Below are 56,508 nucleotides of genomic sequence, written 5' to 3'. Positions count from 1 at the left end.
ACCCATCCGCTGCGTCATCGACACCGTGAACGACGCCAGCGAAATCAGTCTGGACGAGAACGTCACCCGTGAAGACCTTTCGCCCGCCGACCAGTTCGAGCGCTTCCGCGAGCTTGCCGAAACGCGCGGCTGGGGTGCGGAGGAAATCGCCGCCCGGTTCGGCGTGACCGCCCATGTCGTGCGCCAGCGGATGCGTCTGGGTGCTGTCAGCCCCAAGCTGATGCAGATCTACCGCGATGGCGGACTGACCTTGGAGCAGTTGATGGCCTTCGCCATCGTGGACGATCCGACCCGGCAGGAGCAGGTCTACGAGAACCTGTCATGGAACAAGGACCCCTCGACCATTCGCCGCGACCTGACCCGGATGCACATCGCGGCGACGGATCGCCGGGCGGTGTTCGTCGGCGCGGAGGCCTACACCGAAGCGGGCGGCGTGATCCTGCGAGACCTGTTCACCGAGGATCGCGGCGGCTTCTATGAAGATGCCGCCCTGCTGGACCGGCTGGTCATCGAGAAGCTGGAGGGGATCGCGGAAAGCGTGAAGGCTGAGGAAGGCTGGAAATGGGCCGCTGCCCATATCGACTATCCGCATGGCAACGGGCTGCGCCGCACCTATCCGCATCCGGTGACGCTGTCGGAAGAAGACGAGGCCGCCTATGCCGCCGCGCAGGGCGAATACGACGCGCTGACCGAGCAGTATGACAGTGCCGAGGAACTGCCCGATGACGTGGATCAGCGGTTCGGAGAGTTGGAGGCCGAGATCGAGCGCCTCGACGCTCTGCGTCATGCCTATGACGCCGATGAGATCGCGCGCGGCGGTGTGTTCGTCATCCTCTCCCATGACGGGGAAGCCCGCATCGAGCGCGGTTTCGTCCGGGCCGAGGACGAGAATCCGGAACCCGAAGGCGTTGCGGACGGTGACGGCGGCAGCGTGGTGGACGGCGTTCGCGTCAACGGCGATGGCGAGGTCATCGAGGATGGCGACCATGACGCTGGCGGCAACACCGCTCCCGTGTCGGAGGCCGAGGACGAGGACGCCGGGGATGCGGGCAAGCCGCTGTCGGACCTTCTCGTCCGCGATCTGACCTCGCACCGGACGCTGGGCCTTCGTCTTGCGCTGGGCGAGCAGCCGGACATGGCGCTGATCGCCGTCACCCATGCGCTGGCGGCGCAGACCTTCTATCGCGGGGTGGATGCCGCCTGCCTCGAAATCCGCCCGACCAGCAGCACCCTCGCTTCCCACGCGGACGGCATCGAGGACACGGCGGCGGGCAAGGCGCTGGCTGATCGTCATGCCGGATGGGCGGCGGACATGCCGCGCGATGTGGCCGACCTGTGGAGCTTCATCACCAGTCTGGACCATGCCAGCGTCATGGCGCTGTTCGCCCATTGCGCCTCGTTGACCGTCAATGCGGTGAAGCAGCCTTGGGAGAAGAAGCCCCACGCCCATGCGACAGCGGAGAAGCTGGCGACGGCGGTGGCGCTCGACATGACGGCGCACTGGACGCCCACGGTGCGGACCTATCTCGGTCGCGTCACCAAGGCGCATATCCTCGCCGCCGTGCGCGAAGCCGTCAGCGACGCGGCGGCGGAGCGGATCGCGGGTTTGAAGAAGACGGACATGGCGGAGGCTGCCGAGCAGCTTCTGGCCGGAACCGGCTGGCTTCCCGCCGTCATGCGGACGGCGCGGCCCGCGTGGCTGGACGAGCAGCAGCAGCAGGACGGAGACGCCTTCCAGATCGCCGCCGAGTGAGGACCGGGCCGGGATCGCATCAGCGGTCCCGGCCTTCCTTCTGTCCGACAGCCCAAAATTCCGGTCGCGCGGTGTTCACCGCGGGACCGGCTGACCTCGACTGTCCGATGACTTCGACTGTCATCGGCGCTATGGAGAACCGTCATGATCGCCGTGATGTTGATGAGCGTGGCGCTGATCGCGGGACTGTGCGTCCTGGCCTATACGCTCGCCGTCTATGCGCTGCCCTTCATGCTCGCCATCGAAGCGGCGCGCTTCGCCTACGCCACCGGCTCCGGCCTGATCGGCGCGGGCCTCGTCGGCCTCGTCGCCGGGGCGGCGGCCTATGGCCTGCTGGTGTTCGCCTTCGCCTCGTTGCGCTCGCCGGTGCTGCGCCTGATCGTGGCGCTGGTCTTCGCCGCCCCCGCCGCCGTTGCCGGCTACGCCCTTGTCCACGGCGTCACCGGGGACGCCGTGCCGTCAGAGGTGTGACGTCAGATCTTCTGCATCATCGGCGGCAGTGTCGTTGGTGTATCGGCACTACTGCGATTGGCCGCACCCATCGACGGGACAAAGGCGTGAGCGAAACCGCGCTTCCGAACGATCAGGGTACGATAATCACTCTTGAGGCTGACGAAGAATAAATAGCGATAGCGTTCGATGAGTTTTAGTTTCTAAATCGATCCTGATCATGAGTTGGTGTAGGTTCGGATATTAAAGAGAGACGACGGCATGACTGAGAACAACCGACGCATACTCCTTGCAAGCCGTCCCGACGGCAAGCCGACACCCGAGAACTTCAGAATCGACAGCGCGCCACTTGCCGATCCGAACGAAGGGGAGGTTCTGCTGAAGATACTCTACCTCTCGCTGGACCCCTACATGCGGGGGAGAATGAGCGCCGGGAAATCCTATGCCGCGCCGGTCGAGATCGGCGGGGTCATGGAGGGCGGCACGGTCGGGCGGGTCGTGCAATCCCGCCACCCGGACTTCGCCGAAGGCGATATCGTGCTCTCCCACTCCGGATGGCAGAGTTTCGCGGTCGTCGAAGGCTCGACGCTGCGCAAGCTCGATCCGTCAGCCGCCCCGATCAGCACCGCGCTCGGCGTCCTCGGCATGCCCGGCTTCACCGACTATGCCGGCCTACTCACGATCGGTCAGCCCAAGCCCGGCGAGACCGTCGTCGTCGCTGCGGCGAGCGGGGCCGTGGGTTCGGCGGTCGGACAGATTGCGAAAATCAGGGGCGCTCGCGCGGTCGGGATCGCAGGCGGCGTGGACAAGTGCGCGTTCGTTCGCGATGAACTCGGCTTCGATGCCGTGGTCGATCACCGTGCGCCCGACTTTCAGGCCCGGCTCAAGGCCGCGTGCCCGCAAGGTATCGACGTCTATTTCGAGAATGTCGGCGGCCATGTCTGGGACGCCGTCTTCCCGCTGCTGAACGATTTCGCCCGTGTGCCGGTGTGCGGACTGATCGCCCAATACAATGATGCGGCGGTGCAACCGGGACCCGACCGCCTGCCGGGCGTCATGCGGGATGTCCTGAGCCGGAGCCTGCTTATTCGCGGCTTCATCCAGCGCGAATTCGTCGATCAGCGCCCCGCCTTTTACAACCAGATGGCAGCGTGGATTGCAGCAGGCCAAATCCGATACAGGGAGGATGTCGTGGACGGACTGGAGGCCGCACCGGAGGCGTTCATCGGCCTTTTGGAAGGTCGCAACTTCGGCAAGCTGGTGATCCGCGTCGCGGAGTGACTCGAATTGATGCGAGGTTGGGAAGCGCGCCCGGCGATGGTCGAGGTCGTGGCGTTGCCCTGCGGGCCGCGCTTTCGGCTACGCCGGAACCACGCCAAGGGCGCGTTTCCGCCATTCGGCTTCAATCGCTAACGTGAAGAGCGGCGGGTGCAGGCCTTCCCGCTGGTGAAGCCCCGCTCGGGTGAGCGGGGCTTCAGGAGATGTCTGCTCACGGTGACGGCGGCACGACCATGAAAGCGGTCTCTCGGTCTCCGCACCGACATCCCTGGCTGGGTAGTGCGCTGGGGATCTTGGATCGTCCGCTGGCGAGCATGGTCACGTTGCTGCGGCGGGTGTCATCTCCGGGCCTGACAACGCCGGCGCTGCGAAGAAAGAGGATCGGGGATCGGCCGCGTCCGACCGTGACGATGGACGGGCCTTGCCGTAGAAGGTCAGGGGTAAGGTTGACGCGGCCGGAGGTTCACCACCGTTTTGATGTCTGGCTCGGAGGCCGACCGCCGCGGGGGCCGTGTTCCTTCTGATTCCCTGCCAACCGCACCCACGGCGTCCTCGAATGAATTGGGTCTGACCGAAGACCGGCTACGCCTCGCTCGTCTTCCCGCAACGTCCGTCGCCAGCTTTTTTCCGCCGCGCGCAAGCGCGCTTTGCATCGCGAAGCAAAAAAGCTGTCGCCGTCCGCCGTCCACTGCGTTCCCGCCCTTCGGGTGCCGGGCCGATCGTCCCCGGTCGCACGACCATCATCGAGGCCGCGATAGGCGCGGCTAGATGAGAAAAAGGAACACGACCATGGCGACCATCGGCACCTTCACCAAGAACGAAAACGGCGCGGGCTTCACCGGCGCGGTCAAGACCCTGACCCTCAACGTCAAGGCCAAGTTCGTTCCCACCGAGGGCGACAGCGAGCGCGGCCCCGACTTCCGCATCTTCGCCGGAGCCACCGAGTTCGGTGCGGCCTGGAAGAAGACCGCCCGCGAGACGCAGCGCGACTATCTCTCCGTCAAGCTGGACGATCCGAGTTTCCCCGCACCGATCTACGCCAGCCTGATCGAGGGCGAGGACGGCGAAGGCCACAACCTCATCTGGTCGCGCCGCAAAGGCGACTGAGGCCGGACAGCTCCGCAAGCCCCGCTCACCCGAGCGGGGCTTCGTCATGGTCATGGCCGTCACCGCCTGTCAGGGAATACGGCAGTCAGGATATACGGATTCAGACGGTTGCGCCGATCGGATCATCGCATCGGCGAGGTCCAGCAAGTTCTTGAGCGCGGGACTGCGATTGTGGGGCGACCACACCGCGCTGAACCGGGCCGGTTCCGGTTCGTCGGCGAGCGTCCGGAAGACGACTCCCGGAAAGGACAAGTGGCTGGCGGCAGCGGTCGTAAGCGTCACCCCTTCGCCGATGGCGACCATGTGCATCAACGTGTCCCGCCCGACATCGCAGCGGCGGACGCGCGCCGCCCGTCCCAACCCGGAGACGCGGCGAACGATATGATCCTGAAGCTGCGGCCCCGCGCCATCATGACGGACGAGGAAGATTTCCGCCGCGATATCCACCCATCTGACCGCTTGGCCAGACGCGAGCAGATGGTCCATAGGCAAGGCGATCATGAACGGCTCCTCCCATAGCCGCCGGGCACGACAATCACGCGGATCGACCGCGCCGAGCACGAAGGCCACGTCGAGTTTGCCGTCGCGGACCATCGCGATCGTTTCCGACGACCGGCCCTCGACGACACTCTGCTCGATGGCGGGATAGATCGAGCGATATCGCCGACGGAGATCGGCGAGGAAGCCGCCCGCAATCGAGGAATGCAGGCCGATGGCCAGTCGGCCTTCCGTGCCGCTGGAGATCGCGCCGGCCGTTTGCACGGCCAGATCGATATGGCCGATACCGGTCGCCACCTCGGCGACGAAACGCTGTCCGGCCTCAGTCAATCGCACGCCGCGATGCCGGCGCTCGAACAGAAGGATGCCCAGCGTCTCTTCGAGCGCCTTGATCCGCGCGCTGACACACGACTGACTGACACCTAGCGAATTCGCCGCGTGGCGGAAGTTAAGATACTCGGCAACCGCCAGCCTTGAGCAAGCGAACGATCCGCCGAAGCCAACTTCGCGAGATTGTCCCGCTTGCCGACACCACGATCTACGACATGGAGCAGCGGGGTGAGTTTCCAAAGAGGTTCTATCTGACGTCCCGCTGCGTCGTATGGGATCTCGCGGAAGTCGAAGCCTGGCTGGCGATGCGCCGTCAGGCTTCGAATGCAAAAGCCGTCAAACGCGCACCGTCTCCCGACGTCCATCTGAGGAAGACCCGACCGGTCACACGGTAGGTTCCGGCACCAGCAAGTCCATCGACGGCGGATAAAGCGTCGGGGCATATTTCTGACCGACGACCCAGGCGTCGACGAGGTTCGCCCACTCCTGCATCATATGACGGCGCTGATGCTCATACTCGGCTTTGTTGTAGATACCGCGCGACGAACGACCATCCTCATGGGCCAGGCACTTCTCGATCCAGTCGCTGTTGAAGCCCAGCTCATTGAGAAGCGTCGAGCCGGTTCGCCGAAGATCGTGAACCGTGAACGGCTCCAGCGGCAAGCCCTCCTTTTTCGCGCGCACCACGACAGCGGTCGTGATCCGGTTGAACGTGGCCCGCGACATCGGGGCATCAGCGTCATAGCGCGAGGGGAGCAGGTATTTCGAGTTACCCGCGCAGGTCTTTAGGGCGATGAGCATGTCGATCGCCTGCTGGGGCAGATAGACGTTGTGCGCTTTGGAGCGCTTCATCCGCTCCTTGGGGATCGACCAGACGGCGTTCTCGAAATCCACCTCGTCCCATGTCGCATCCTGGAGTTCGCTCTTGCGGACCATCGTCAGCAGGATGAGGCGCAGACCGAGCCGGATCGTCGGCAGCGTCGGCACATGTTCCAATTGCCCGAGCATCACCCGGATTTCGGCAGGTGAAAGAGAGCGATCCTTGGGGACGAAGGTTGCGATCGAGGCCGGCCCAACCTCGTCGGCCGGATTGGCGACCTTCTCGCCGTGCAGGATCGCAAACGCATAGATCAGCTTGACGATGTCACGGACATGAACCGCGGTGGCCGGCGCCCCGCGCTCTTTGACCTTCGCGCACATCGCCCGCAGATCGTTCGGATCAATCTCCGTCAGCAGGCGGTTCCGGAACGTCGGGAGGATGTCACGCTCGAAGATCGCGCGCCGCATGGCTCTGGTGCTGTCGGCCATCTTCGCCTCCTGCATCCAACGCTCGCCAAACTCGCCGAAGCTCTTGGCTTCCTTCAGGCGACGCTTCTCGCGCTGCTTCTCATGGGCCGGCGAACGCCCCTCGCCGATCCCTCGCTTGGCATCGATCAGCTTCTCGCGCGCCCGTGCCAGAGAAAGGTCGGTTGGGCCGTATCGTCCGAGCGTGACGGTCTCACGCCGACCGTTCAGGCGATAGTCGTAGCGGAACACGATTTTGCCTGATGGCTGCACGAGCGCGTACATACCGTCACGGTCGGCAACCTTGTACAATTTATCCTTTGGTTTCAGGCTTTTAAGAGCGGCATCCGTCAGCATAACTCCCTCCAAAAATGGGCGATTTCCAAGGGAGAGTCTCGAATTATACCGTCAGGCCAAAATCACCCTCTCTGAAGAGGAATTATCGCTTTAATTTCAATGCGGTATGGCCAAAAAATATACCGTCAAGGCTCTCTTGAACCTGACGGTATAATGGTTTTAGCGGTCGATCAAGATTCGGCTATACCGTCATCCGTACCGTCATTCCATTCGCTTCCCCTGCGATAGATGCCGATAGGCGACGATATATAACTATTTTGTTTCAACGGCTTAGATCGTATCGTGGCGTAGTTTCGGATACCTTCGGATAGGCCTGAATCATTCCCACTCGATCGTGCCGGGCGGCTTGCTCGTATAGTCGTAGACGACGCGGTTGATGCCCTTCACCTCGTTGATGATCCGGGTCGTCACACGCGGCAGGAAATCGCCGGGGAAGTCGAACGCCTGCGCCGTCATCCCGTCGACCGACGTCACCGCGCGCAGCGCCAGCACCGAGTCGTAGGTCCGGCCATCGCCCATCACCCCGACCGAGCGCACCGGCAACAGCACCGCGAAGGCCTGCCAGATCGCGTCGTACAGCCCCGCCTTGCGGATTTCCTCGAGATAGATGGCGTCCGCCTTGCGCAATATGTCGCACCGTTCGCGCGTCACCTCGCCGGGGATGCGGATGGCCAGGCCCGGACCCGGGAACGGGTGACGACCGACGAACACGTCCGGCAGCCCCAGTTCGCGACCGAGCACCCGGACCTCGTCCTTGAACAGCTCGCGAAGCGGCTCGACCAGCGTCATGTTCATGCGTTCGGGGAGACCGCCGACATTGTGATGGCTCTTGATCGTCACCGACGGACCGCCGGTGAAGCTGACGCTCTCGATCACGTCGGGATAGAGCGTGCCCTGCGCCAGGAACTCGGCCCCGCCGATCTTCTTCGCCTCGGCCTCGAACACGTCGATGAAGGTCTTGCCGATGAACTTGCGCTTGGCCTCCGGGTCGGTGACGCCCGCCAGCCCGTCCATGAACAGGTCCTGCGCGTCCACATGCACCAGCGGGATGTTGTAATGGCCGCGGAACAGGCTGACGACCTGCTCGGCCTCGCCCTGGCGCAGGATGCCGCCATCGACGAAAACGCAGGTCAACTGGTCGCCGATCGCCTCGTGGATCAGCAGCGCCGCCACCGACGAGTCGACCCCGCCGGACAGGCCACAGATCACCTTGCCCGTGCCGACCTGTTCGCGGATCTCGGCGATCTTGGCGGCGCGGAACTCGGCCATCGTCCAGTCGCCCGAGAGCCCCGCGACATGGCGGACGAAGTTGGCGATCAGCCTGGCGCCATCGGGCGTGTGGACCACTTCCGGATGGAACTGCATCGCGTAGATGCGGCGTTCCTCGTTGGCGATGATCGCATAGGGCGCGCCGGGGCTGGTCGCGACGACCGAAAAGCCCGGCGCCAGCGCGGTCACCTTGTCGCCATGGCTCATCCACACCTGGTGCCGCTCACCGGTCTGCCACAGGCCGTCGAACAGCGTGCAGCCATTCTCCACGGTGATGAAGGCTTCCCCGAACTCGCCGCTATCGCCCTTCTCGACCCTGCCGCCCAATTGCTGGGTCAGTGCCTGCTGGCCGTAGCAGATGCCCAGCATCGGCAGGCCGCTGTCGAGGATCGCCTGCGGAATGCGCGGGCTATGCTCGTCCACCACCGAGGCGGGGCCGCCCGAGAGGATGACGGCGGCGGGATTGATCCGCGCGAACGCGTCGTCGGCCGATTGGAAGGGGACGATCTCGCTATAGACCCCCGCCTCGCGCACGCGGCGCGCGATGAGCTGGGTGACCTGGCTGCCGAAATCGACGATGAGGATGCTGTCCGGGTGCTCCATGGCGGTCCGATAGCGATGTCTTTTCGAAAATGCTACCGGGGCGGGACGGTTTCCGTTTGCGGGAGACAAACCGTCGGGCCTTGGCACGCCCCTCCCGCAAGCAGGAGGGGATGGGGGAGGGAAGGCCACGGGCGATGGGCTCTGCGAGACCCCCGGCCCTCCCCCCCGCCCCCTCCCGCCTGCGGGAGGGGGAGCAGAAGTAGAGGGGGAGCAGAAACGAAGAAGGGCCGCCCCGTTTCCGGGACGGCCCTCCTGTCGAAGGTCTTCGAGGCTCGCGAAGATTACGCGGCTTCGTCGAAATCCTCGTCGTTCATGACCGGACCCGAATCCTGGCCCTTCGCCGAGACGTCGCGGTCGACGAACTCGATGATCGCCATCGGCGAGGCGTCCGACGCGCGGATGCCGGCCTTGATGATGCGGGTATAGCCGCCGTTGCGGTCCGCGTAGCGCGAGGCCAGCGTGTCGAACAGCTTCACCAGCTGCGCGTCGTCGAGCAGGCGGGCATGGGCCAGACGACGGTTCGAGAGACCGCCCTTCTTGGCCAGGGTCACCAGCTTTTCCACGTAAGGACGCAGTTCCTTCGCCTTGGCGACGGTGGTGGTGATCTGCTCGTGCTTGATGAGCGCAGCCGCCATGTTGCGGAAGAGCGCGGTACGATGAGCCGAGGTACGCTGCAGCTTACGGCCGCCGACGCGATGACGCATGGGTATTTCCTTCGTTCGTTAAGGGGCCGTGTCACGGAACCCCAGAGCCGGTGACCGTTAAGGCCGTCACCTTCGCCTAACTCGAATCATCCCCAAGCAGGCTTGGGGAGGGGGACCAGCGAAGCTGGTGGAGGGGCCGGACCGAAGGACCGGATTACGGCAAAGCCGCGATCCTGGCGTCGAACGGGTCGCCCGAGGGCGACCCGCCGGCCGGGCTTGCGCCGTCTCGCGGATAGCATCGCTATCCGCGTGCGGCTCAGCCCATGATCTCCTGTTCCAGCTTCTTGGCCATTTCCTCGATATTCTCGGGCGGCCAGCCGGGGATTTCCATGCCCAGGCGCAGACCCATGGACGACAGCACTTCCTTGATCTCGTTCAGCGACTTGCGGCCGAAATTGGGAGTGCGCAGCATCTCGGCTTCGGTCTTGCCGACCAGATCGCCGATATAGATGATGTTGTCGTTCTTGAGGCAGTTGGCCGAACGCACCGACAGTTCCAGCTCATCGACCTTCTTGAGAAGGTAACGGTTGATCTGCTGCGCGTCGCTCTGCGCTTCGCCACCGGCCGCGGGGATCGCCGCCTGGCCGACGGGGGCCGCGCGGGTGAGCGCCGAATCGTCGAAGTGCACGAACAGCGCCAGCTGGTCCTGGAGGATGCGCGCGGCATAGGCCACGGCGTCTTCCGGGGTGACGGTGCCGTCGGTCTCGACCGAGAGCGTCAGCTTGTCATAGTCCAGGTCCTGCCCGACGCGGGTCGGGTCGACCTTGTACGACACCTGGCGCACCGGCGAGTAGAGCGCGTCGACCGGGATCAGGCCGATCGGCGCATCGGCCGGACGGTTGGCGGCGGCGGGGACATAGCCCTTCCCGATGTCCGCGGTCAGCTCCATGTTGAGCGTCGCGCCTTCGTCGAGATGGCAGATCACCAGGTCCTTGTTCATGACCTCGATATCGCCCGATACGGCGATGTCGCCAGCCTTGACCGTGGCGGGGCCGGTGGCCGAGAGCTGGAGCCGCTTGGGGCCTTCGCCCTGCATGCGGATCGCGAGCTGCTTGACGTTCAGGACGATGTCGGTGACGTCTTCACGCACACCGGCCAGCGACGAGAACTCGTGCAGCACGTTCTCGATCTTGATCGAGGTGACCGCCGCGCCCTGGAGCGACGACAGGAGAACGCGACGAAGCGCGTTGCCCAGCGTCAGGCCGAAGCCACGCTCCAGCGGTTCGGCGACGAATGTCGCCTTCCGCTTGCCATCGCCGCCCTTCTTTTCGAGCGCGTTGGGCTTCTTCAGTTCCTGCCAGTTCTTTGCGTTGACAGACACGTGGTTCCCCTGAGTTATGGGCCGGAACGGGGACAGTTCCAGCCGTGGAGAGAGGCATGGCCGACTCGTCAGCCGGCCATGGGAAGCATCAGACGCGGCGACGCTTGGAAGGCCGCACGCCGTTGTGCGGGATCGAGGTGACGTCGCGGATCGAGGTGATCTGGAAACCGACCGCCTGCAGCGCACGAAGCGCCGACTCGCGGCCCGAACCCGGGCCCTTCACTTCGACTTCCAGGGTGCGGACGCCGTGCTCGGCGGCCTTCTTGCCAGCGTCCTCGGCGGCGACCTGGGCGGCATAAGGCGTCGACTTGCGCGAGCCCTTGAAGCCCATCATGCCCGCCGACGACCACGAAATGGCATTGCCCTGCGCGTCGGTGATGGTGATCATGGTGTTGTTGAAGCTGGCGTTCACATGCGCGACGCCGGCGGTGATGTTCTTGCGCTCGCGACGGCGAATGCGCTGCGGTTCACGTGCCATTGGATGAAAGTCCTGACCTAGTATCCTGATACGGAGAGCGGCGGGCGGTCAGCCACAAGCCTGCTTCCGGCGGAGTAATTCGTCCCGTGGACGAATTACTTCTTCTTGCCTGCGATCGGCTTTGCCTTGCCCTTGCGGGTGCGCGCATTGGTGTGCGTGCGCTGGCCGCGGACCGGCAGGCCCTTGCGGTGACGCAGGCCGCGATAGCAGGCCAGGTCCATCAGGCGCTTGATGTTCATCGCGGTCTCGCGACGAAGATCGCCTTCCACCGTGTGATCGGCGTCGATGGTTTCGCGGATCTGGAGGACTTCCTGATCCGAAAGGTCCTGGACGCGACGATCGGCGGCGATGTTCAGCTTGGCGGCGATCTGCTTCGCCTTGGCCGGACCGATGCCGTGGATATAGGTCAGCGCGATCAGAACGCGCTTGTTGGTCGGGAGGTTAACACCCGCGATACGTGCCATGAAACTTGTTCTCCTAGCTCCACGAAGCATGGCATGGCCGCACATGCTCCATCTCAACGCGATGGTTCCGCCACGCGGAAGCGCGACGCACGCAAGTCGCGCGTCGTGAAACCAGGGGTGGTGGAAGGACGGTCAGTTAGGGCCCGCGAAACCCTCTGTCAAGCGATCGGTTCCCGCAGCGGCGTCGATTGCACCCGGCGAAGCGTCACCCAGCGGCGGAAGGAGACGATTGCCCAGACGATCTCCACCACCCCGAACGGCCAGGCCCCCTGCAGAAAGCCATAGGCCGATCCGGCGACGCAGCCCAGCACGAACCCCAGCGTCCACCAGTGCGACCCCGCCTCCATCGCATAGCAGACCAGGGTGAAGGAGACGGCGGCAAGGCCGAACAGCGACAGCGAATCCATGCCCGCGGTGTAGGGTCTTGGGCCGAAGGGGCAAACCCCATTCCTCCCCGATACGGGAAGGGGGGCTACGGAATGATCAGCCGTGCGATCAGGCCCGGCGCATTGTCGCCCAGTTCGAATCGCCCGCCGTGCAGCCGCGCCACCGCCTCGATCAGCGCCATGCCCAGCCCCGCACCCGGCGTCGTTCGCGCGGTGTCGAGTCGGCCGAAGCGCTTGAGCGCCTGCGCCCGGTCCGCCTCGGCGATGCCGGGCCCGCGATCCTCGACCTGGAAGACGATGCCTTCCGCCCCCTCGCTGAGCCTCAGCGTCACCTGCCCGCCCGACGCACCGTGTTTCAGCGCATTGTCGATCAGGTTGGACAACGCCTGGCTCATCAACTCGCGGTGGAGCGGCAGCGGCGCGGGTCGCGCCTCGACCTCGACCAGGAAGCGCAGACCCGCATCCTCGGCGACGGGGGCGTAAAGCTCGCCGATCTCCTCGACCAGTTCGACCGGTGCGGCCAGGGTGAAGCGGTCGCGCGTGACCGACTCGGACCGGCTGATCTCGATGACCATGGTCAGCATCCGCATGATCAGGTCGGTTTCGACCAGGAGCCCGCCGAGCGCGGCCTCGCGCTGGGCCGGGTCGGCGATCAGGACCGCCTGTTCGGTCTTGGTGCGCAGCCGCGCGAGCGGCGAGCGCAGGTCGTGCGCCAGGCTGTCGGTCACGACGCGCAGTTCGGCCATCAACTGCTCGATCTTGCCGAGCATCGCGTTCAGCCGCATCGCCAGCCGGTCGAATGCGTCGCCATCGCTGTCGCTGCCACCGACCAGCGCGACGCGCCGCGACAGGTCGCCCTCGCCCGCCGCGTCCATCACCGCGACGATGGTGTTGAGCCGCCCCGAGACATAGCGCGCCAGGACCAGCCCGGTCCCCGCCCCCAGCATCAGCGACAGGAACACCGCCAGCGCGAGCGCACGCTCGATCGCCACCTGCTGCGCCTCGATCAGGTCGAGCGGGCGTCCGACCAACAGCCAGTCGTCGCCGATCGGGTGGAGCGTATAGCCCGCCTCGCGCGACGCCCATACGCCGTCACGCCCGAGCACCGCGATCCGGAACGGCGTATCGGTCAGCGCGACCGCCAGATGACGCGGCGCATAGCCCGCGATCCGGTGCCCGCGCGCGTCGAATATGGCAAGGACGAGCGACACGTCGCCGGGCTCGCGCGCCTCGGTGATCGCATCCGCCAATGCGGGGAGCGCGCCGGTCCGCCATACGGCGCGCAACGCGTCCGCCTGTTCGACGATCTCACGGTGGAGCGCCGCGACCGCATCGGCGCTGGTCTGCTTCCAGATGAAACCGACCAGCGCGAGATTGGACACCAGCGCCAGGATGATCGACAGCAGCGCGATCCGCGCCGAGATCGTCAGCCGTAGCTTCACCCCTCGACGGCCAGCCTGTAGCCCGCACCGCGAACCGTGTGGAGGATCGGGCTGCCGAAACCTTCCTCCAGCTTGCGCCGGAGACGACCGATATGGACGTCGACCACGTTCGATCCTGGGTCGAAATGATAGTTCCAGATCTTCTCCAGCATCATCGTGCGGGTGACGACCTGGCCCGCATGTCGCGCCAGGAATTCGAGCAGGTTGAATTCGCGCGCGCCGACCGGAATGATCTTGCCCGCGCGGGTAACGGTACGCGCGAGCAGGTCGATCTCCAGATCGCCGACCGACAGCTTGGTACGCGTCGGCTCGGACGCCGCGCGGTCGGAGCGGCGGACCAGCGCCTCGATCCGTGCCGACAATTCGGCGAAGGAGAAGGGCTTGCACAGATAATCGTCCGCCCCCGCCTTCAGCCCGTCGACCCGGTCGTCGACCGTGGCCAGCGCGGACAGGATCAGCACCGGCGTGGAGATGCCCGCCGCGCGGATCGCGCTGACCATCGCCAGCCCGTCGAGGCGCGGCAGCATCCGGTCGGCGATGATGAGGTCGAATATGCCTTCGCTCGCCAGGAACAGGCCGTCGCGGCCATCCCCGCATTGTTCGACGGCATAGCCCGCCTCGGCCAGTCCCTTGGCGACATAGGCGGCGGTGGAGGCATCGTCTTCGACGATCAGGATCTTGCGGCTCATCGGTTCGTCTGCTCCGGCATAGGGCGATATTCGCTCCAACGACGTCGTTCGGCATTCTCGAGCCCGCTGGCCGCCGCCGATCCGCCCGCCTGAAGAAGAGGAAGGGACCGTCTGACGGGCCGGGAAAAGGCCGGCGGAAAGCACGCTCTCCGCCGGCCCCGACGGCACCCCCGGGAGTGTCGGGCACCGAGCTCTTTGAACTGCGTGACATCGGGCTACAGCGCGCGGGGATACCCCGGAGTGACCATAATGTGACAAATACGTCATGCATTTACCCGCACCGGGCACGCAGCTGCGGCACGGTGATCGAAAAAAGCTCCGTATTTGGACCGGATCGGCAGCGCGATTCGCCTTACCCGTTTAAACTTTTGATAATTCTTTGCTTTATGGTCCCACCATCATGTTGATCGCTCCCCTTTCGCCCGATGCGTCGACCGCCGAGGAGCGACGCCTGGCAACGCTGCAGGCCCATGCCCTGCTGGACAGCGAGCCGGAGGCGGAGTTCGACTCGCTCGTCTCGCTGGCGGCCGACATGCTCGACTGCCCGGTGGCGGCGCTGACCCTCGCGGATCGCGACCGCTTCTGGGTCAAGTCGGCGATCGGCGGACTGCCCAGCCAGATGCCGCGCAGCGTCGCCTTTTGTGACCAGACGATCCGCTCGGCGGACATGCTGATCGTACCCGACCTGACCGAAGATGCGCGCTTCGCCTATAATCCCTTCGTCACCGGCGACGCGGGCACGCGCTTCTACGCCGGGATGCCGATCCATGTGCCCGATCTCGACGGTGCGCCCCAGGCCATCGGGTCGCTTTGCGTGATGGACGCGACCCCGCGCTCGCTCAATCCGGCGGGGGAGCGGACATTGCGCCACCTTGCGCGGCTCGCCGAGGCGCTGATCGCCGCCCGTGCGATCGCCCGGCGCGCGACCGCGATGGCCGAGCTCAGCGAACGCCAGGCGGAGGATCTGCGCGCGAAGGAACGGACGGTGCGTCAGGTCGAACGGCTGGCGCTGATCGGTTCCTGGCGTATTCGCCTGGCCGATAACCATGCCGCCTGGTCGGAGGGCGTCTATCGCATCCACGAATTGCCACCGGGCAAGCCGGTCGAGATCGAAGAGGGCCTGTCCTACTACCCACCGGAATCGCGGGAGATCCTGCGCCGCACGATGGAGGCCGCCGCCCGGACCGGAGACTCCTTCGATATCGAACTGGATTTCGTGACGGCATTGGGCCGCCAGCGCCGCGTCCGGGTGATGGGCGAGCGCGAGATGGCGAAGGGCCGTCCCGACAGCCTGGTCGGCATGTTCCAGGACGTGACCGAGCGTCACGCGCTGGAGGTCCAGCTTCGCCGCAACGCCGACACCGATGCCCTGACCCTGTTGTCCAATCGCGCCGCCTTCGACCGCGAGCTGGAGACCGCGATCGGCACGGCCAGCGCGAAGGGCCGCGCGCTCGGACTCGTGCTGATCGACCTGGACGGGTTCAAGCTGATCAACGACACGCTGGGCCATCCCGCCGGGGACGAGGTGCTGCGCATGGTGGGACAGCGGCTGCGCACCGACTGGCTGAAGGATTGTTTCGTCGCCCGGCTGGGCGGTGACGAGTTCGGCGTGATCGTCGACGATCCCGCACTGCTTGCACAGCCCGAGACGCTGCGCGCCCGGATCGAAACCCTGCTGACCATCTCGATCTCGCTCGGCGAACTGACGATGACCTGCGCGGGTTCGGTCTGCGTGACGCTGCGGCCCGACGACTGCCGGACGATCCGCGATTTCATGCATCATGCCGACACCCGCCTCTATGCCGCCAAGCGCGACCGGGTGGGCGAACGGCGCCGTGGCGATCGACGCCGGGCAGGCTGAAACCCGTCCCTCCCCTGCTCGGGCGCGGACACGCGGCGCATCATACCCTTTCCTCCGCGACCCCGCGCCCCATATAGCGGGTCCATGTCCTCGCGTGCCCGCGTCCTCGTCCTGAACTCCGCGCTCGGCCCCCTCGACTATCGGGTGCCCCATGGCATGACGGTCGAGCCGGGTTCGATCGTCGTCGCGCCGCTCGGGCCGCGCCAGCTACTGGGCGTCGTCTGGGAGCCCGAGCGGATGCCGTCCGATGCCGAGGTCGGCGACAATCGCCTGCGCCCGCTGCTCGGAGTCTCGGACGCGCCGCCCTTGCCCGATGCGCTGCGTCGGCTGATCGAGTGGACGGCGGACTATTATCTCGCGCCGCCCGCCGCGGTGGTGCGGATGGCCCTGTCCTCCACCTCCGCGCTGGAGGGCGCGCGGACCGTCACCGAATATCGCGTCACCGGCCATGTCCCCGACCGGCTGACGCCGCAGCGCGCCCAGGCGCTGGAGCGGATCGGCGACCGCCAGGGGCTGATCCGCGAATTGGCAACGATGGCCGATGTCTCCGACGCGGTGATCCGGGGCCTGGTCAAGAACGGCGCGATCGAGGGGGTGGAGGTCGATATCGACAGTCCCTTCCCCGTGCCCGCCCCCGATCACCACCGCCCGGTCCTGTCCGAAGACCAGCGTGCGGCGGCGGACACGCTGGTCGCGGGCGTCGCGGCGCATGAGTTCCAGCCGGTGCTGCTCGACGGCGTCACCGGGTCGGGCAAGACCGAGGTCTATTTCGAGGCGGTGGCCGAGGCGATCGCCGAGGGGCGGCAGGTCCTTGTCCTGCTTCCCGAAATCGCACTGACCGAGCCGTTCCTCAAGCGCTTCCACGAACGTTTCGGCTGCGAGCCCGTCGCCTGGCATTCGGGCCTGCGCGCCTCGCAGCGGCGACGCGCCTGGCGCGCCATCGCCAGCGGCCAGGGCCTGGTGACGGTCGGCGCGCGATCCGCGCTGTTCCTGCCCTATGCCAATCTCGGCCTGATCGTCGTCGACGAGGCGCATGAGACCAGCTTCAAGCAGGAGGACGGCGTCCATTACCATGCCCGCGACGTGGCGGTGATGCGCGGCAAGTTCGAACCCTGCCCGGTCATCCTGGCGTCGGCCACCCCCGCCATCGAGACGCGGCAGCAGGTGGCGCTGGGCCGCTATACCGAGGTCAAGCTGCCCGGTCGCTTCGGCCCAGCGCAGATGCCGACGATCGAGGCGATCGACCTGATCCAGAACCCGCCCGAACGCGGCCGCTGGATCGCCCCCAAGCTGGTCGCGGCGATGAAGGAGGTGCTGAAGAAGCGCGAACAGTCGCTGCTCTATCTCAACCGGCGCGGTTACGCCCCGCTGACCCTGTGCCGGACCTGCGGGCACCGGTTCCAATGCCCCAATTGCACCGCCTGGATGGTCGAGCATCGGCTGACACGTCGGCTGGCCTGCCACCATTGCGGCCATGTCCTGCCGACCCCGCGCGCCTGCCCCGAATGCGATGGCGAGGACACGCTGGTCGCCTGTGGCCCCGGCGTCGAGCGGATCGCGGACGAGGCAACCGCGCTCTTCCCCGACGCGAAGATCGCGGTCGTCACTTCCGACACCATCTGGTCCCCCGCCAAGGCGGCCGAGTTCGTCGGGCGGATGGAAGCGGGCGATATCGACATCGTGGTGGGCACGCAGCTCATCACCAAGGGCTATCACTTCCCCAATCTGACCCTGGTCGGCGTGATCGACGCGGACCTGGGGCTGGATGGCGGCGACCTGCGCGCGGCGGAGCGGACCTTTCAGCAGATCCGGCAGGTATCGGGGCGAGCGGGACGCGGCGCCAAGCCGGGCCATGTCTTCATCCAGACCCACAGTCCCAAGGCGCAGGTCATGCAGGCGCTGGTGACCGGCGACGCCGACGCCTTCTATGCGGCGGAGACGGAGGCGAGGCGGGATGCCGATGCGCCGCCCTTCGGACGCTATGCCGCGATCATCGTGTCGTCGGAAGACCAGGGCGCGGCGCAATCCACCGCCGGGCTGATCGCACGCGCGGCGCCCAAGGTCGACGGGATGCACGTCTTCGGCCCCGCCCCCGCGCCGCTGGCGATGCTGCGCGGGCGGCATCGCTATCGGTTGCTGGTCCACGCCCGGCGCGCGCTGGCGGTGCAGGATGTGATCCGGGAATGGCTCGGCGGCCTGGAATGGACGCCCAAGGTGCGGGTCGCGGTGGACGTGGACCCGTACAGCTTTTTGTAGGAACCGCCCCCTTCTTACCCCCCTCCCGCAGGCGGGAGGGGCCGGAGGAGGGCAAGGAGTCTCACCGAGACCATCGCATTGTGGCCTTCCCTCCCCCATCCCCTCACGCTTGCGGGAGGGGCGTGCCTGGTTCTGCCGGTTTCGCTTGGCCTTCCAAACCCACAAACGAAAACGGCCGCGACTTTCGCCGCGACCGTTTCAAATCCAAGAACCGGAAAACCCGGATTACCCAGCATGCTCCGCCAGCACGGTCAGGCCCTTGGGCCCCACCTCGGCGAAGCCGCCACGGATCTGGATCGACTCCGGTTCGCCCTTTTCGGTGCGGTACACCTGGATCGCGCCGTCGCGGATGGTCGACATGAAGGGCGCATGGCCCTCCAGCACGCCGAAATCGCCCTCGGTGCCGGGGACGACCACCATATGCACCTCCTCCGAGCGGAGGAGCTTTTCGGGCGTGACGAGTTCGAAGTGCAGCATGGTCTAAAATCTCGCATCGCTCTCCCGGTCGGGGAGAGGAAAGAGGGGACGGCGCGAACCGTCCCCCCAGATCATCAGGCGTCCTGCGCCAGCTTCTCGGCCTTGGCGACGGCTTCGTCGATGCCGCCGACCATGTAGAAGGCCGCTTCCGGCAGATGGTCGTATTCGCCGTCGACCACGGCCTTGAACGAACGGATCGTGTCTTCGATCTGGACGAACTTGCCCGAAATGCCGGTGAAGACCTCCGCGACGTGGAAGGGCTGCGACAGGAAGCGCTGGATCTTGCGGGCGCGCTGGACGGTCAGCTTGTCCTCTTCGGACAGCTCGTCCATGCCCAGGATCGCGATGATGTCCTGCAGCGCCTTGTAGCGCTGGAGCAGCGACTGGACCGCACGCGCCGTCTCGTAATGCTCCTGGCCGACGATGCGCGGCTCCAGCACGCGGCTGGTCGAGTCGAGCGGGTCGACGGCCGGGTAGATGCCCAGCTCCGAGATGGCGCGGTTGAGCACGGTCGTCGCGTCCAGGTGGGCGAACGAGGTGGCGGGCGCCGGGTCGGTCAAGTCGTCGGCGGGCACGTACACGGCCTGCACCGAGGTGATCGAACCCTTGTTGGTCGAGGTGATGCGCTCCTGCAGCGCGCCCATGTCGGTCGACAGCGTCGGCTGATAGCCCACCGCCGACGGAATGCGGCCCAGCAGCGCCGACACTTCCGCACCCGCCTGGGTGAAGCGGAAGATGTTGTCGACGAAGAACAGCACGTCCTGGCCTTCCTGATCGCGGAAATATTCCGCGATCGCCAGACCCGACAGCGCGACGCGCGCACGGGCGCCAGGCGGCTCGTTCATCTGGCCATAGACCAGCGCGACCTTCGAGCCCTCGCTGATCGCGTTGCCCTCGGCGTCCTTGGCGATCACGCCCGCGTCGAGGAATTCGTGATACAGGTCGTTGCCCTCGCGGGTCCGCTCCCCGACGCCCGCGAACACCGAGGTGCCGCCATGGCCCTTGGCGATGTTGTTGATCAGTTCCTGGATCAGCACGGTCTTGCCGACGCCCGCACCACCGAACAGGCCGATCTTGCCGCCCTTCGCATACGGAGCCAGCAGGTCGATGACCTTGATGCCGGTGACCAGGATCGCGCTCTCGGTCGACTGCTCGATGAACTCGGGCGCCTTGGCGTGGATCGGCGCGCGGAGGTCGGTGGCGACCGGGCCACGCTCGTCGATCGGCTCGCCGACGACGTTCAGGATGCGGCCCAGCGTCGCGGGGCCGACCGGAACCTGGATCTGGTTGCCGGTGTCGGTCACGCTCTGGCCGCGGGTCAGACCCTCGGTCGTGTCCATCGCGATCGTGCGGACGGTGTTCTCGCCCAGATGCTGCGCGACTTCGAGCACCAGACGGTTGCCGTTATTGTCCGTCTCCAGCGCCGACAGGATCGCGGGCAGGTGATCGGGGAAGTGAACGTCGACGACCGCGCCGATGACCTGGGCGATCGTGCCGACATTGTTGGTGGCCGTGGTCGGCCGGATGTCCTCAGCGGCGGTTGCCATCATTGCTTCCTTGGTTCGGTAGAGCCCGACATAGCTTCGGGGCGGGCTTCGGGGCGGGTAAAGGTTACGACCAGACGGCGGCCACCGTCGATCTTGTCACGGGTAACACGGTAATCGGCGCCGGTCAGGTGGCCGGTGGTGGCGCTTTCGGTCTGGATCGCGGCGGTAACCGCATCCTTGCCGTCCAGGCCCAATTGATCCATCGGCTTGGTCAGCCAGCGGATGAACTGGGTCTTCGCGAACGGGCTGGTGTCGAGATTGACGAGGTCGAGCGAGAAGCGGATCTCGTTCAGCCGCTTCGCATCGCCCTCGACGATCAGGTTGCCCATGTTGATCGGCGTCACCGACGGATCGGCCATCGGCGTGGCCTGCGCGATCGCGCGGTATTGACCCTGAACGGGCGCGTAACCGCTCATGCGAAAGCCCATCCGGTCGAGCAGGCTGACCGTCTCCGGCGCATTGCCGAACACGGTCGCCCAGCCGCCCGTCACGAACGGCGTCGGCGAGGCCTTGGGCGTCTCCTTCGGCTGGTCGGACGCCCGGCCGCATCCGGCCAGCGCGACCGTCAGGCCCAGAAGGAGCGCGAGACGCATCAGAGCGCCTCGGCCCCCGAGATGATCTCGACCAGCTCGGTGGTGATCGCGGCCTGGCGCGTGCGGTTATACTGGATCGACAGACGACGGATCATGTCGCCCGCATTGCGCGTGGCATTGTCCATCGCGTTCATCTGCGAACCGTAGAAACCGGCCTGGTTCTCCAGCAGCGCGCGGAAGATCTGCACCGCGACGTTGCGCGGCAGCAGCGCGTCGAGGATATCCTCCTCGCTCGGCTCGAACTCGGCGACCGCCTCGATCGAGCTTTCGGCCTTGGTCGGCGCGGGCATCGGCACGGGGATCAGCTGCTGCGAAACCGGGTCCTGCACCAGCGCCGAGACGAACTTGGAATAGAACAGGTGCGCCACGTCGAACTCGCCACGCTCGAACCGCGCGATCAGGTCGTCGGCGATCTCGCGGGCGTCGTCGAACTTGGCCGCCTTGATCGTGCTCATGTCGTGATCGGCGAGGATCGCGTTGGGGAAGAAGCGCTTCAGCACGCGCCCCTTCTTGCCCGCGATGTAGAACTTCACCGTCTTGCCCTGCGCGGTCAGCTCTTCGGCCTTGCGGCGCGCGGCGCGGACGATGTTGGTGTTGAACGCACCCGCCAGGCCACGCTCCGAGGTGGCGACGACCAGCAGCTGGACTTCGTCCTTGCCGGTGCCCGCCAGCAGCGGCGACGCGCCTACGCCACCGACGCGCGCGGCCATCCCGGCCATCACCGCTTCGAGACGCTCGGCATAGGGACGGCCGTTCTGCGCCGACTCCTGCGCGCGGCGCAGCTTGGCGGCGGCGACCATCTTCATCGCCTTGGTGATCTTCTGGGTCGACTTGACCGAGTTGATCCGGATCTTGAGGGCCTTGAGGCTCGCCATCTAGTTTCCCACTTCGTCATCCCGGCGCTTGAGGCCGGGATCTCTCACCTCGAGCGCGCGCTTGCGGCACGAGACCCCGGCTTTCGCCGGGGTGACGGACAATTACGCGAAGATCTTCGCGAACTGGTCGAGCGCGGCCTTGAGCTTGCCCTTGGCCTCGTCGCCCAGATCCTTGGTGTCGCGGATCATCGTCAGCACATCGGCGTGATCGTTGCGCAGGTACGCCAGCATCGCCGACTCATAGCGGACGACCTGCGCCACCGGCACGTTGTCGATATAGCCGTTGGTGCCCGCGAAGATCGACGCCGTCTGCTCCTCGAAGGGCAGCGGGTTGAACTGCGGCTGCTTGAGCAGCTCGGTCAGGCGCGCACCGCGGTTCAGCAGCTTCTGAGTCGAGGCGTCGAGGTCCGAGCCGAACTGCGCGAAGGCGGCCATTTCGCGATACTGGGCCAGCTCCAGCTTGATCGAGCCCGACACCTTCTTCATCGCCTTGGTCTGCGCGGCCGAGCCGACGCGGCTGACCGACAGGCCCACGTTGATGGCGGGGCGGATGCCCGCGAAGAACAGGTCGGTTTCGAGGAAGATCTGGCCGTCGGTGATCGAGATCACGTTGGTCGGGATGTAGGCCGACACGTCGCCCGCCTGGGTCTCGATGATCGGCAGCGCGGTCAGCGAACCGGCGCCGTTGGCGTCGTTCATCTTGGCCGCACGCTCGAGCAGACGGCTGTGCAGATAGAACACGTCGCCGGGGTATGCTTCACGGCCCGGCGGACGGCGAAGCAGCAGCGACATCTGGCGATAGGCGACGGCCTGCTTCGACAGATCGTCGAACACGATCAGCGCGTGCATCGCGTTGTCGCGGAAATACTCGCCCATCGCGGTGCCGGTGTAGGGCGCGAGGAACTGGAGCGGGGCGGGCTCCGACGCGGTCGCGGCGACGACGATGGAATATTCCATCGCGCCATTCTCTTCGAGCGTCTTGACGAGCTGCGCCACGGTCGAGCGCTTCTGACCCACGGCGACGTAGATGCAGTAGAGCTTCTTCGACTCGTCGGTGCCGGCGTTGACCGTCTTCTGGTTGATGAAGGCGTCGATCGCGACGGCCGACTTGCCGGTCTGGCGGTCGCCGATGATCAGTTCGCGCTGGCCACGGCCGACGGGAACGAGCGCGTCGATCGCCTTCAGGCCGGTCTGGACCGGCTCATGCACGCCCTTGCGCGGGATGATGCCCGGCGCCTTCACCTCGACGCGGCGGCGCTCGGTCGCCTCGATCGGGCCCTTGCCGTCGATCGGGTTGCCCAGGCCGTCCACGACGCGACCCAGCAGGCCACGGCCGACCGGCACGTCGACGATGGTGCCGGTGCGCTTGACGATGTCGCCTTCCTTGATCTCGGCGTCCGAGCCGAAGATCACGACGCCGACATTGTCGGCTTCGAGGTTGAGGGCCATGCCCTGCACGCCATTGGCGAACTCGACCATCTCGCCCGCCTGGACATTGTCGAGGCCGTAGATGCGCGCGATGCCGTCACCGACGCTCAGCACCTGGCCGGTCTCGCTGACCTGGGCCTCGGTGCCGAAATTGGCGATCTGGTCCTTGATGACCTTGGAGATTTCTGCGGCGCGGATATCCATGGGAACGTCAGCCTTTCATCGCGCTGGCGAGCGCATTCAAACGGGTGCGGATCGAGCTATCGATCATCTGGGAACCGATGCGGACGACAAGCCCGCCGAGCAGGTCGGGATCGACCGACAGGTCGACCGAAACCTCGCGGCCGACGCGGGTGCGCAGCTGCTGCTTCAGCTCGGCGACCTGCGCGTCGGTCAGCGGGTGGGCGCTCGTCACCTCGGCCGCGACCTCGCCGCGATGGCGGCTGGCCAGCTGGCGAAAGGCACGGATGATCTGCGGCAGCGCCGACAGGCGCCGATTCTCGGCGAGGACGCCGAGGAAATTCTTGGTGATCGCATCCAGGCCAAGCGTATCGGCCACGGCCAGGATCGCCTTCACGGCGGCCCCACGCGCCACGACGGGGCTCTTGGTCAGCGCGGCCAGATCCTCATCGGCGGCCAGCGCGTCGCGAAGGGTTACGAGGCTCGCCTCGATCGTATCGATCGAACGGCGCTCGGCGGCCGTTTCGAACAGCGCGAGCGCATAACGACCACCCAGGCTCGCCTGGATGCCGCCTGTGCCGCTTATAGTACCGCCGGACATCTCCACGGATGCGAATTCCTCGAACAACGAACGGGTTGGCCCCATGGGGAACGGGGCGCGAAAAACGCGCCTCCGATGGGTTGGCGGGCGGTTAGCATCGGGAACCAATCGATGCAAGCTGCGTGGCGCATCTTGTGACAGGATCGTGACGCAAGATTAACCGCTTTGGCCGCAAGCCGTGGGATGAATGCCACAGCGACCCTGATAAGATGGCCGCCATGAGCCCAGAGCCTCCCTCCCCGGCCCCGGCCCCGGCCCCGGCCCCGGCCCCGACCCCGATCGACGAGGACAGCGCCTGGGACGCCTTTTCTCGCCGCGACCGTCTGGCCGACGGACGGTTCGTCGTCACGGTGCGGACGACTGGCATCTATTGCCGCCCGAGCTGCGCCGCACGCCGCCCCCGGCGCGAGCATGTCCGCTTCCACGCGACGCCCGAGGCGGCACGGGCAGCGGGTTTCCGGCCGTGCCTGCGCTGCCTGCCCGATCAGGTCGCGCGCGACCGGCTGGCGGTGGCACGCGCGCTCGCCCTGCTGGAGGAAGCGGACACCGTCCCCGCGCTGACCGACCTGGCCGAGGCCGTCGGCTATGCCCCGCATCATTTCCATCGTCTGTTCAAGCGCGCGACCGGCGTGACGCCCGCCGCCTATGCCCGTGGCCTCCGCAACCAGCGGGCGGATATCGCGCTGCGGCATCAGGGCAGCGTGACGGCGGCGCTCTACGAGGCGGGCTATGCCGCGCCCAGCCGCTTCTACGCGGACAGCGAGACGCGCCGGGGCATGACGCCCGGCCGGTGGCGACGCGGCGGGGACGGCGCGGCGATCACCTGGACCATGATCGCCACGCCCCTGGGACAGCTGCTGGTCGCCATGACCGTGCGGGGTCTGGCCCGGCTCGCCTTCGACGAGGACGCCGCGCGGCTGGCGGAGCATTTCCCCGCCGCGAGGATCGACGCGCTCGGCGACGGCGACGCCGAGGCCATTCGGGAGCGCATCGCGACACTGGCCTGTCCCGATCCCGCCCTGCCGATCGGCGCACGCCGCATCGCCTTTGTCGAAGCGGTGACCCAGGCGCTCGCCGCGCGCGATCAGCCCCCCGAACGGCAGCTATAGACCAGCTTCTCATTGGGCAGCGGCGGCAGGAGCTGGCGAATCTGTGCCTGCTCGCCCTGAAGATTCTGGAGCGCGGTGTCGGTCTTGACGCACGCCCTGGGCGTGGTCGGCTGGTGCAGCTTGCGGATCGCCTCCATCGTCGCGGCGGGCAGCAGATACCGCGTCTGGGCATAGGTCCGGGTCAGGGGGTCGAACCGCGCCACCGTCACCGTCGGCTCCTCGTCCGGTACGATGATCCGCTGCCAGCCCCCCTCGCCCTCCAGGAACTGGACATGCCCGTCGGCACAGCCGTTCGCACCCCAGTCGAGCCGGGTTTCGGCGGTCGAGGATATGGTGATGCGGCTGCGATCGGGTTGCAGCGTGCAGATCATCGCGCCCATGGCCTTGCCGGGTGCCGTGACGCTGGGCAGCACGGCGGCCTCGCGCGGCAGGGTGATCTCACCCGAGGGCCGCAGCAGGAAGACGACGACCGCCACGACGATCGCCACGCCCCCCGCCGCGCCGGTCCAGATCGCCGGACGCCGCTGCCCGCGCGATTCGAGCAGCCCCGCGCCGCCGAGCGCGAGCGCACCGCCGACCAGCAGCAGCGCGGCGATGGCCATGACGTTCTCCCGCGACCGCTCGGCTTCAGCGCGGGCGGTGTTCAGCGCTTCCTCGCGGCGGATGGCGGCGCTGTTGGCGGCCTCGCGCTTGGCGGCGGCGGCATCGGCGATCATCCGGGCGTCCGCCGCGCTATCCTCGCGCAGCCGCTCCTCGATCGACGTGCAGGGGACGCCGACCGCCGTATAGGGCTGCTTGGCCGCGCGCAGGAACGCCATGAGTTCGGTATCGGCGATCGCGAAGCCGAAGGTCGAATCGCCGTCATCGGCACGCGTCAGCGCCGAATTGACCCCGATCACCCGCCCGCAGGGATCGAGCAGCGGTCCGCCCGAATTGCCCCGCGCGATGCTGGCGGTGTGGAGCAGCACCTCTATCCCGGTCAGCGCGCGCCGGCCTGAGGCCACGCCCTGCGACCGCACTGGCGACAGCGGGCGGATATAATCCGCCGCCGACTGCGCCGTCGCCAGGTCGACATTGCCCGGATAGCCAAGCGCGATGACCTGATCGCCCTCGGTCACCGGACCCGTGAAGAGCGCGGCGGGCGGCAGCTTCGCCTCGCTCACCTCGATCAGCGCGAGATCGCGGCGCGAGTCATAGGCGATGACGCGCCCCTGATAGGATTTGCTCCCCTCCGAGGGGACGACGCCGATCACGACATTGTCGGGATAGCGCTCGGCCAGTTCGACGACATGCGCGTTGGTGACGATCCGGTTGGGCGCGACTGCGAAGCCCGATCCGTGGCCGAATCCCGCCACCTCGTCATCGACCATCGCGATCGTGACCACGCGAACAACCCCGCGCGCGGTGGCGGCGATATCGTCCGCTCCCGCCGCGACGGGGAGCAGTCCGACCAGCAGGAGCAGGGCGGAAAACAGGGGGGTGAGGACGGACCGGCTGAGCATCGAAACAGCGCCATATCGTGCCCTTTCCATCCCCCGCAACCGCGATCGGTTAGGCATATGGTAAATCTTGGCAATTACTGACGGGTCCCATGGCTTGGGAAATTGCGCGATGAATGCGTTCGGTCGTCGTCAGGGTGTGGGTAGCGCGGCGGGAGGCCGTCCGGCCTTCGGCGTCGCGCGTCCGATGCATGGTCCCGGCCCCGCGCCCCGCCCCGATGCCGAGGCGCCCGCCCCCGGCGGCCAGCAATTCCCGCCGCTCAGCGCGCTGGAAGGCGTCGAGGTTGCGCCGCCCGCCACCGCCGCCGACGCGATGCAGCGGCTGGCCGATCGTCAGGCCGCCAGCGTCGAGGCGTCTCCCGCCCGCGGCGAGGGCTTCGAGGCGTCGATCCACCGCATCAAGGAACAGGTCCTCCCCCGCCTGCTCGAACGCGTCGATCCGGAAGCGGCGGCGACGCTCGGCAAGGACGAGCTGGCCGAGGAATTCCGCCCGATCATCGGCGAGGTGCTGGCCGAGCTGAAGCTGACGCTCAACCGGCGCGAACAGTTCGCGCTGGAAAAGGTGCTGGTCGACGAGCTGTTGGGCCTGGGTCCGCTCGAGGAGCTGCTCGCCGATACCGATATTACCGACATCATGGTCAACGGCCCCGAGCAGACCTATGTCGAGCGCAAGGGTCGGCTGGAACTCGCCAATATCCGCTTCCGCGACGAGGAGCATCTGTTCCAGGTCGCGCAGCGGATCGTCAACTCGGTCGGCCGTCGCGTCGACCAGACCACGCCGCTGGCCGATGCGCGCCTGAAGGACGGCAGCCGAGTCAACGTCATCGTGCCGCCGCTGTCGCTTCGCGGCACCGCCATCTCGATCCGCAAATTCTCCGCCAAGCCGATCACGCTCGACATGATGGCGGCAGGCGGGTCGATGAGCCAGGACATGGCGACACTGCTCAAGATCGCGGGCGCGTCGCGGTTCAACGTCGTCATTTCGGGGGGCACCGGCTCGGGCAAGACGACGATGCTCAACGCGCTTTCCAAGATGATCGACCCGGGCGAGCGCGTGCTGACCATCGAGGACGCGGCCGAACTCCGCCTGCAGCAGCCGCACTGGCTCCCCCTCGAAACCCGTCCCGCCAATCTCGAGGGACAGGGCGAGATCAGCATCCGCGACCTCGTCAAGAATGCGCTGCGTATGCGGCCCGACCGGATCATCCTGGGCGAAATCCGTGGGTCCGAATGTTTCGACATGCTGGCGGCGATGAACACCGGCCATGACGGCTCGATGTGCACGCTCCACTCCAACTCCCCGCGCGAGGCGCTGGCCCGCATGGAGAACATGGTGATGATGTCGGACATCAAGGTGCCCAAGGAGGCGATCAGCCGCCAGATCGCCGACTCGGTCGACATGGTGATCCAGGTCAAGCGCCTGCGCGACGGCAGCCGCCGCGTGACCAACATCACCGAGGTCATCGGCATGGAAGGCCCGGTGATCGTCACGCAGGAGCTGTTCAGCTTCGAATATCTCGACGAGGGCACCGACGGAAAGATCATCGGCGAGTATCGCTCGGCGGGGCTGCGCCCCTATACGCTGGAAAAGGCCAAGCAGTTCGGCTTCGACAAGGCGCTGCTGGAAGCCTGCCTGTAGGCTTTCTCCTTCATCTTTCCCCCGCCCCTCTCCGAGGGGGAGGGGGAAAGATGAAGAAGCCATCCCCGGACCACCTCGCGCGCAGCTTCCGCCTCGGCTAGGCGTTGGGCGGTGATGCCTCGTCCGATCTATCTCGCTCCCCTGCCCCTGCTGCTCGCCGCCGCGATGATGGCGCCGCTGGCGTCGCGCCCGGGCAAGCATTCCGCCGCGCCCGTCGTCGAGGATGTCGTCGCCGCCGCGGCGCGCGATCCGGGCGTGACCACGCTCGCCCCCGATGCCGAGGCGCGCTGGATCCCGTTCCAGTTGACGCCCGGCAACCAGATCCGCTTCACCATGACGATCGACGGACGCAGCCTGACCGCGATCCTCGACACCGGGGTCAGCTTCACCCTGTTGTCGCAGACCTCTCCGCTGGCGGTGAAAGGCAAGGTACGGCCCGGTGGACAGGCCAGCGCGATCGGCGGTGCGGTCGCGATCGGGTGGATGCCGACGCGGACCCTGTCGCTCGGCGGGCTGAGCCGCAGGGGCGGCGGGGTCGCCGTCGCGCCGTTGCCCGCGCTGGCGACGGGCGATGCGACCGCCGTCGATCTGCTGGTCGGGCGCGACCTGCTCGCCGCGCATGCGCTCGACATCGATTATCCGGGCAAGCGCTTCCGCCTGATCGCGTCGGGGCGGATGCCCTTTACCGGGGCGACCGCGCCGCTCGTCGTGTCGCCCGAGCGGCGGGTCTATGAAAGCGTCGTCGGGCTGGGCGCGGCGCGGCTGTCGCCCGTCATCCTCGATACCGGCGACGGCTCGGCGCTGACCGTGACGCAGGCGGCGTGGCGCGCGGCGCGGCTGACCTCGCTGCCGACGACCACCGCGATCGGCTTCGGGCTGGCGGGGCCGAGCGTCAACGACCTCGCCATCGCGCCGACCGTCCGGCTGGGGACGCTGAGCGCGCATGAGGTGGAGGTGCGGATCGAGCCGCCCCAGGGCTTCAGCGAATCGGTCGGCGTGGCCGGGCGAATCGGCTCGGGCTTTCTCCAGCGCTATCGCGTGCTGCTCGATCCCGGCGCCGGGCGGATGATCCTGTCGCCCGGACCGCAGGCCGACGCACCGGCGGCACGGTCGACGGTCGGGCTGCTGCTCGGCGTCGCGAGCGACCGGTTGCGGGTGCTGCACGTCATGCGCGGCGGGCCCGCCGCCAGGACCGGCTGGCGCGAGGGCGACACGATCTGCGCGATCGACGGACAGCCGATCCCACGCGACTATGTCGACAGCGCGCTCGCCCGCTGGACGGTGGGCAAGCCCGGCACGACCGTGGCGCTCCGGACCTGCGACGGGCAGGACCGGACTCTGACCCGCGCCCACTTCTACTGACGCCGCTTTCCCCACTCGCGCGCCACGGTGTAGCCGAGATAGCCCGTGCCGAAGAGCGTATAGAGCGGCTCCGGGATGGCGGCCAGATAGGCGGCCATGCCCCGGATCATCGCCGCCGCCATCGCCGGACGGACCCCCGCGAGCAACCCCATGGGAATGCTCCACAAGAGCAGCGCGTACATGACATAGAGGAAGCTCGGCCGCGCTCGCCGGGTCCAGACATCGGCGCCGTCTTCCCCGGTCACGACAGGCGATCCGCGAGCCAGCCATAGAGGAACGCCTCATTGGCCGGACGCCGCTCGGCCAGGGTCAGATAGCGTTCGCCCTGCAAGGCCTCCACCGCCTTGAGCAGCACGACCTCGCCCGCCGGTCCGCGATGACGGAGAAAGGCATCGAGCGCCGCCAGCGTGGCGGGGCCGATCCGTCCGTCGGGGGTGAGATCGGGATAGTCGCGCTCGCCGCGATTGAGCGCGTTGAGCGCGCGTTGCAGGAACCCGGCCGACACCGCCGTTCCCATGTTGACGCCGGTGTCGAACAGCTCAGCCGCCAGACGCGGTGCGCGGCTGGCCACCCGGTCGAGGCCCGGCGCGGTCCAGTAGAGGCGGCGATAAATCGCCTCCGCGCGGGCCAGCGGCAGGCGGCGCATCGGCCCGGCATAGCCATCCGCGCGCGCCACCGCCTCGCTGATCCCGAACCGCGTCGCGCCGCCGCGATCGGCGGGATGGTCGCTATAATCCCCCTCGCGCGCGATCACCTGCGCGATCAGTGTGTCGATGTCCTCACCGTCCATGTCGCTCTCCCCCGTTTGCGGGGGATACGAACCATATCGGTTCGCTGTAGGACAGCGCTTTCTGATCCCCCCGGCATGGGGAGGATTGTGCTCAGTCCAGAACCGACCGGGCGAGCGCCAGGGTGCCGAGCGGTCCGGCCTGGTCACCCAGCTGCGCATGGACGATCCGGTTGGCGACCTGCGCCGCGTCGACGAAGGGCAGGTAGCCCGACAGCTTCTCGACCGTCGCGTGGCGGACCATGTCGAGCAGATGCGGCTGGCCGACGCCCACGCCGCCGCCGATCACGATCCGGCCGCAGGCGAGCGTCAGGAACAGCCCGGCAAAGCTCTCCGCGATCGCATCGGCGACGAAGGTCCAGGCGGGATCGTCCGCCGCCAGTTCCTGCGCGGGACGGCCGACACGCGCCGCGATCCCCGGCCCCGCGACCAGTCCCTCGAGGCAATCGCCATGGAAGGGACAGGCCCCGGCAAAGTCGTCGCCCGCGACGCGACGGACGCGGACATGCCCCGCCTCAGGGTGCATCCGGCCTGAGACCGGCTGGCCATTGACGATGATGCCCATGCCGACGCCGGTGCCGATCGTGACATAGACATGGTCGGACAGGCCGCGCGCGGCGCCCCATTGCCCCTCGGCCAGCGCCGCGCCGGTCACGTCGGTGTGAATCGCGACCCGATCGCCGAAGCCCTCGGACAGCGCGCCCGCCACGTCGGCACCCGCCCAGCCGGGCTTGGGCGTCGCGAGCATATGGCCATAGTCCATGCCGGTCTTGTCGAGCGCGATCGGGCCGAAGCTGCCGATCCCCAGCGCCTCTGGCTTATATTGCTCGCGCCATTCGGCCAGCCGCTGCGCGAGCGCGGCCAGCGTGATCGCGGGGGTGGTGGTCGGCAAGCGCTCGGACACCAATATGTCCCGCCCGCGTCCGATCAGCACAATCGATTTCGTACCGCCCAACTCGACGCCAGCGACGATCCGATCCTGTGCCTCGGTCATTCCATTCTCCCGCGAGATACCCGTGTTTCTGCGCTCTGCGCCTGCGCGAAACCGAGCGTCCGGGTCAAGAGCGGCGTGGAAGAAAGGCCGGGACAGTCATGCCGCGATTCAAAGCGCGCACAGCGCGGCGAGACGGTCGCTCCGCAGGTTCAGGACATGCGCCGCCGCCAACGCCAGGCCGCCCATGACGGTCAGCGGCGTTCCCGCCACGCCACCCTCGAACACCACGCCCAGGGTCAACAGGCCGAGCCCGACCGCACCGCCGATGACCGGCGCCGCACTGCCATGCCGCCGCCAGCCGCGCAGCAGGGCGGTGGCGCTCAACGGCACGGCGATCGCCAGCATGACGATGTGGAACGCCTCACCCAGGTCGATCCATGTGGCGATCGACGGCAGGAAACCGATCAGGACCGGCAAGGCCAGGCAATGGAACAGGCACAGGGTCGACGCGGAGATCGCCATATGGTCCAACGCACGCCGCGCCGTCCGTGGCGGCAGCGCGATCGCCTGTCCCTCGCCATTCCCGTGTCCGATCATGATCTTGCCTTTCCGCCGCCCCGGCAGGACGCAAATGATATCTTGTATCACCAAGCGCAAGCCCCAAGGCCGGATTCATCGGGTTTAAATTGTATTCCGTATATTCTACCTTGTCCCGGCAGCGGAGGAGTCACGGCATATGGTAATCAAGCGTTGGGCCCTTTGGGCAAGCCTGTCAGCGCTCGCCGCGCATGGCGCGTCCGCCCAGTCCAGCGACCCGCGACCCGAATGGGAAAACCCCGCGATCGATCATATCGGCAACACGCCGATGCACAGCAGCTTTGCCGGTTTCGAGACGCGCGCCGCCGCGCTGGCGGGGGACACGGGCAAGTCGCGCTATTACCTGTCGCTGGACGGCCTGTGGCATGTCCAGATGTCGCCCAATCCCGAGGCGCGGCCGGTCGGGTTCCAGGATCCGGCGCGCGACGTGTCGGGCTGGCGCACGGTGAAGGTGCCCGGCATCCTGCAGGCGGAAGGGCTGAGCCGACCGGTCTTCGTCGGCAGCGGCTATCCCTTTCCACGCAACCAGCCCTTCATCGAGCATCGACTGAACGAGGTCGCTTCCTATCGCCGCGACTTCACCCTGCCCGCGCAATTCGCCGGGCGGCGCCTGCTGCTGAATATCGGGGCGGCGGGGGCGGCCTATTATCTCTGGGTCAACGGGCAGAAGATCGGCTATTCGGAGGATTCCAAGCTTCCCACCGAATTCGACATCAGCCGCGCGGCCAAGCCGGGCAGGAACGTCATCGCGATCGAACTCTATCGCTTTTCCGACGGCAGCTATCTGGAAGACCAGGACTTCTGGCGGGTCAACGGGATCGAGCGGTCGATCACCCTCTATGCCGCGCCGCAGACGCATATCCGCGACCTGGGGATCGATGCCGGACTGACCAACGGCTATCGCGACGGCACGCTGTCGGCCTCGATCGATCTGGAGGGCGCGACGGCGGCGACCAGCGTTCGCGCGACCCTGTTCGACGGCAAGCGGACGGTGCTGACCCGCACCGCGACGCCGACCGGCACCACCGCGACGATCACCGCCGAGGTGCCGGGCGTGAAGACGTGGAGCGCCGAAGATCCCAACCTCTACACGCTGCTGGTCGAACTGCTCGACGCGGACGGCAAGCTGGTCGAGGCGACCAGCCGCCGCATCGGCTTCCGCACCGTCGAAGTGGCGGGCGGCGAGGTGCGGGTCAACGGCAAGCGGATCATGATCCGCGGCGTCAATCGCCACGAGCATGACCCGCATAGCTTCCGCGTCGTCTCCGAAGAAACGATGCGCAAGGACATCGCGTTGATGAAGGCCGCCAACCTCAACGCGGTCCGCACCTCGCATTATCCCAACGATCCGCGCTGGTACGACCTGGCCGACGAATATGGCCTGTACGTGATGGACGAGGCCAATATCGAGAGCCACGGCTATCTCAGCCTCACGCAGGTGAAGAACGACCCGACGCTGAACCTCGGCCACAAGCCCGAATGGGCCGCCGCGCATCTCGACCGGGTGCAGCGCATGGTCGAGCGCGACCGCAACCACCCCTCGATCATCTTCTGGTCGCTGGGCAATGAAAGCGGCGTGGGTCCGAATTTCGAGGCGGCGGCGAAATGGATCCGCCAGCATGACAAGACGCGGCTGATCAATTTTCTCGGCTATAGCATGAGCGGCTGGCGTCACCCGACCAACGACTATGTCGACATCTTCGCGCCCATGTACGACGATGTCGAAAAACTGGCCGATTATGCCCAGCGCCCCGAATTCACCCAGCCGCTGATCCTGTGCGAATACGCCCATTCGATGGGCAACAGCCTGGGCGACTTCCAGGGTTATTGGGACACTTTCCGCAAATATCCCAAGCTTCAGGGCGGCTTCGTCTGGGACTGGGTCGACCAGACGATGATCCTCAAGGACAAGAACGGCCGTCCCTATTGGGGCCAGGGGCTGGACTACGATCCCGATCCCGCGGATTCCGGGCTCCACGGCGACGACAGCCCGGTCGGCGACGGCGTGATCCAGTCGGACCGAACCCCCGACCCGGAATATTACGAGATGGCGCATGTCCAGTCGCCGATCAGCTTCACCCAGCAGGGCGGCGGCTGGCAGGTGGTCAACCGCCACGACCATATCGACCTGTCGCGCTTCACGCTGGACTGGACGGTGCTGGAGAACGGCGTCGAGACGGCGCGGGGCGGCATCGCCACGCCCTCGGTCGCACCGGGGCAGAGCGCGCCGCTGTCCTTCGCCCTGCCCGCCGCCAAGGACCCCGCCGCCGAGCGCTCGCTGATCCTGCGCGCACGGACGAAGGCGGGCGCGATTCCGCCGCTCCCCGCGGGCCAGGTCATCGGCTGGGAGCAGTTCGCGCTTTCCGCTCCGACCTTCGCCGCCGTCCCCGCCGGATCGGTCGCGCCGGAGGAGAGCGCCGATGCGATAACGCTGAAAGCCGGCGATGCCGTGCTGGAGATCGATCGCGCGACCGGCCTCGTCCGCCGCTATGCGCGCGACGGCAAGACGCTGCTGACCGGCGGCACGCCCGATTTCACCCGCGCGCCGACCGACAATGACGTGGGCGCGGACGTGCCCAGAAGCCATGCGGTGTGGCGCACCTTCTCCGACAACCGCCGCGTCGATTCGGTGCGCCGCTACGGAAACGCGATCGTGGTCGATCACGACATGGGGATCGGATCGGTCAAGATGCAGACCCGCTGGACCATGGCCCCGGACGGCAGCGCGACGGCGACGGTGCGCTTCACGCCGCTGCGCGCGACCCTGCCCGATCCGCTTCGGGTGGGTCTCGCCTTTGCGATGCCGGGTCGGCAATCGGGGCAGGTGCGCTGGTTCGGGCGCGGCCCCTGGGAAAGCTATGCCGACCGGAAGACCGGCGCGATGATCGCGCGTTGGGAGGGTAAGCTCGCCGACCAGTATCACGACTATGCCCGGCCGCAGGAGAGCGGCAACAAGACCGATGTGCGCTGGATCCAGCTGGACGGCAACGGCACCGGATTTCGCGTGACGGGGGCACAGCCGCTGTCGGTCAACGCGCTGCCCTTCCCCTATGACGACCTCGCCATGAAGCCGCCCGCCAAGGCGCACAGCTCGGACATCTACCCGCATGGCGACGGCACGCTGCTGATCGATGCGGCACAGGTCGGGGTCGGCGGCGATACCGGCTGGAACCTCGATGGACGCGCGCACATGCCGTACCGCATCGCGCTGAAACCGCTGACCTACAGCTTCACGATCGGCGCACCGCGGTGAAGCGGCTTGCCATTCTCGCCCTGCTGCTCACGGCATCGCCGTTGGCCGCGCAGAATGTCCCCGACCGGATCACCAGATCGCTGGCCTTGCGCGACCAGTGGCAATGGCTGACCCGCGACATCGCCTCGCCCGCCGAGTGGGACGCGGACGGGCGGCACTTCCATTATCGCAAGACGGTGGCGGGCGGGTTCGCCTTTGTCGACGTCGATGCCGCCACCCGCGCCAGGGCCCCCGCCTTCGACGCCGCCGCGCTCGCGCCCGCATTGGCGCAAGTGATGGGGAAGGCCATCGACCCCTTGCGCCTGCCCTTCGAGCATTTCGCCTACTCGCCCGATCGCACGGCGATCCGCTTCACCATCGGCTATGAGGACGGCGTCACCTATGATTGCGTCCTCGCCCGGCCGCTTTGTGCCATCGTACCGCCAGACAATCCGGGCCGCCCGCGCGGTTTCGGCGTGGTGCGCGACCTGCGCGTCCCCGCCGACAACCATCCGCGCCTGTCGCCCGACGGCAAGCTGGAGGCGCTGGTCCTCGACGACAATCTGGTCGTGCGCCAGGGCCATGGCGGCAAGGAAATCTGGCGGAGCCAGGACGGCAGCCCTGCCAATTTCTACGACGCCGAAACCATCGCCTGGAGCCCCGACGGCCGGCATATCGCACTCCAGCGAATCCGCCCCGGCTATGCCCGCATGGTCACCCGCGTCCTCGCCTCGCCGCCCGGCAAGGTCCAGCCCGAGGTCGTCCAGCAACTCTATCCCAAGCCCGGCGATGCGGTGGACCAGGAAAGCCCGGTCCTGTTCCGGGTCGCGGACGGCCAGCGCACCGAAATCGACTCGAGCCTGTTCGCAGGAGCCTATACCCTGTCCGCCCCCGAATGGCGCACCGACAGCAAGAGCTTCGCCTTCAACGACCTGAAGCGCGGTTTCGGCGAGGCGAAGATCGTCGCGGTCGATGCCGACAGCGGCGCCGCACATGCCGCCGTAACCGAGACGGCGAAGACCTTCGTCTTCCGCGACCGAATCTGGTCGCATGACGTGAAGGGGCTGGGCCGCGAGATCCTCTGGACGTCGGAGCGCGACGGCTGGCGGCACCTCTACCTGATCGATGGCGCGACGGGTCGCATCGTTCGCCAGATCACCAGGGGCAACTGGCTGGTCCGCGATATCGCGCGCGTCGATGACGAGAAGCGGCAAATCTGGTTCTCGGCCAGCGGCTTCGTGCCCGGCGAAGACCCCTATTACAAGCAGTGGTTCCGGGTCGATTTCGACGGCCGCAACCTGACGCGGCTGACGCGCGAGAATGCGACCCACGAGGTCCGCTTCGCCCCCGACATGGCGACCTATGTCGACGTCTATTCGCGCACCGACCTGCCGGAGACGATGGAACTCCACGATGCGCGCGACGGCCGCCTGATCCAGACGCTGGAACAGGGCGACATCGCCACACTCACCGCCGCCGGGTTCCGCCCGCCGGAACGCTTCACCGCCAAGGGTCGCGACGGCAAGACCGACATTTACGGCCTGGTCGTCCGCCCGCGCGATTATGACCCCGCCAAGCGCTACCCGGTGATCGAGAACATCTATGCCGGTCCGCACGACAGTTTCGTGCCCAAGGCCTTCTGGCCGTTCGGCGCCTTTTCCGGCGGCGACAAGGTCATGGGGATGCAGCAGCTCGCCGATCTGGGCTTCATCGTCGTGATGATCGACGGCATGGGCACCGCCAACCGCTCCAAGGCCTTTCACGACATCGCCTGGAAGAACCTGGCGGACAGCGGCTTTCCCGACCGCATCGCCTGGATGAAGGCGCTGAATGCGAAGGACCCCGCCGCCGACACCACGCGTGTCGGCATCTATGGCGGCTCGGCGGGTGGGCAGAGCACGCTGAACGCGCTGCTGTTCCACCCCGAATTCTACAAGGCCGGGGTCGCCTATGCCGGGTGTTTCGACAACCGGATGGACAAGATCGACTGGAACGAACAATGGCTCGGCTATCCGATCGACCGGAGCTATCTGGACGCCTCGGGCGTGGTCCATGCCGGGCAGTTGCGGGGAAAGCTGATGCTGGTCGTCGGCGAGCAGGACTCGAACGTCGATCCCGCGAGCACGATGCAGGTCGTCGATGCGCTTATCAAGGCCGACAAGGATTTCGACCTGCTGGTCGTCCCCGGCGGCGAGCATACCGCCGGGCGCAGCACCGGGCCGGTGGCCTATGCGATGCGGCGGCAATATGCCTTCTTCCTGAAGGCGCTGCGCGGCGAGGAATAGCGGTGTTGCCACCCATCCCCCACACGCCTATCGCTCGCAGCGCGACAGGTTCCCCTCGGGGATCAAAAGGGAATGGGGTGTGATGCCCCGGCTGCCCCTGCAACTGTAAGCGGCGAGCCGTTCGCCAACGCGCCATTGGGACTCTCCCCGAGAAGGCGGCGGACCGGCACCGACCCGCGAGCCAGGAGACCTGCCCGTCGCGGTCGTCTTTCGACCGGTCAGGGTGTGCCGGACGGACGGGGCTTCCCCCTCGCGCGACGACAGCGCCATTGTGGAGACATGCCCCGAATGACCGAGCCGAACCGATGCTGAAACCCGCCGCCAACGGCCCCGCCGTGGTCGCCTGCAACACCTGTCGCCTGTCGGACGACGTGCGAGAGAATGCGGACGGCAGGCGCGGTGGCGCATTGCTGGTCGAGGCGTTGCGCCGCGTCCACGCGTCCGATCCCGCCTATGCCGATGTCGCGGTCGAGGAGATGCCCTGTCTCTTCGCCTGCCAGTCCTTCTGCGCCATCCATCTGCGCTGCCCCGGCAAGGTCGGCTATGTGATGGGCAAGTTCACCCCCGACGACGATGCCGCGCGCGCCATCCTGGACTATGCCCGCGCCTATGCCGACAGCGACTGGGGCCAGGTGCCGTACAAGCAATGGCCGCAGGGGGTGAAGGGCCATTTCCTCACCCGCACGCCGCCCGAGGGATTCGTAGTCGAATGAGCGCCTTTCCGACCATCGCCGATTTCGACGCCGCGCTCGCCTCGCTGCCCCGACCCGACCGAGCCGCACGCGACGCCGCCACCGCGCGGCAGGCGCAATTGACCAAGCCCCCCGGCTCGCTCGGCCGCCTCGAGGAGATCGCGGTCTTCATCGCCGGGTGGCAGGGCGTCGAGCGCCCCCGGATCGCACACGGCCGGGCGGTCATCTTCGCGGGCAATCACGGCGTCGTCGCGCGCGGCGTCAGCGCCTTCCCGGCGGAAGTCACCGCGCAGATGGTCGCCAACTTCGCCCACGGAGGCGCCGCGATCAACGCGCTGGCGGCGGCGGCGGGGCTCGCTCTGTCGGTCGTACCGCTCGATCTCGATCGCCCGACCGCCGACTTCACGACCGCCCCTGCGATGAGCGAGGCGGAATGCCTCGCCGCGCTGAATGCCGGGGCCGAGGCGGTGGGCGATGCCGACCTGCTGGTGCTGGGGGAGATGGGGATCGGCAACACCACCCCCGCCGCCGCGCTCGCCGCCGCCAGCTTCGGCGGGGCCGCATCCGACTGGGTCGGTCCCGGCACGGGCGTCGACGCGCAGGGATTGTCGCGCAAGGCGGCGGCGGTATCGGACGGGCTGGCGCTCCACGGCGAGCATCTGACCGGCGCGTTCGAGATCCTGCGTCGTCTCGGCGGGCGGGAGATCGCGGCGATGGCGGGCGCGGTGCTGGCCGCGCGGAGGCGCCGGGTCCCGGTCGTGCTCGACGGCTTCATCGGCACCGCCGCGATCGCACCGCTGGCGATGGTCGAACCGGCGATCACCGGCCATTGCCTGGCGGGGCATTGCTCCGCCGAGCCGGGGCATGTCCGGCTGCTCGCGCGGCTGGGACTCGACCCGATCCTGTCGCTGGGTATGCGGCTCGGAGAGGGCAGCGGCGCGGCGGTGGCGGTACAGGTCATCCGCGCCGCGCTCGCCGCGCATGACGGCATGGCGACCTTTGCCGAGGCGGGAGTCGCCTCCGCATGACCGGCTTCCGCCTGCATCTGCTTCGCCACGGCGAACCCGAACTGACCGGGCGGATGCTGGGACGGACCGACAGCCCTGCGACGCCGCGGGGAATCGCCGCCTGCGTCGGACGCGCGCGGGGCCTGGAGGTCGATCGGCGGATCAGCTCCGACCTGTCGCGCGCGCGCGCCTGTTCCGAGGGGATAGGGCCCAGCATCGTCGATCCCCGCTGGCGCGAACTCGATTTCGGCGCGTGGGACGGGCTGAGCCCCGCCGCGATCGATGCCGCCGCGCTCGACCGCTTCTGGCAGGACCCGGATGCCGCCCCGCCCCCCGGTGGCGAGCGCTGGTCGGATCTGGTCGGCCGGGTATCGGCGGCGATCAGCGAACTGCCGCCCGAACCGACCCTGATCGTCACCCACGGCGGCGCGATCCGCGCGGCGCTGCATATGCTTTGCGGCTTCGATCGGCGCGCCGTCTGGTCCATCGCATTGCCCTATGCGAGCCTGGTGACGCTGGAGGTGTGGGACGGCGCCCCCCGCACCGCGCAACTGACGGGGTTGGTGACGGCATGAGGACGCTGATCGTCGCACTCGGCTTCCTCACGCGGTTGCCCATGCCGCGCGTGGAGGCCGATGCGGACGATTTCGCGCGCGCGATCCGGCTCTATCCCGTGGCGGGCCTCGTCATCGGCGCGATCGTAGCGGGCGCGGGATGGCTGGGCACCAGGGTCGATCCGTGGACCGGCGCGCTGCTGGCGCTGCTCGCCTGGGTGTGGGCGACGGGTGCGCTGCATCTCGACGGGCTGGCGGATCTCAGCGACGGGCTCGGCGCGGCGCATGGCGATCGGTCGCGGCTGTTGTCGGTGATGAGCGACCCGCATATCGGCAGCTTCGGCACGGTGGCGCTGGTCATGCAACTGCTTGCCAAGCTGGTCCTGCTTCACCTCGTGCCGCCTCAGGGCTGGCTGGGGATCATGCTGATCCCGGCGGCGGCGCGGATCGGGCCGCTCGCCTGGGCACGGTGGCTGCCGCCGCTCAAGCCCGGCGGGCTCGGCGCGCTGGTCGCGGGCGCGGCGAGGCCCTATGATCCGGTGATCTGGCTGGTCGTTCTGCTCGCATCGAGTTGGTTCTCGCCGCCGCTGCTGGCCGCACCACTCGCCATCGGGGTGCTGGCATGGTGGTTCCACCGACGTCTGGGCGGGATGAGCGGCGACGTGCACGGCGCAGGCATCGAGTTGACCGAAACCGCGATGCTGTTCGCCGCCGCATTCTACGCCGCCGTCTGAGCGATCCGAAGCAGCGCGTCGCCATCCACATGCGCCTCCAGCACGGCGGCGATGGCGTCGAGCGCGGCATCGACATCGGCGGCGTGGTCCGGCCCCTGCCCGGCCAAGCCGATCCGGGCGAGCCACGCGGCACGCTGCCCCGCCTCGCCCAGCAGGCCATGGATGTAGCTGCCCGCGACCAGGCCGTCGGCGCTCATCGCGCCCTCCGCCCGGCCATCGGCGAGATGACCCACGGGCCGCGCGGTGTCCGGGCCGCTCGTCCGTCCGAGATGGATCTCATAGCCCGAGAAGTCGGCACCCAGCGCCTCGCCCGTCACCGGCCGCACCGTCTTCTCGGCCGTCAGCACCGTCTCGACGTTCAGCAGCCCCAGCCCCGCGACGCTTCCGGCGGGGCCCTCGATCCCATCCGGGTCGGCCACGTTCCGCCCCAGCATCTGATACCCCCCGCACAGCCCCAGCACCGGCCGACCGCGCCGGTGATGCGCGGCGATATCGATGTCCCATCCCTGCGCGCGGAGGAAGGCGAGGTCGGCGATGGTCGCCTTCGATCCCGCCAGCACGATCATCGCGGCATCGGGAATCGGCTCGCCGGGGCGGACCATGACCAGCTCGACCTGCGGCTCCAGGCGGAGCGGATCGAGATCGTCGAAATTGGCGATGCGCGGCGTGACCGGACAGGCGATCACGACCCGCCCGCCGGTGCCCACCCCCGCACGCTCCAGCACCACCGCATCTTCGCTGGGCAGCCGCGCCGCGTCGGCCAGCCAGGGGATCAACCCCAGCGAGCGCCATCCGGTATGCGCCGCGATCACGCCCATGCCATCGGCGAACAGCGCGGGGTCGCCGCGAAACTTGTTGACCAGAAAGCCCCGGATCATCGCGGCGTCGTCGGGGTCGATCACCGCCTTGGTGCCGACCAGCGACGCGATCACCCCGCCGCGATCGATGTCCCCGGCCAGCACCACCGGCACGCCCGCCGCGCGCGCGAAGCCCATATTGGCGATGTCGCCGCTGCGCAGATTGACCTCGGCGGGCGATCCCGCCCCCTCGACGATGACCAGGTCGCACTGCGCCTCCAGACGGCGATAGCATTCGACCACGTCGGGCAACAGGCCGATCCGCCCCTCGCGCCACCGGGACGCGGGCAGCATCCCCCGCACCTGCCCCCGCACGATGAGTTGTGAGGTGCGGTCGCCCTGCGGCTTCAGCAGGACCGGATTCATGTCGACATGCGGGACCACCCGCGCGGCCAGCGCCTGGGTCGCCTGGGCGCGCCCGATCTCGCCGCCATCGGGGGTGGCGGCGGCGTTGTTGCTCATATTCTGCGGCTTGAAGGGGCGGACGGAAAGGCCGCGATTGGCGAACAGGCGGCACAGCCCGGCGACCAGCACCGACTTGCCGACGTCCGAACCCGTGCCCTGGATCATCACGCCAGCCATGCGACACCCCCCGCGATCACCCAGAGGAGCAGGCAGGCACGCGCATAGATTTGCAGGGCGCTGACGATATCGGCGGGGTTCGCGCTCCGCCCCCCGCGCCCGATCCATGGCTTGATCTGGGTCACTCCGTCATAGGCGACCGGCCCGGCCAGCGCGACGCCCAGCGCCCCCGCCATCGCCGCCTCCGGCCAGCCCGCATTGGGCGAGGCGTGGGCGCGCGCATCGCGCGTCATCACCCGCCATCCGCCCGCCCCCGCCAGGCACACCAGCGCCCCCGCGATGCGCGCCGGAATCCAGTTCGCGCCATCGTCGATCCGCGCCGCCGCCCAGCCAAAGGCCCGCCAGCGCGGTTCCTTATGCCCGATCAGGCTGTCGGCGGTGTTGATTGCCTTGTACGTCCACACGCCCGGCAGGCCGAGCAGCAACAGCCAGAACAGGGGCGCGACGATGCCGTCGCAGAAGCTCTCCGCCAGCGTCTCGATCGCGGCGCGCGAGACGCCCGCCTCGTCCAGCCGCCCGGTATCGCGCCCCACCACCCGCGCGACGAGCGCACGGGCGGCAGACAGGTCGCCGCGCGACAGCGCCCCGGCGACGGGGCGGACGTGGAGATAGAGGCTGCGCTGCGCCAGGGCCGGCCACGCCAGCACGGCGTTCACCATCCAGCCCCAGCGGCCGAACAACAGGTGCGCTTCCCGGTTGATCCACCATCCCGCCGCGCCGGTCAGGACGATCAGGGTCAGGATCGTCGCGACGCCCAGCACCCGCCGCATCCCCTCCGACCGGTCGGGCCGGTTGCCCAGACGCTCGCACAGATTGAGGAACCGGGCAAAGCCACCGACCGGATGCCCGATCCGGGCATAAACCCGGTCGGGCCAGCCGATCGCGGCATCGAGCGCCAGCGCCACCAGCGCAATGGGATCAGCCATGGCGCAACGCCTCGTCCAGTCGGGCGAGGTCGGACGCCACGGGGACGCCGAAGCGCAAACGCTCGGGCGCGTCGGCGAAGGGCCGGATCAGAATTCCCGCCGCCGCCAGCCTCAGGAACAGGGCAGCGGCCCCGGGCGTCTCGACCATGCGGAACAGCGGGCATTCCCCCTTCGGCACCAGCCCGTGGCGCACGAGCACCGTGTCCAGCGCCGCCGCACGCTCGACCAGAGCGCTCCGCGTCGCCGCGATCCATGCGCGATCGGCATAGGCCGCCCCGCCCCAGGCGATGGCATGGGCCGAGACCGGCCAGTCGCCCAACAGGTCGCGTAGCCGCCCCACCACCTCCGGCGCGGCGATGACGAAGCCGAGCCTTACCCCCGCCAGCCCGAAGAACTTGCCAAAGGACCGCAGCACGACCACCCGCTCGCCCCCGGCGAAACCGGGCTGCGGCATCGCATCGGCAAAGGCCTCGTCCAGGATCAGCCAGCCGCCCGCCCGCGCCTGCGCATCCGCCAGTCGCGCCAGTTGCCCGTCCGAGCGGTGGACGCCGTCCGGGTTGTTGGGATTGGCCAGCAACAGGCTTCCGGTTCGCCCGGCCCAATGCTCCAATCCCGCATGATCGACCCGCGCCGACGCCACCGCGCCGTGCGTGCCGTAACCGGGCCGCACCGCGACGATCGGCTGGCTCACGCCCAGCATCGGCAACAGGCGAAGCGCCATCTCGCTCCCCGGCACCGCCGCCGCACGTTCCGGCGCGACGCCGAAATGCGCCGCCGCCAAGGCCTCCAACCGGGCGAGCGCGCTGCGGTCGGGCAAGGGCGCGGCATCGACCGCGAGCCCTTCGGGCGGTGTCCAGGGCACCGGGTTGATCCCCGTCGACAGGTCCAGCCACGGCGCGGTCACGGCCGGAAACAGGGCCCTGGCCGCGTCGATCCGCCCGCCATGATAGGTCAGCACGTCCATTTCCGCTTGCCTCACGGCCTCGCTCCCGCAATGCGATGGCGCATGACCAAGCCCCGGACCATTCTCGTCCTCGGCGGTGCCCGGTCGGGCAAAAGCCGCCATGCACAGGCGCTTGCCGAGGCGATGACGCCGCAAGGCTGCTTCATCGCGACGGCGCAGGCCTGGGACGAGGAAATGCGCGATCGGATCGCACGCCATGTCGCCGACCGCGACGCGCGCTGGACCACGGTGGAGGCCCCGCTCGCTCTGCCCGAAGCGATCCGCGAACATGGCCGCGCCGACCGGGTGGTCCTGGTCGACTGCCTGACCTTGTGGCTCACCAATTTGCTGCTGGGCGAGGCGGACCTGACGGCCGCGTCCGAGGCGCTGGTCGCCGCCCTCGATGACGCAGCAGGCCCGGTGGTGCTGGTCAGCAACGAGGTCGGCTTCGGCATCGTCCCCGACAATGCGCTGGCCCGGCGCTTCCGAGATGCGCAAGGCACGCTCAACCAGCGGCTGGCGCGGGTCTGCGACGCGACCGACCTGGTGGTGGCGGGGCTGTCGTTGCGACTTTCAGGAGACACATGATGCGAACCGACGCCGAACATGCCGAGCGCATGGCGAAGAAAAAGGCCGCGCAGGACAACAAGGTCGCCGCACGCGACGCCGAAAAGGGCCTGACCATCGTCCATACCGGCAAGGGCAAGGGCAAGACCACCGCCGCGCTGGGCATGGTGATCCGCGCGGTCGGCCATGGGATGCGCGTCGGCATGGTCCAGTTCGTCAAGGGCGCGATGACCACCGGCGAGGCGGCGGTGCTGGCCCGCTTTCCCGAGGTCGACTTCCACGCGATGGGCGAGGGCTTCACCTGGAACACGCAGGACCGCGCCCGCGACATCGCCACCGCGCGGGGCGCGTGGGACGAGGTCAAGCGGATGATCGCCGACCCCTCCTACGACCTGATCGTCGCGGACGAGCTGAACATCGTGCTGCGTTACGACTATCTGCCGGTCGACGAGGTGCTGGACGTGCTGGCGACGAAGGGCGCGATGACGCATGTCGTCATCACCGGCCGCAATGCGCCCGAAGCACTGATCGAAGCGGCGGACCTTGTGACCGACATGACGCAGGTGAAGCACCCCTTCCGCGAACAGGGCGTGAAGGCGCAGAAGGGCATCGAGTTCTAGGCCCCACCTCCCCGCAGGGGGGAGGGGTTTGGGGTGGGGGCCAGGCCACGGGCGACACCACACGAGGCGAGCCCCTCCCCCACCCCCTCCCGCCTGCGGGAGGGGCGTGACGTGCGGCGAGGTGATCGGCATCAAGCCCCTCCTCCCGGCAGGGGGGAGGGGTTTGGGGCGGGGGCCAGGCCACGGGCGACACCACTCGAGGCGAGGCCCTCCCCCATCCCCTCCCGCCTGCGGGAGGGGCGTGACGGCGGCGGCGTGATCTGCATCAAGCCCCTCCTCCCGGCAGGGGGGAGGGGTTTGGGGTGGAGGCCAGGCCACGGGCGACACCACTCGAGGCGAGGCCCTCCCCCATCCCCTCCCGCCTGCGGGAGTGGCGTGACATGCGGCAAGGTGATCGGCATCAAGCCCCTCCTCCCGGCAGGGGGGAGGGGTTTGGGGTGGGGGCCAGGCCACGGGCGACACCACACGAGGCGAGCCCCTCCCCCGCCAGATCCGCACCCCGCCGCAGCAGATACACGTCCATGATCCACCCATGGACCCGCCGCAGTTCGGCCCGGCGCGCGACGATGCGTTCCGCCACGTCCGCCAGCCGTCCGGCCTCGACCGCCTGCTGCACCATGCCCAGATACGCCCCCCACCAGATCGCCGCATCCGGCTGGTCCAGCGTCGTGAACGCGCATCCCCCGTCGAGCATCACCGCCACGCTGTCCGCCCCCTCGGGCCAGCCGCCCTCGCGCAACCGCCGCCCGGTCGTCACCATCACCGGCGCGCCCACGGCGTTGAATGGAATGGCATGGGCCGCGCACAGGGCCTGGAGGCTGGTGATCCCCGGCACCACCGTCACCCGGTCCACCGCGACCAGCCGCCGGGCGATGCGGATCGTGCTGTCGTAAAGCGACGGATCGCCCCAGACGAGCAACGCCACCCGTCCGCCACCGGGCAACGCCCGCGCGATCTCCGCCGCCCAGCACCCGGCGATCGAGTCATGCCAGCGCTCGACATTGCCGAGATAATCGCCCTCCGCCGCCCGCACCGGCAGGTCGAACTCGGCGACCCGCGTCGTCGCCCCCGCCAGCACCTGCGTGCAGACATCGCGGCGCAGGTCGATCAGCTCGGCCTTGTCCGCCTTGCGCGGCAAGAGGATCAGGTCGGCGGCGCGCATCGCGGCCTCGGCGGCGCGGGTCAGGTGATCGGGGTTGCCCGTGCCGATGCCAATCAGGTCGAGATGGATCACAGATCCTCCATCAGCGGACCGTAGAGGATCAGCGCCGCCTTGTCCGACACACCCTCCGCCAAGCGCAGGGCCAGCGCTCCGATGGTCGAACGGGTCAGCCGCTGGTCGGGACAACCGACATGCTCGGCCATCAGCGCGGGCGTGTCGGGCGACAGGCCATGCGCGACCAAAGCCTCGGCCAGCGCCGGGAAGGTTCGCTTGGGCATGAACACGACGGTCGTCGCGCCCGCATCCGCCAGCGCGGCCATGTTGCGGTCGGCGGGCAGCGCACCCGTCACGTCATGGCCGGTCACGAACTGCACCCGCCGCGCCTCGGCCCGCCGCGTCAAGGGCAGGCCCGCCGCCGCCGCCGCGGCGCTCGCCGCGCTGACGCCGGGGACGATCTCATGGGGAATGCCCGCCGCCTTCAAGGCGACGATCTCTTCCTCCAGCCGCCCGAAGATACCCGGATCGCCGGATTTCAGCCGCACCACCCGTTTGCCGGCAAGCGCATGATCGACCAGCAATCGGTCGATTTCCCCTTGCTTGGGCGAAGCGCGGCCCGCGCGCTTGCCCACCGCGATCAGTTCCGCGTCCGTGCGGCAATGGTGCAACATCGGCCCGGCGGCGAGATCGTCGAACAACACGACATCGGCCTCGGCCAGACAGCGCACCGCCTTCAGGGTCAGCAGATCGGGATCGCCCGGCCCGGCGCCGACAAGGGATACGAATCCCGTCACCACCAGCGTGCCACCAGATGGAAGAAAGTCCCCGTCACATGCCCCCGCCGCGACCCGGTCTCGGGCACGGCATCCCCTTGCGCATCGACGACATGGGCAAGCGCCGCATCCGGCTGTTCGAGAACGGTCGAGTAGTGAAACTCATGCCCCCCGAGCACCGCACCCTCGGGCATCCCCGCCACCTCGCCCAGCAAGGTCGCACGGCGATAGCCGAGATGCATCTTGCGCCTGGCATAGCTGGTCACGAGGCCGAGCAGCCCCGCCATGCGGTGGCTGACACCCTCCGCGTCGACCAGCGCCTCGCCCAGCGCCATATAGCCGCCGCACTCCCCATGCACCGGCTTCGTCGCGGCATGGGCGATGAGCCCGGCGCGGAACCGCTCCGCCGCCGCCAGCCGCCCGGCATGGAGTTCGGGATAGCCGCCGGGTAGCCAGACCAGATCGGCCGAGGCATCCGGTGCCTCATCGGCCAGCGGCGAGAAGGGCAATATCTCCGCCCCCCCGGCACGCCAGCCCTCCAGCATATGCGGATAGACGAAGGAAAAGGCCGCATCCTGCGCCAGTGCGATCCGCTGGGCGGGCGGTGGCGGGAGCGCAGTCGGCGAAGCGGCCACGGGCCCGGCATGGGCCGCCGCACGCACCGCCGTCAGGTCGACATGCGCCGCCAGGAACGCGGCATAGTCGCCGATCAGCCGGTCGAGTTCGGGATGCTCGACCGCCTGCACCAGCCCCAGATGCCGCTCCGGCAGGACCAGATCGCCGCGCCGGGGCAACGCGCCGAAGACCGGCAGGCCGATCGCCTCGAAGCCGAGCTTCGCCAGCCGCTCATGACGCGGGCTCGCCACGCGGTTCAGGATCACCCCCGCCACGCGCAGATCGGGATCGTAGCGCGCGAAACCCAGCGCGGTCGCCGCCGCCGACTGGGCCTGGCCCGACACGTCGATGACCAGGATCACCGGCCAGCCCATCCGCCTGGCCGTCTCCGCGCTGCTGCCCATGCCGGTCGCGCCGGGTCTGGCGACGCCGTCGAACAGGCCCATCGAACCTTCCGCCAGCACGAGGTCGGCATCCGCCCCGCGCTGGCCCAGCGTGTCGAGCAGCGCGGCGGGCATCGCCCAGCCGTCGAGGTTGAACGACGCCCGCCCGCACGCCGCGCGGTGAAAGGCGGGGTCGATGTAATCGGGCCCGCTCTTGAATGGCTGCACGCTCAGCCCGGCGTCACGAAACGCGCGGAGCAGGCCCAGCATCACGGTCGTCTTGCCGGTGCCCGAGGCGGGCGCTGCGATCATCAAACCGGCGGTCATTTCAGGGTGTTTCCAGGGCGATAGCGACGATCATATCCTTCCGCATACAAACGGCTCTCGGCGAAATCGCTCTGGGACAGGACGCGGCCGACCAGGATCAGCGCGGTACGCTCCGGCCCATCGGCGGCGGCCTCTTCGATCGTGGACAGCGTCGCACGGACGATCCGCTGTTCGGGCCAACTGGCGCGCCAGACGATCGCGACCGGGCAGTCGTCGCCGTAGTGCGGGGTCAGGTCGGCGACGACCTTGGCCAGATTGTGGATCGACAGATGGATGGCCAGCGTCGCGCCGGTCGCGGCGAAGGCGGTCAGCGACTCGCCCTCCGGCATGGCGCTGGCACGGCCGGGGGTGCGGGTCAGGATCACCGACTGGGCGATACCGGGCAGGGTCAGTTCGCTCTCCAGCGCCGCCGCCACCGCCGCGAAGGAGGGGACACCCGGCGTCACCGAGACGGGGATGCCCAGTTCGCGCAAACGCCGCACCTGCTCGCCCATCGCCGACCACACCGACAGGTCGCCCGAGTGCAGCCGCGCGACATCCTGCCCCCTGCCATGCGCCTCCGCGATCTCGGCCATGATCTCGTCGAGGGTCATCGGCGCGGTGTTCACGATGCGCGCGCCCGGCGGGCAATGCGCCAGCACCGCCTCCGGCACCAACGATCCGGCATAGAGGCACACCGGGCACGCCGCGATCAGGTCGCGCCCCCGCAGGGTCAGCAGGTCGGGCGCGCCGGGTCCGGCGCCGATGAAATGGACGGTCATGATTCAAGTCCCTGGGCGATGGCGCAGGTCGCCATGCGGTCGGAGGAAATCTGGCGGGGTACGATGATCCGCGCGCCCGGACCGGCGGCGGCGAGCGCGACGGCTTCGGCGACGCTGCCGACGCCGCGATGGGCAAGACTGATACCGGAGCGGGTCGGGGTGTCGATACCGCTCAGCCATTCGGGCGGTACGGGCATCACGGACAGCCCCTGGGCTTGTGCGAAACCGGCGATCAACGCGGCTCGGTCCTCGGGCACGGCCAGGCGATCGGGACTGAGGCCGGTCGCCGCCAGTGCCTCTCGGAAGGACTCGGCCGTCGCCTCCGCGCGGCATCCGAAACCGGCGATCACCATGCGACCCGCCATTGCACGATGGGATAGCTGGCCTTCCATCCACGCCTGGTGCCGAGCGACCGGGCGCGCGCCAGTTCGATGCGGAGCATCTCGCCGCCATGACGCGCGTGGCAATCGGCCAGCAGCGCCTCCGTCTCCAAAGTCACGGCGTGCGCGACGAGCCGACAATGCGGCAGGGCGCGCAGCACCTCGACCAGTTGTGGCGACAGCCCGCCGCCCACGAACACCGCGTCCGGGTGCGGCCGGTCGGCAAGCCCCGCCATCGCATCGCCCTCGACCAGTTCCAGCCGTTCGACGCCCAGCCGCGCGGCGTTGGCTGCGGCACGGGAGAGGCGGTCCGGGTCACGCTCGAACCCGATCGCGCGCGTGGTGGGATCGCTGAGCAGCCATTCGATCGCGACCGATCCCGATCCGGTGCCGATGTCCCACAGCAACTCGCCCGGACGCGGAGCCAGTGCCGACAGCGCCAGCGCGCGGACGGGGCGCTTGGTGATCTGTCCGTCATGGTCGAACCAGTCATCGTCCAGCCCGCTCGCACGGGGAAGAACGCGGCCCTGTCCGGCGGGCTCGATGGCGACCGCGACCGGATGCACGATGTCGGTCCAGTCGAGCATGTTCGCCGTCACCCGCCGCACCCGCTCGCGCGGGCCGCCCAGCGCCTCCAGGACGGTCAGCGCGCTGTCGCCGAAGCCCTGCCCCGCCAGCCACGCCGCCAACCCCGTCACCGCCGAACCGTCGCGCATCAGCGCCAGCACCCGCCGACCCGGTGCCAGATACGGGCGCACGGTCTCCAGGGGGCGGGCGTGAAGCCCGACGCTCTGGATCGTCTCCACCGGCCAGCCCAGCCGGGCCGCCGCCAGCGACAGGGTGGAGTGGGCCGGGTACGCCACCCACTCACCCGGTTCCAGATGGCGCGTGACGACGGACCCCGCGCCGAACCAGAAGGGATCGCCCGACGCCAGCATCACCACCCGCTGCCCCCGCCGTTCGAGCAGCTTCGGCACACCGTCCGCAAAGGGCACCGGCCACACGACCCGCTCCGCCCGGCCCTGCTCGAGCAGCAGCGACAGGTGACGGGGCGCACCCATCACGCTATCGGCGGCCTTGATCGCGGCGCGGGCGGGGACGGTCAGGCCGTCCCAGCCATCCTCGCCGATGCCGATGATCGTCAGCCAGGGTTCGGAGTCAGCCATGCGCCACATCCTTCTGCTCGGCGGCACGACCGAGGCGACCGCCCTGGCCACCGCGCTGGCCGCACGCGGCGAGCGGGCGGTGCTGAGCTATGCGGGCCGGACCGACCATCCGAGTGCGCAGGCGATCCCGACGCGCGTGGGCGGGTTCGGCGGCGTGGAGGGGCTGGCGGACCATATGCAGCGTGAGGGCGTCACCCATCTGGTCGACGCGACCCATCCCTTTGCCGCGCGGATCAGCAGCAATGCCATCGCGGCGGCGGAGCGGGCGGGGGTGCAACTTCTCGCGCTGACCCGACCCGAATGGGTCGAGGGCCCCGGCGATCGCTGGACCCGCGTGGCCGATACCGGGCAAGCGGTGGCCGCGCTCGGGCGCGATCCGGCGCGCGCCTTTTTGGCGCTCGGGCGCCAGACCATCGGCGATTTCGCCAGCGCTCCGCACCACTTCTACCTGCTGCGCTTCGTCGATGCCGCCGAGCCGACCTTGCCACACCATCATCTGGTGGTGGATCGCGGCCCCTTCACGCTGGCGGGTGAACTGGCGCTGCTGCGCGAACATCGGATCCAGGTGATCGTCGCCAAGAATGCGGGCGGCGCCGGCGCGCGGGCGAAGCTGGACGCGGCGCGCGAACTCGGCCTGCCCGTCGTGATGATCGACCGGCCCTTCATCCCCGACCGGCCGCAGGTGCACGGCGTCGCACAGGTGCTGGACTGGCTGGATCACGGCGTCGTCCGGGGAGTATAGAGGATCGGCTGGCCAGCATGGGGCACCGCCCGTGTGCGGCTGGACCCGATGATGACGACGGTACGCATGTCCGCCATCTCGCCGCGCGCCGCCGGAAGCGGCACGATGCGCAACCGCTCCTCGGGCGTCGAGACGGCGCGCGCGAACAGCACCGGGCGATCGTCCCCGCACACCGCCCGCAACAACGCGAAGGCGGCGTCCAGCGCATCGGGCCGCGCCTTGGACCGGGGGTTATAGAGCGCGATGGCGAAATCCGCCTCCGCCGCCAGCCCTAACCGCCGCTCGATCAGCGCTTGCGGCTTGAGATTATCCGACAGGTTGATCGCGCAGAAATCATGCCCCAACGGCGCCCCCGCCCGCGCGCTCGCCGCCAGCATCGCGGTGATGCCGGGCAGCACGCGGATGTCTAGATCGTGCCAGCGCTCGGGGTCTTCCTCCACCCGCTCGAAGATCGCCGCCGCCATCGCGAACACCCCCGGATCGCCCGAGGACACGACGACCACACGCCCCCCCGCCTCCGCCATCTCCAGCGCGTGGAGCGCCCGGTCGCGCTCGACCCGGTTGTCGCTGGCATGGCGGGTCAGGCCCGGCCGCTCGGGCACGCGCGCGACGTAAGGAATATAGCCGACCACGTCGGTCGCCTCGGCCAGCGCCGCCGACACCTCGGGCGTGACCATCGCCTCCGCCCCCGGCCCCAGCCCCGCGACGATCAGCCAGCCGCTCATGGCCGCCGCCCCTGCCCGTGGATCAGCGCGATCGAGAAATAGGGGGCGGGTGCGTCTTCCACCTCCGCCAGTCGGCGCACACGCTCCCCGGCTTGCGCGGCATGTTCGACCAGCCATGCCTGATCCGCCCGCCCCGCCGCCGCGATGGCGCGGCGCAGCTTGGGCAGGTGGCGGCCGATCTTCATGACGACCAGCGCATCGGTCTCGGCGATCCGCCGCGTCAGTTCCGCCTCGGGCAGGGTCGCCATCGCGACGGTCAGCACATCGTCGCCCCAGGTGATCGGCGCGCCGCTGGCGGTCCAGGCGCCCGACATGCCGGTGATGCCGGGCACGACCGCGACCGGCGCGTGGGTCCGCAACCGGCTGTGCAGGTGCATGAACGATCCGTAGAAGAACGGATCCCCCTCGCACAGCACCACCACATCCTCGCCGCCCTGCACCAGCGACAGGATATGCGCGGTGCATGTCGCGTAGAAGGCCGACAGGCACTCGTTGTAGCGCGGGTCGGTAAACAGGATCTCGGTCGTGACCGGATAGTCCATCGGATATTCGACCACGTCGTCCCGCAGCATCCCGTCGACGATGGTGCGGGCATGGCCGCGCCGCCCCGCCTTGCGGAAATAGGCGACATGCCGCGCACCGCGCACCAGCCGGTCGGCGCGGACGCTCATCAGGTCCGCCGCGCCCGGGCCGAGGCCGACGCCGTGAACGGTCCCCGTCATTCGGCGCGGCTCGCCAGCGCGTTGATCGCGGCGACAGTGATCGCACTGCCGCCCGGACGGCCCTTCACGATGGCGCACGGCACCGGCTGCGCCTCCCAGAGCGCGTCCTTCGACTCCATCGCGCCGACGAAACCGACCGGACAGCCGATGATCGCCGCCGGGCGCGGGCAGTCCGGGTCTTCCAGCATGGTCAGCAGGTGGAACAGCGCGGTCGGTGCATTGCCGATCGCGACCAGCGCGCCCGCCAGATGCGGCCGCCACAGCTCCAGCGCGGCGGCGGAGCGGGTCGTGCCCATCTCCCTGGCGAGCCCCGGCACGGCGGGATCACGCAGGGTGCAGATCACCGGATTGTCGGCGGGCAGACGCGCGCGCGTCACGCCTTCGCTGACCATATGCGCATCGCACAGGATCGCCGCGCCGTTCGCCAGCGCTTGCCGCCCGGCCAGCGCAAAACCCGGCGAAAAATGGATCGACGGCGCCAGTTCGACCAGCCCGGCGGCATGGATCATGCGCACCGCGACCGGCTCTTCCTCGGCATCGAAGCGGGCCAGCTCCGCCTCGGCGCGGATGATGGCGAAGGACTGGCGATAGATCGCCGCGCCATCGGTTTCGTAACTATACGGCATCAACAGGCTCCGAGAAGCGCGACCGCCCCCTCGGGCGTCAATCCGGTGTGAAGGGGCGCGGCCCCGGCGCGGGCGTTGCGGACCAGATCGAAAGCCCCCTCCCGCCCGGTCAGCACCCAGTCCGCCGCCCGTGCCCGTGCGCAACCCTTCGCGCAACCCGAGACGTGCAGGCGGCCCTCGATCAGTGGGGCAAGGCGGGTGGCCAATCCACGGGTTTCGACGCTCGCCTGCGGGCAAGCGGGCGCGCCGACACAGGCGTCGACATGCAGGATCGGACTGTCGGCGAGCAGCATTCCGGCGGCGGGGGCCGGTGCCATGCCCTCGGCGATCAGAAGCCGCCAAGGGGTAAGGCGAAGGGCGCAGTCATGCGCGCGGACGAACGCCGCCAGCGATGCAGCGTCGATCCGACCGAAGGGCAGACCATAGACCGCCCCCATCGGATGCGCGCCGGGCTGCACCGGTGCGCCGGAGGCGGGCACGGCGTCCCCTTCGGCCCAATCGGGCAAAGTGGCGTTGTGACGTACCATACGCCCGGCGGTGCGGCCGTCGCTATCGGCGAACCAGTGCGCCAGTCGGATCAGGCCATCGACCGCGTCGGAGCGGGTGACGGTCACGCCGCTCGCCCGGCCATCGGCGCGCAACAGCAATTCCCCCGTAGCCGCCCGCTCGACCCGGAAATCGCCCGGCGCGTCGGTCAGCATCGGAGCCGCCCCTGCATCGACGACAAAGCCGACCTTGCCCGGCAACTCGGGCAATTCGGCCAGCCGCTCGCGCAGTTCCACGACGATGGCATGGGTGTCGTCGCCCTCACGCCAGTCGGGATTGGCAAGAATCGCCCCCCGTCCCTCGCGCACCGGATCGGGATCGACCAGCCCCATCGCCTGCAATGCCCCAATCAGCGCGGGCCAGCCTGCTTCGTTCACGCCGCGCAGTTGCAGGTTCGCGCGGGCGGTCAGGTCGATCTGGCCATTGCCGTATCGAAGGGCGGCGGCACACAGCCCCTCGACCTGTGCCGCCGTCAACCGTCCCAGCGGCGGGCGAACACGGACCAGCAGCCCGTCCCCCGCCATCATCGGCCGGAACGCATCAGGGCACCAGCCCTTGACGACGAAGCCGCTCATGCCGCCCCGTCCAGAATCGCCAGCACCGAGTTGCGCCGCGTCCGCCACAGTCCTGCCTTATGAAGCGCCGCAAACCGCGCCTCCATCGCCGCCAGCGCCGCCGGGTTCGCCTGCGCCATGAAATCGCGCACCTCATCGCGCGCCAGCGTCGCATCCCAATAGAGGTCGATCAGCGATGCGGGCACCACGTCCGCGAGATGCGCAAAGCTGCCCAGATGGTCGAGCGTCGCCGCAATCTCCGCCGCGCCCCGGAAGCCATGCGCCATCATCCCCGCCACCCAGCGCGGGTGGGCGGCGCGGGCATGGACGGTGCGGGCGATCTCCTCCGCCAGCGTCCGGGCCTTGGGGCTGGCGGGATCGCGCGTGTCGAGATGATAGAGCGAGGCCGTCCCCTCGCCCAGCGCCCCCCGCGCCGCCGCGAACCCAGCCTGATGCGCGGCATAGTCCGCCGCGAGTAGCAGGTCGCTCTCGGGCAGGTCGTGGACATGGACGAAAGCCTGCGCCCCCGCCACCCGCGCCGCGATCCCCTCGGCATCGCGCCGGTCGCCATCGTCGAGCGCGGTCGACGACGCGGCCAGCCAGCTCCGCCCCGCCTCGATCCGCGCCGCCTCGTCATAGCCCGCCTCCGGGTCCAGCCCGATGCCGTAGCGGCCGGGCGCCGGGCCATAGACGCGCGGCGCCGCCTGACCGACGAAGGGATTCCACTCCGGCTCTTCGTCGCGGGCACCCAGCACGCGCACCGCCTGCCCGAACAGGGCGACCAGATGCGGAAAAGCATCGCGGAACAGCCCCGATACCCGCAACGTCACATCGACACGCGGTCGGTCGAAGCGCATCAGCGGCATCACCTCGAACCCCGTCACCCGCTCGGAGCGATGGTCCCAGACCGGCTCGACCCCGATCAGGTGCAGCGCCATGGCGAATTCCTCGCCCGCCGTACGCATCGTCGCCGAACCCCAGAGATCGACGATCAGGGTGCGCAGGTGATCGCCCTCCTCCTGCATATGGCGGCGGATCAGTTCCTCGGCCAGCTTCACGCCCTGGGCCTGCGCCGCCCGGCTCGGCACCGCGCGCGGGTCGATGGCGTAGAGGTTGCGGCCCATCGGCAGCACATCGGCACGACCGCGATAGGGCGATCCCGAAGGCCCCGCCGCTACGCGCCTGCCGTCCAGCCCGGCGAGCAGCCCGGCGCGTTCCGCCGCGCCCTGCTCGCCGCGCCCGAAGACGTGCAGCCCTTCGCCGAACTGGCTGTCCTTCACGTCGCACACGAACGCGTCGATGCGGGCCAGCGGATCGTCAGCCCCGGCCAGCCCCAAAGTCTCGCCCAGCCCCACGCTGTCCGCCTCTTCCGCGATCAACCCGCGCAGCCGGTCGCGACGCGCGGGATCGAGGCCATCGGCATTGGCATATTCGTCGAGCAACGCCTCCAGCCGCCCCAGCCCCACACCCGTCTCGGCCTGCACCAGCGCCGGGGGGACATGGCCGATCGTCACCGCGCCCAGCCGCCGCTTGGCCTGCGCCGCCTCGCCCGGATCGTTGACGATGAAGGGATAGAGGACCGGCCAGTCTTTGGTCAGCGCCTCGGGCCAGCAGGCGTCGGACAGCGCGACCGCCTTGCCGGGCAGCCACTCCAGCGTCCCATGCGCACCGACATGGACCAGCGCGTCGATGCCTTGCGCCCGAAGCCAGAGATAGAAGGCGACATAGGAATGGCGCGGGCAGCGGGAGAGGTCGTGATAATCCTCCGCGCGTACCTCGCGACGGCCACGTTCGGGCTGGAGCGCGACGATCGCCTTGCCCAAAGCGAGGGCGGGGAAGTGGAAGGCGTCACCCTCGACCAGCGGGTCGTCC

The 56,508-nt window shown here is 68.4% G+C and carries 54 protein-coding genes and 1 riboswitch (2 of these 55 only partly in view); of the genes, 19 read left to right on the top strand and 35 right to left on the bottom strand.

All coding sequences use genetic code 11. The annotated features are described in order from the left end of the window. From LRP66_RS08135 to LRP66_RS08120, 4 genes are all read left to right on the top strand, one after another. A protein-coding gene (locus LRP66_RS08135) for a ParB/RepB/Spo0J family partition protein (RefSeq protein WP_230481991.1) crosses the window boundary here: on the top strand, positions 1-1,753 show its 3' portion. Its footprint begins 302 nt before the window's first position; only the last 1,753 of its 2,055 coding nucleotides appear in the window; its start codon lies off the left edge, out of view; its stop codon occupies positions 1,751-1,753. A gap of 144 nt (positions 1,754-1,897) precedes the next feature. Next, a complete protein-coding gene (locus LRP66_RS08130; RefSeq protein ID WP_230481990.1) occupies positions 1,898-2,224 on the top strand; it encodes a hypothetical protein in 327 nt (108 codons plus the stop codon). 240 nt (positions 2,225-2,464) lie between these two features. After that, the gene (locus LRP66_RS08125; RefSeq protein WP_230481989.1) at positions 2,465-3,484 is read left to right on the top strand and encodes an NADP-dependent oxidoreductase; all 1,020 of its coding nucleotides are present in this window, start codon (positions 2,465-2,467) and stop codon (positions 3,482-3,484) included. A gap of 786 nt (positions 3,485-4,270) precedes the next feature. Further along, on the top strand, positions 4,271-4,588 hold the full coding sequence (locus LRP66_RS08120) for a DUF736 domain-containing protein (RefSeq protein ID WP_230481988.1): 318 nt from the start codon (positions 4,271-4,273) through the stop codon (positions 4,586-4,588). 69 nt (positions 4,589-4,657) lie between these two features. Here the strand turns inward: LRP66_RS08120 and LRP66_RS08115 are convergent, their stop codons facing one another. After that, on the bottom strand, positions 4,658-5,656 hold the full coding sequence (locus LRP66_RS08115) for a LysR substrate-binding domain-containing protein (RefSeq protein WP_230481987.1): 999 nt from the start codon (positions 5,654-5,656) through the stop codon (positions 4,658-4,660). Here LRP66_RS08115 and LRP66_RS08110 point away from each other — a divergent pair. Next, positions 5,560-5,811 carry a helix-turn-helix transcriptional regulator gene (locus LRP66_RS08110; RefSeq protein WP_230481986.1) on the top strand — a complete coding sequence of 84 codons (252 nt, stop codon included), beginning with the start codon at positions 5,560-5,562 and terminating at the stop codon, positions 5,809-5,811. The two genes, LRP66_RS08115 and LRP66_RS08110, sit on opposite strands and share 97 nt — an antisense overlap. Here the strand turns inward: LRP66_RS08110 and LRP66_RS08105 are convergent. From LRP66_RS08105 to LRP66_RS08065, 9 genes are all read right to left on the bottom strand, one after another. Further along, a complete protein-coding gene (locus LRP66_RS08105; protein ID WP_230481985.1) occupies positions 5,801-7,057 on the bottom strand; it encodes a tyrosine-type recombinase/integrase in 1,257 nt (418 codons plus the stop codon). The genes LRP66_RS08110 and LRP66_RS08105 overlap by 11 nt on opposite strands. Positions 7,058-7,375: 318 nt before the next feature. Continuing rightward, complete coding sequence (guaA, locus tag LRP66_RS08100) at positions 7,376-8,929, bottom strand: glutamine-hydrolyzing GMP synthase (RefSeq protein ID WP_230481984.1); 1,554 nt, start codon at positions 8,927-8,929, stop codon at positions 7,376-7,378. 281 nt (positions 8,930-9,210) lie between these two features. Beyond that, entirely contained in the window at positions 9,211-9,633 is a 423-nt protein-coding gene (gene rplQ / locus LRP66_RS08095) for a 50S ribosomal protein L17 (RefSeq protein ID WP_230481983.1), read from the bottom strand. 256 nt (positions 9,634-9,889) lie between these two features. Next, positions 9,890-10,954 (bottom strand): DNA-directed RNA polymerase subunit alpha, encoded by a 1,065-nt coding sequence (locus LRP66_RS08090; protein WP_230481982.1) that lies wholly within the window; start codon positions 10,952-10,954, stop codon positions 9,890-9,892. Positions 10,955-11,042: 88 nt separating this feature from the next. After that, positions 11,043-11,432 carry a 30S ribosomal protein S11 gene (gene rpsK / locus LRP66_RS08085; protein ID WP_007405180.1) on the bottom strand — a complete coding sequence of 130 codons (390 nt, stop codon included), beginning with the start codon at positions 11,430-11,432 and terminating at the stop codon, positions 11,043-11,045. 95 nt (positions 11,433-11,527) lie between these two features. Continuing rightward, the gene (rpsM, locus tag LRP66_RS08080; RefSeq protein WP_058718060.1) at positions 11,528-11,896 is read right to left on the bottom strand and encodes a 30S ribosomal protein S13; all 369 of its coding nucleotides are present in this window, start codon (positions 11,894-11,896) and stop codon (positions 11,528-11,530) included. Between the two features lie 158 nt (positions 11,897-12,054). Further along, positions 12,055-12,303 (bottom strand): hypothetical protein, encoded by a 249-nt coding sequence (locus tag LRP66_RS08075; protein WP_230481981.1) that lies wholly within the window; start codon positions 12,301-12,303, stop codon positions 12,055-12,057. A gap of 65 nt (positions 12,304-12,368) precedes the next feature. Continuing rightward, entirely contained in the window at positions 12,369-13,724 is a 1,356-nt protein-coding gene (locus LRP66_RS08070) for a sensor histidine kinase (protein ID WP_230481980.1), read from the bottom strand. Next, positions 13,721-14,413, bottom strand: coding sequence for a response regulator transcription factor (locus LRP66_RS08065; protein ID WP_230481979.1), 693 nt, complete (start codon positions 14,411-14,413; stop codon positions 13,721-13,723). The genes LRP66_RS08070 and LRP66_RS08065 overlap by 4 nt, the downstream gene beginning before the upstream one ends. Positions 14,414-14,813: 400 nt before the next feature. Between LRP66_RS08065 and LRP66_RS08060 the strand changes: the two genes are divergently transcribed. Beyond that, positions 14,814-16,274, top strand: coding sequence for a sensor domain-containing diguanylate cyclase (locus tag LRP66_RS08060; protein WP_230481978.1), 1,461 nt, complete (start codon positions 14,814-14,816; stop codon positions 16,272-16,274). Between the two features lie 84 nt (positions 16,275-16,358). Next, a complete protein-coding gene (locus tag LRP66_RS08055; protein ID WP_230481977.1) occupies positions 16,359-18,530 on the top strand; it encodes a primosomal protein N' in 2,172 nt (723 codons plus the stop codon). A 225-nt stretch (positions 18,531-18,755) separates the two neighbouring features. Here the strand turns inward: LRP66_RS08055 and LRP66_RS08050 are convergent, their stop codons facing one another. From LRP66_RS08050 to LRP66_RS08025, 6 genes are all read right to left on the bottom strand, one after another. Beyond that, positions 18,756-19,007 carry an ATP synthase F1 subunit epsilon gene (locus LRP66_RS08050; protein ID WP_058746267.1) on the bottom strand — a complete coding sequence of 84 codons (252 nt, stop codon included), beginning with the start codon at positions 19,005-19,007 and terminating at the stop codon, positions 18,756-18,758. A 74-nt stretch (positions 19,008-19,081) separates the two neighbouring features. Then, positions 19,082-20,554 (bottom strand): F0F1 ATP synthase subunit beta, encoded by a 1,473-nt coding sequence (atpD, locus tag LRP66_RS08045; RefSeq protein WP_230481976.1) that lies wholly within the window; start codon positions 20,552-20,554, stop codon positions 19,082-19,084. Then, on the bottom strand, positions 20,554-21,147 hold the full coding sequence (locus tag LRP66_RS08040) for a hypothetical protein (RefSeq protein ID WP_230481975.1): 594 nt from the start codon (positions 21,145-21,147) through the stop codon (positions 20,554-20,556). Before LRP66_RS08040 ends, atpD begins: the two co-directional genes overlap by 1 nt. Next, on the bottom strand, positions 21,147-22,022 hold the full coding sequence (locus LRP66_RS08035; RefSeq protein WP_230481974.1) for a F0F1 ATP synthase subunit gamma: 876 nt from the start codon (positions 22,020-22,022) through the stop codon (positions 21,147-21,149). The genes LRP66_RS08040 and LRP66_RS08035 overlap by 1 nt, the downstream gene beginning before the upstream one ends. Before the next feature lie 102 nt (positions 22,023-22,124). After that, positions 22,125-23,654 (bottom strand): F0F1 ATP synthase subunit alpha, encoded by a 1,530-nt coding sequence (gene atpA, locus LRP66_RS08030; protein ID WP_230481973.1) that lies wholly within the window; start codon positions 23,652-23,654, stop codon positions 22,125-22,127. Between the two features lie 7 nt (positions 23,655-23,661). Beyond that, positions 23,662-24,231, bottom strand: a complete 570-nt coding sequence (locus LRP66_RS08025; RefSeq protein WP_230482000.1) for a F0F1 ATP synthase subunit delta — start codon at positions 24,229-24,231, stop codon at positions 23,662-23,664. A gap of 218 nt (positions 24,232-24,449) precedes the next feature. Here LRP66_RS08025 and LRP66_RS08020 point away from each other — a divergent pair, with 218 nt between their 5' ends. Continuing rightward, complete coding sequence (locus tag LRP66_RS08020; RefSeq protein WP_230481972.1) at positions 24,450-25,340, top strand: bifunctional transcriptional activator/DNA repair enzyme AdaA; 891 nt, start codon at positions 24,450-24,452, stop codon at positions 25,338-25,340. Here the strand turns inward: LRP66_RS08020 and LRP66_RS08015 are convergent. Continuing rightward, the gene (locus LRP66_RS08015; RefSeq protein ID WP_230481971.1) at positions 25,316-26,842 is read right to left on the bottom strand and encodes a S1C family serine protease; all 1,527 of its coding nucleotides are present in this window, start codon (positions 26,840-26,842) and stop codon (positions 25,316-25,318) included. The two genes, LRP66_RS08020 and LRP66_RS08015, sit on opposite strands and share 25 nt — an antisense overlap. Before the next feature lie 109 nt (positions 26,843-26,951). Between LRP66_RS08015 and LRP66_RS08010 the strand changes: the two genes are divergently transcribed. Together LRP66_RS08010 and LRP66_RS08005 are read left to right on the top strand one after the other, a co-directional pair. Continuing rightward, positions 26,952-28,478, top strand: coding sequence for a CpaF family protein (locus LRP66_RS08010; protein WP_230481970.1), 1,527 nt, complete (start codon positions 26,952-26,954; stop codon positions 28,476-28,478). A gap of 114 nt (positions 28,479-28,592) precedes the next feature. Then, the gene (locus tag LRP66_RS08005; protein WP_230481969.1) at positions 28,593-29,840 is read left to right on the top strand and encodes an aspartyl protease family protein; all 1,248 of its coding nucleotides are present in this window, start codon (positions 28,593-28,595) and stop codon (positions 29,838-29,840) included. On the opposite strand, the gene LRP66_RS08000 is transcribed toward LRP66_RS08005, so the two are convergent. The 4 genes from LRP66_RS08000 to LRP66_RS07985 all read right to left on the bottom strand — a co-directional run bounded on the left by LRP66_RS08000 (position 29,834) and on the right by LRP66_RS07985 (position 32,158). After that, complete coding sequence (locus LRP66_RS08000; RefSeq protein ID WP_230481968.1) at positions 29,834-30,085, bottom strand: 3TM-type holin; 252 nt, start codon at positions 30,083-30,085, stop codon at positions 29,834-29,836. The two genes, LRP66_RS08005 and LRP66_RS08000, sit on opposite strands and share 7 nt — an antisense overlap. After that, positions 30,082-30,630 (bottom strand): glycoside hydrolase family 108 protein, encoded by a 549-nt coding sequence (locus LRP66_RS07995; RefSeq protein ID WP_230481967.1) that lies wholly within the window; start codon positions 30,628-30,630, stop codon positions 30,082-30,084. The genes LRP66_RS08000 and LRP66_RS07995 overlap by 4 nt, the downstream gene beginning before the upstream one ends. A gap of 91 nt (positions 30,631-30,721) precedes the next feature. After that, positions 30,722-31,621 carry an ROK family protein gene (locus tag LRP66_RS07990; protein WP_230481966.1) on the bottom strand — a complete coding sequence of 300 codons (900 nt, stop codon included), beginning with the start codon at positions 31,619-31,621 and terminating at the stop codon, positions 30,722-30,724. Positions 31,622-31,729: 108 nt separating this feature from the next. Then, on the bottom strand, positions 31,730-32,158 hold the full coding sequence (locus tag LRP66_RS07985; RefSeq protein ID WP_230481965.1) for a MerC domain-containing protein: 429 nt from the start codon (positions 32,156-32,158) through the stop codon (positions 31,730-31,732). Between the two features lie 139 nt (positions 32,159-32,297). Here LRP66_RS07985 and LRP66_RS07980 point away from each other — a divergent pair, with 139 nt between their 5' ends. The 6 genes from LRP66_RS07980 (at position 32,298) to cobS (ending at position 40,662) form a co-directional block, all read left to right on the top strand. Next, a complete protein-coding gene (locus LRP66_RS07980; protein ID WP_230481964.1) occupies positions 32,298-35,411 on the top strand; it encodes a glycoside hydrolase family 2 TIM barrel-domain containing protein in 3,114 nt (1,037 codons plus the stop codon). After that, a complete protein-coding gene (locus LRP66_RS07975) occupies positions 35,408-37,675 on the top strand; it encodes a S9 family peptidase (RefSeq protein WP_230481963.1) in 2,268 nt (755 codons plus the stop codon). Before LRP66_RS07980 ends, LRP66_RS07975 begins: the two co-directional genes overlap by 4 nt. A gap of 29 nt (positions 37,676-37,704) precedes the next feature. Beyond that, a riboswitch (cobalamin riboswitch) is annotated at positions 37,705-37,887 on the top strand. 93 nt (positions 37,888-37,980) lie between these two features. Further along, positions 37,981-38,388, top strand: coding sequence for a DUF1636 domain-containing protein (locus LRP66_RS07970; RefSeq protein WP_230481962.1), 408 nt, complete (start codon positions 37,981-37,983; stop codon positions 38,386-38,388). Then, positions 38,385-39,395, top strand: a complete 1,011-nt coding sequence (gene cobT / locus LRP66_RS07965) for a nicotinate-nucleotide--dimethylbenzimidazole phosphoribosyltransferase (RefSeq protein ID WP_230481961.1) — start codon at positions 38,385-38,387, stop codon at positions 39,393-39,395. Before LRP66_RS07970 ends, cobT begins: the two co-directional genes overlap by 4 nt. Next, positions 39,392-39,949 carry a histidine phosphatase family protein gene (locus LRP66_RS07960; RefSeq protein WP_230481960.1) on the top strand — a complete coding sequence of 186 codons (558 nt, stop codon included), beginning with the start codon at positions 39,392-39,394 and terminating at the stop codon, positions 39,947-39,949. Before cobT ends, LRP66_RS07960 begins: the two co-directional genes overlap by 4 nt. Further along, the gene (gene cobS / locus LRP66_RS07955) at positions 39,946-40,662 is read left to right on the top strand and encodes an adenosylcobinamide-GDP ribazoletransferase (RefSeq protein WP_230481959.1); all 717 of its coding nucleotides are present in this window, start codon (positions 39,946-39,948) and stop codon (positions 40,660-40,662) included. Before LRP66_RS07960 ends, cobS begins: the two co-directional genes overlap by 4 nt. On the opposite strand, the gene LRP66_RS07950 is transcribed toward cobS, so the two are convergent. Genes LRP66_RS07950 through LRP66_RS07940 form a run of 3 tightly spaced genes read right to left on the bottom strand, consistent with a single transcriptional unit; the run spans position 40,647 to position 44,006 of the window. After that, positions 40,647-42,101, bottom strand: coding sequence for a cobyric acid synthase (locus LRP66_RS07950; RefSeq protein ID WP_230481958.1), 1,455 nt, complete (start codon positions 42,099-42,101; stop codon positions 40,647-40,649). The two genes, cobS and LRP66_RS07950, sit on opposite strands and share 16 nt — an antisense overlap. Continuing rightward, positions 42,089-43,027 (bottom strand): adenosylcobinamide-phosphate synthase CbiB, encoded by a 939-nt coding sequence (gene cbiB, locus LRP66_RS07945; RefSeq protein ID WP_230481957.1) that lies wholly within the window; start codon positions 43,025-43,027, stop codon positions 42,089-42,091. The genes LRP66_RS07950 and cbiB overlap by 13 nt, the downstream gene beginning before the upstream one ends. Continuing rightward, a complete protein-coding gene (locus LRP66_RS07940) occupies positions 43,020-44,006 on the bottom strand; it encodes an aminotransferase class I/II-fold pyridoxal phosphate-dependent enzyme (RefSeq protein WP_329959249.1) in 987 nt (328 codons plus the stop codon). Before LRP66_RS07940 ends, cbiB begins: the two co-directional genes overlap by 8 nt. A 27-nt stretch (positions 44,007-44,033) precedes the next feature. Here LRP66_RS07940 and cobU point away from each other — a divergent pair, with 27 nt between their 5' ends. Together cobU and cobO are read left to right on the top strand one after the other, a co-directional pair. Continuing rightward, positions 44,034-44,558: a bifunctional adenosylcobinamide kinase/adenosylcobinamide-phosphate guanylyltransferase gene (gene cobU / locus LRP66_RS07935; protein ID WP_230481956.1), complete on the top strand. Its 525-nt coding sequence runs from the start codon at positions 44,034-44,036 to the stop codon at positions 44,556-44,558. Continuing rightward, positions 44,558-45,157, top strand: coding sequence for a cob(I)yrinic acid a,c-diamide adenosyltransferase (gene cobO / locus LRP66_RS07930; RefSeq protein WP_443026670.1), 600 nt, complete (start codon positions 44,558-44,560; stop codon positions 45,155-45,157). Before cobU ends, cobO begins: the two co-directional genes overlap by 1 nt. A gap of 400 nt (positions 45,158-45,557) precedes the next feature. Here cobO and cobF read toward each other — a convergent pair whose 3' ends face one another. The 6 genes from cobF to cbiE are packed head-to-tail and all read right to left on the bottom strand — an operon-like array spanning position 45,558 to position 50,721. Next, positions 45,558-46,391: a precorrin-6A synthase (deacetylating) gene (gene cobF / locus LRP66_RS07925; protein ID WP_230481954.1), complete on the bottom strand. Its 834-nt coding sequence runs from the start codon at positions 46,389-46,391 to the stop codon at positions 45,558-45,560. Beyond that, positions 46,388-47,110 carry a uroporphyrinogen-III C-methyltransferase gene (gene cobA, locus LRP66_RS07920; RefSeq protein WP_230481953.1) on the bottom strand — a complete coding sequence of 241 codons (723 nt, stop codon included), beginning with the start codon at positions 47,108-47,110 and terminating at the stop codon, positions 46,388-46,390. Before cobA ends, cobF begins: the two co-directional genes overlap by 4 nt. Further along, a complete protein-coding gene (locus LRP66_RS07915; protein ID WP_230481952.1) occupies positions 47,107-48,414 on the bottom strand; it encodes a cobyrinate a,c-diamide synthase in 1,308 nt (435 codons plus the stop codon). The genes cobA and LRP66_RS07915 overlap by 4 nt, the downstream gene beginning before the upstream one ends. Further along, positions 48,411-49,175, bottom strand: a complete 765-nt coding sequence (gene cobM, locus LRP66_RS07910) for a precorrin-4 C(11)-methyltransferase (protein WP_230481951.1) — start codon at positions 49,173-49,175, stop codon at positions 48,411-48,413. The genes LRP66_RS07915 and cobM overlap by 4 nt, the downstream gene beginning before the upstream one ends. Then, positions 49,172-49,528 carry a cobalamin biosynthesis protein gene (locus tag LRP66_RS07905; protein WP_230481950.1) on the bottom strand — a complete coding sequence of 119 codons (357 nt, stop codon included), beginning with the start codon at positions 49,526-49,528 and terminating at the stop codon, positions 49,172-49,174. The genes cobM and LRP66_RS07905 overlap by 4 nt, the downstream gene beginning before the upstream one ends. Beyond that, entirely contained in the window at positions 49,522-50,721 is a 1,200-nt protein-coding gene (gene cbiE / locus LRP66_RS07900; RefSeq protein ID WP_230481949.1) for a precorrin-6y C5,15-methyltransferase (decarboxylating) subunit CbiE, read from the bottom strand. Before cbiE ends, LRP66_RS07905 begins: the two co-directional genes overlap by 7 nt. On the opposite strand from cbiE, the gene LRP66_RS07895 reads away from it, so the two are divergent. Further along, on the top strand, positions 50,720-51,463 hold the full coding sequence (locus LRP66_RS07895) for a cobalt-precorrin-6A reductase (protein ID WP_230481948.1): 744 nt from the start codon (positions 50,720-50,722) through the stop codon (positions 51,461-51,463). The two genes, cbiE and LRP66_RS07895, sit on opposite strands and share 2 nt — an antisense overlap. On the opposite strand, the gene cobJ is transcribed toward LRP66_RS07895, so the two are convergent. The 5 genes in view from cobJ to cobN are tightly spaced (each overlapping or abutting the next) and all read right to left on the bottom strand, a layout consistent with a single transcriptional unit that may run on beyond the window. Next, complete coding sequence (cobJ, locus tag LRP66_RS07890; RefSeq protein WP_230481947.1) at positions 51,439-52,188, bottom strand: precorrin-3B C(17)-methyltransferase; 750 nt, start codon at positions 52,186-52,188, stop codon at positions 51,439-51,441. The two genes, LRP66_RS07895 and cobJ, sit on opposite strands and share 25 nt — an antisense overlap. After that, positions 52,185-52,910, bottom strand: a complete 726-nt coding sequence (locus LRP66_RS07885) for a precorrin-2 C(20)-methyltransferase (protein ID WP_230481946.1) — start codon at positions 52,908-52,910, stop codon at positions 52,185-52,187. The genes cobJ and LRP66_RS07885 overlap by 4 nt, the downstream gene beginning before the upstream one ends. Beyond that, positions 52,907-53,536 carry a precorrin-8X methylmutase gene (locus LRP66_RS07880; RefSeq protein ID WP_230481945.1) on the bottom strand — a complete coding sequence of 210 codons (630 nt, stop codon included), beginning with the start codon at positions 53,534-53,536 and terminating at the stop codon, positions 52,907-52,909. Before LRP66_RS07880 ends, LRP66_RS07885 begins: the two co-directional genes overlap by 4 nt. Continuing rightward, positions 53,536-54,657, bottom strand: coding sequence for a cobalamin biosynthesis protein CobG (locus LRP66_RS07875; protein ID WP_230481944.1), 1,122 nt, complete (start codon positions 54,655-54,657; stop codon positions 53,536-53,538). Before LRP66_RS07875 ends, LRP66_RS07880 begins: the two co-directional genes overlap by 1 nt. Next, positions 54,654-56,508, bottom strand: the 3' portion of a protein-coding gene (gene cobN / locus LRP66_RS07870; RefSeq protein ID WP_230481943.1) for a cobaltochelatase subunit CobN. The gene runs 1,589 nt beyond the window's last position; only the last 1,855 of its 3,444 coding nucleotides appear in the window; its start codon lies off the right edge, out of view — the gene reads right to left on this strand; the stop codon is at positions 54,654-54,656. Before cobN ends, LRP66_RS07875 begins: the two co-directional genes overlap by 4 nt.

Origin of the sequence: Sphingomonas sp. Leaf21, from assembly GCF_916858675.1 — a bacterium.
Lineage (GTDB): Bacteria > Pseudomonadota > Alphaproteobacteria > Sphingomonadales > Sphingomonadaceae > Sphingomonas.
This window is presented reverse-complemented; position numbering and strand designations above follow the sequence as displayed.

Coding starts and splice junctions, on each gene's coding strand:
- LRP66_RS08130 (WP_230481990.1), top strand. CDS start 1,898: ATGATCGCCGTGATGTTGATGAGCGTGGCGCTGATCGCGGGACTGTGC.
- LRP66_RS08125 (WP_230481989.1), top strand. CDS start 2,465: ATGACTGAGAACAACCGACGCATACTCCTTGCAAGCCGTCCCGACGGC.
- LRP66_RS08120 (WP_230481988.1), top strand. CDS start 4,271: ATGGCGACCATCGGCACCTTCACCAAGAACGAAAACGGCGCGGGCTTC.
- LRP66_RS08105 (WP_230481985.1), bottom strand. CDS start 7,057: ATGCTGACGGATGCCGCTCTTAAAAGCCTGAAACCAAAGGATAAATTG.
- guaA (WP_230481984.1), bottom strand. CDS start 8,929: ATGGAGCACCCGGACAGCATCCTCATCGTCGATTTCGGCAGCCAGGTC.
- rplQ (WP_230481983.1), bottom strand. CDS start 9,633: ATGCGTCATCGCGTCGGCGGCCGTAAGCTGCAGCGTACCTCGGCTCAT.
- rpsK (WP_007405180.1), bottom strand. CDS start 11,432: ATGGCACGTGAACCGCAGCGCATTCGCCGTCGCGAGCGCAAGAACATC.
- rpsM (WP_058718060.1), bottom strand. CDS start 11,896: ATGGCACGTATCGCGGGTGTTAACCTCCCGACCAACAAGCGCGTTCTG.
- LRP66_RS08075 (WP_230481981.1), bottom strand. CDS start 12,303: ATGGATTCGCTGTCGCTGTTCGGCCTTGCCGCCGTCTCCTTCACCCTG.
- LRP66_RS08065 (WP_230481979.1), bottom strand. CDS start 14,413: ATGAGCCGCAAGATCCTGATCGTCGAAGACGATGCCTCCACCGCCGCC.
- LRP66_RS08060 (WP_230481978.1), top strand. CDS start 14,814: ATGTTGATCGCTCCCCTTTCGCCCGATGCGTCGACCGCCGAGGAGCGA.
- LRP66_RS08055 (WP_230481977.1), top strand. CDS start 16,359: ATGTCCTCGCGTGCCCGCGTCCTCGTCCTGAACTCCGCGCTCGGCCCC.
- LRP66_RS08050 (WP_058746267.1), bottom strand. CDS start 19,007: ATGCTGCACTTCGAACTCGTCACGCCCGAAAAGCTCCTCCGCTCGGAG.
- atpD (WP_230481976.1), bottom strand. CDS start 20,554: ATGGCAACCGCCGCTGAGGACATCCGGCCGACCACGGCCACCAACAAT.
- LRP66_RS08040 (WP_230481975.1), bottom strand. CDS start 21,147: ATGCGTCTCGCGCTCCTTCTGGGCCTGACGGTCGCGCTGGCCGGATGC.
- LRP66_RS08035 (WP_230481974.1), bottom strand. CDS start 22,022: ATGGCGAGCCTCAAGGCCCTCAAGATCCGGATCAACTCGGTCAAGTCG.
- atpA (WP_230481973.1), bottom strand. CDS start 23,654: ATGGATATCCGCGCCGCAGAAATCTCCAAGGTCATCAAGGACCAGATC.
- LRP66_RS08025 (WP_230482000.1), bottom strand. CDS start 24,231: ATGTCCGGCGGTACTATAAGCGGCACAGGCGGCATCCAGGCGAGCCTG.
- LRP66_RS08020 (WP_230481972.1), top strand. CDS start 24,450: ATGAGCCCAGAGCCTCCCTCCCCGGCCCCGGCCCCGGCCCCGGCCCCG.
- LRP66_RS08015 (WP_230481971.1), bottom strand. CDS start 26,842: ATGCTCAGCCGGTCCGTCCTCACCCCCCTGTTTTCCGCCCTGCTCCTG.
- LRP66_RS08010 (WP_230481970.1), top strand. CDS start 26,952: ATGAATGCGTTCGGTCGTCGTCAGGGTGTGGGTAGCGCGGCGGGAGGC.
- LRP66_RS08005 (WP_230481969.1), top strand. CDS start 28,593: ATGCCTCGTCCGATCTATCTCGCTCCCCTGCCCCTGCTGCTCGCCGCC.
- LRP66_RS07995 (WP_230481967.1), bottom strand. CDS start 30,630: ATGGACGGTGAGGACATCGACACACTGATCGCGCAGGTGATCGCGCGC.
- LRP66_RS07990 (WP_230481966.1), bottom strand. CDS start 31,621: ATGACCGAGGCACAGGATCGGATCGTCGCTGGCGTCGAGTTGGGCGGT.
- LRP66_RS07985 (WP_230481965.1), bottom strand. CDS start 32,158: ATGATCGGACACGGGAATGGCGAGGGACAGGCGATCGCGCTGCCGCCA.
- LRP66_RS07980 (WP_230481964.1), top strand. CDS start 32,298: ATGGTAATCAAGCGTTGGGCCCTTTGGGCAAGCCTGTCAGCGCTCGCC.
- LRP66_RS07970 (WP_230481962.1), top strand. CDS start 37,981: ATGCTGAAACCCGCCGCCAACGGCCCCGCCGTGGTCGCCTGCAACACC.
- cobT (WP_230481961.1), top strand. CDS start 38,385: ATGAGCGCCTTTCCGACCATCGCCGATTTCGACGCCGCGCTCGCCTCG.
- LRP66_RS07960 (WP_230481960.1), top strand. CDS start 39,392: ATGACCGGCTTCCGCCTGCATCTGCTTCGCCACGGCGAACCCGAACTG.
- cobS (WP_230481959.1), top strand. CDS start 39,946: ATGAGGACGCTGATCGTCGCACTCGGCTTCCTCACGCGGTTGCCCATG.
- LRP66_RS07950 (WP_230481958.1), bottom strand. CDS start 42,101: ATGGCTGGCGTGATGATCCAGGGCACGGGTTCGGACGTCGGCAAGTCG.
- cbiB (WP_230481957.1), bottom strand. CDS start 43,027: ATGGCTGATCCCATTGCGCTGGTGGCGCTGGCGCTCGATGCCGCGATC.
- cobU (WP_230481956.1), top strand. CDS start 44,034: ATGACCAAGCCCCGGACCATTCTCGTCCTCGGCGGTGCCCGGTCGGGC.
- cobO (WP_443026670.1), top strand. CDS start 44,558: ATGCGAACCGACGCCGAACATGCCGAGCGCATGGCGAAGAAAAAGGCC.
- LRP66_RS07915 (WP_230481952.1), bottom strand. CDS start 48,414: ATGACCGCCGGTTTGATGATCGCAGCGCCCGCCTCGGGCACCGGCAAG.
- cobM (WP_230481951.1), bottom strand. CDS start 49,175: ATGACCGTCCATTTCATCGGCGCCGGACCCGGCGCGCCCGACCTGCTG.
- LRP66_RS07905 (WP_230481950.1), bottom strand. CDS start 49,528: ATGGTGATCGCCGGTTTCGGATGCCGCGCGGAGGCGACGGCCGAGTCC.
- LRP66_RS07895 (WP_230481948.1), top strand. CDS start 50,720: ATGCGCCACATCCTTCTGCTCGGCGGCACGACCGAGGCGACCGCCCTG.
- cbiE (WP_230481949.1), bottom strand. CDS start 50,721: ATGGCTGACTCCGAACCCTGGCTGACGATCATCGGCATCGGCGAGGAT.
- cobJ (WP_230481947.1), bottom strand. CDS start 52,188: ATGAGCGGCTGGCTGATCGTCGCGGGGCTGGGGCCGGGGGCGGAGGCG.
- LRP66_RS07885 (WP_230481946.1), bottom strand. CDS start 52,910: ATGACGGGGACCGTTCACGGCGTCGGCCTCGGCCCGGGCGCGGCGGAC.
- LRP66_RS07880 (WP_230481945.1), bottom strand. CDS start 53,536: ATGCCGTATAGTTACGAAACCGATGGCGCGGCGATCTATCGCCAGTCC.
- LRP66_RS07875 (WP_230481944.1), bottom strand. CDS start 54,657: ATGAGCGGCTTCGTCGTCAAGGGCTGGTGCCCTGATGCGTTCCGGCCG.